This is a genomic window from Prauserella aidingensis (assembly GCF_024171865.1).
Lineage (GTDB): Bacteria > Actinomycetota > Actinomycetes > Mycobacteriales > Pseudonocardiaceae > Prauserella > Prauserella aidingensis.
Genome location: NZ_JAMTCN010000002.1, coordinates 169,336 through 227,006 on the forward strand (window position 1 = coordinate 169,336; position 57,671 = coordinate 227,006).

The window sequence follows — 57,671 nt, forward strand, 5'->3', positions numbered from 1 at the left end:
GCCGCGTCGAGCGTGAACAGCTCCTCACCGTTCCGCTCCACCGTCAGCACCGGCGCCGTGTACTCGACCTTCGACGTCTCCGCCTCGCCCGTCGACAACACCCGCAACGTCGGCTGGCTCGCCACCTTGACCGTCAGGCCCAGCGGCGTGCCCTTCAGGATGTTGATGTCCGCGACCTGCATCGTCGACGTCGACTCCACGGCCTTGCGGTCCGTACCGGGCATGTCCACCAGCCGCACCGTCGAGCGCGTCGACAACGTGTTCGGTGCGCTCAGCAGCGCACCCTTCCCGTCGGCGTTGGGTTTGGCGTCACTCGTGGGCTGACCCGACAGCAGTCCGCCCAGATCCGCCAGCGACCCGAGCCCCTCCTGCAGCGACTTCTGCGTAGCCCCGTCGGTGTCGGTGAGCTGGGTGATGTCCGGCATCGTCGGAACCACGTTCAACAACGACGCACTCGCCGTCGACGTCGACGCGTCCGCGATCGTGCCCACACACGGGCCCAGCTCCTCACTCCACCGCGCATGAGCCGTGCCGTTCAACGCACTCAAGTTGATCAACGGATTGTCCGGCGCATTGATACCCGTCGACAACGGCTTCTCGTTGTCCGGCAACGCCGTCTGCGTCACCGACCCCGGCGTCGTCGGCGCATTGCCCCCGATCGCCACCCCCGCAGGAGACGCCGACGCGATCGACCGCTCGTACGTCAGATACGACTCCGAATCCACCTTCGCGTTCGACAGGCCGAACCCGCCCTCCAACGCCGACTGCTTCGGCAGGTCGTCCTCCGCACCGGGAAGGATCGCGTCCGTCGGCACCGCGTGCGGCAACAACCGCACCATGCCGAGCGCCGTCCCCGCCTCGCCGATGGCCTTCGCCGTCGTCTTCGTCGGCCCCGACGCAGGCGGCGCGTCAGGATCAGCCGGCGGGGGAACGGGAGTAGTAGGGATCGTCTGTCCGGCCGCAGGTCCGGCGGCCAGGACGACCAAGGCGGCCGCAAGCGGCAGCGCTGCCGAGCGGGCCAGTCGTCGACGCATAGTGAGGGTCCTCCAGTGCAGGTGGAGCCGGTCGGGGTGGCTATGCCTGTTCGATCCTCTAACGAACGAGGGGGGCGTTGGTGACGCAACAGCCTCCGGTATAGTCTTACGTACAAGGACGCAACGTCCACGCCGCCTTAGCTCAGACGGCCAGAGCGACGCACTCGTAATGCGTAGGTCAGGGGTTCGATTCCCCTAGGCGGCTCGCCCGAAGGCGCCCCATGCTCGTCGCGTGGGGCGCCTTCGCTGTGTTCGGGCATCGCAGTGTCTTCTGGGGGCGTGGCCCCCAGACCCCCGCCCGGGGAGTTCCCCGGACCCCCATTGGTGCTGGTCACCTTGGATTGGTCGGGTTTCGGTGGGGTTCGGTGCAGGTCGGGGGCTTGGGGGAGTCGTTTCCGCGTGGGTGCCGGTGTTCGGGGTGTGGGGTTGCGTTGCGATGGCTCGCTTCGCATCGCTGGTGAGATGTGCGTTGGTGGTCGCCGGTGTGGGTGCGTGCGTCGGGGGCATCGTTGCGTCGGGTGGGCTCGCTTCGCATCGCCGGTTGCGTGGGTGGCCGGTCGCCGAGGCTGGGTGCGTGCGTCGGGGGTGTGGTCGCGTCGGGTTCGGCTCGCTTCGCATCGCACGTTGCGCCGGGTGCTCGGCCGCGGTGCGTGGGGCGTTTCGGGCCAGTCGTCGAACCGTCACTGCAGCGGAGGAGCCGAACACGCGGACGCGGGGCCCTCCGTGTCGGAAGGCCCCGCCGTCACTCCTGCCGGTCAGTACGGGCAGGTGTCGCGGTACTCGGAGATCGTCCGGTCGTCCGGCGCCGGGCACAGGAACTGCGCATAGCGCTCGTCGTCGTCGAGGAACAGCTTGAACCACGACAACGTGTACTTCGCCGTCGTCGTGTCCGGCGTGTTCGGGAAGAAGTGGTTGGCGCGCTCCAACTCCATGTACGCCTTGTCGGTGCTGTCGGGGATCGACTCGTAGAACGGCTCCGAATGGCGCCGCACCGGCGCGACCGAGTCGGACTCACCGCCGATGATGAACGTCGGCGTCGACAGCTCCGAAAAGTCCTTGCGCAGATGCCACGGCGCGAACGGCACCGCCGCCTCGATGTCCGAGTTCTCCACCGTCGCCTCGAGCGAACCGCCACCGCCCATCGAATGCCCGGCCACACCGAGCCGCTCCGGGTCCACCAGATCGGCCACGTCGCTGTCGTCGGTCAGATAGCCCAACGCGGCGTTCAGCTGGTCGGCACGGCTGCCCGGCTGGTCGTACCGGCTGTTGGTGTCGATCGTGATCACGACGAACCCCTGCGACGCCAGCCGCGGGCCCAGCCAGGCGATGCTCGACTGGCTCGCCGTGTACCCGGGGGAGATCGCGATTCCCGCGAACGGGCCCTCGTCGGTCCCCGTCGGGTAGTAGACCGTGCCGCCGCCGAATCCGCGCACCAGACTCGACACGCGGTCCTCCCCCACGGAGAACGGGCCGCGCGGGGCCTCGATGCTGTCCTCCGTCGGATCCGGGCCGTGCTGGTACGTACCCGCCGCATGGGCAGCCCCGGCAGGCCCCACCAGGGCGGTCGTGAGCGCGAGCGCCGCCGCCGACAGCAGTGTCGTCACTTTCGTTCGTCGCACTGTTCCTCCTCGAAATCCGGTGATCCGGCTTCTGGCCCGATCACTCTCGCCCGCTGCCGCGTCATTGCGCATCGGTGTAATCACCGGGTGTGTGTGAGAAAGTCACCCACGGGTTCTCGACTTCCGGACGCCGAATCGACGGCCTTTCCGAGCGGAGGGCTATGGCCGCAGCGACCGTGGGCAGAGGCGACATCCAGACGCGCCTCGTGGCGCTCCACGACGCCGTGGCAGCGGGACGCGGCGGCGCGCTCGCCGTCACCGGAGCGCGTGGCATGGGCAGGACCACCCTGCTGGACGCGGTGCCCGACGACGGACCGGTGCGGATCGCGACACTCACCGGCGTCGCGGCCGAGTCCGATCTCCCGTGGGCGGGACTGCAACGGCTGTGCGCATCGGCCGGGATCGTCGCCGACACCGTCGGCGACATCGACTCGCGGGGAACGGCGCTCCACGGACGACTGGCCGAACGCGGACCGGTGCTGTGCCTCGTCGATGACGCCCACCTGCTCGACGCCGAATCCCTCGACGTCCTCGCGTTCGTGGCACGGCGGTGCGCGCAGAGCCCCGTCGCGGTGGTGCTGACGGTGGCGCCCGCGACACCCGCCGTGGACCGGCTCGCCGGCCTCGACGTCGCGCACCTCGAACCGCTGACCCACGACGAGTCGCTGCAACTGGTCGCCGCGCGGGTGGCCGCGCCGGTGGCCGCCGAACTGGTCGAGACCGCAGGCGGGAACCCGTCCGACCTGCTGGAACTCGCCGACGCGCTCACCGCCGCGCAGGCCGCGGGCAGGCAGCCGCCACCCCGATCCCTGCCCGCGGGTGGACGGGGCAGGGACGCGGTGATCCGTGCCTGGCGCGGCCTGTCGGAGGATGCTCGGGCGCTGGTGCTGCGCGCGGCGTGCGCCGAACCGGCCGAAACCACGGGCACCGCCTGTCCGCCCGCCGACGACCCCGTACTCGCCGAAGCGCAACGTGCCGGGTTGGTGCGGGTGACCTCCACGGGGATCCGCGCGGCCAGCCCCGTCGTCGCGGGCACCGTCCACGCCGCGGCGTCCGACACCGACCGGCGCGCGGCACACGGCGCCCTGGCCGCGTCGCTCGACCCGCAGCGGCACCGCGCCGCACGGGAGTGGCACCGCGCCTGCGCCGACGGCCGCACCGACGTCGCCGACCGGCTCGCCGCAGCCGCCGACGACAACCCCGAGACGTCCGCGCTCGCGTGGCACCGCGCCGCCCGGCTCACCCCTCCCGGAGCGGTGAAGGCGGAACGGCTGCGACTCGCCGCGCTCCGCCACTGGACGGACGGCCGGGTCGGACCGGCGCGCAGACTGTTGTGGCAGGCCCGCGAACACGCCCCACCGGGGCCGACGGCGGGCCGGGTCCTCGTCGCCGTCGGCGAGATCGAACTCCGGGACGGCACCCCCGAGGTCGCCGCGCACCAGCTGATGCTCGCCGCCGAAAGCCTTCCCACCGACGAAGCGGCGGACGCATTCCTACTGGCCGCGGAGGCTCGCCGCACGGCTGCCGACGGCTGCGGCTACGCCGAGACGGCGACCAGGGCCGCGGCGACCGGCACACTCGTGGCGACACATCTGTCCGGCATGGCCGCCATGTTCACCCGCGACCACGCGGGCGCGGCCACGGCGTTACGGCGGGTGCTCGACGAGGCGGGTGACGACGTCAGCGGGGCGCTGTGTGCGGCGGAGGCCGCCATGACCCTCGGCCGTCCGGCGCTGGCGCACGATCGTGCCGCCGCCGCGGTCGCGCGGGCCCGCGGCGGCGACCAGCCGACCCTGCTGCCGACGGCGTTGTTCCAGTTCTCGCTCACCTCCGCGCTGCTCGATCGGCCGCACGCCGCGGTCGAGGCGAGTCGGGAAGGCGTCGCACTGGCCGTCGCGAGTGGACAGCGCAACACGGCGGCGGAGCTGGAAGTGCTGGCAGGTCTGGGGCACGTTTCGCTCGGCGACCGTGACGCGGCGCTGGCCCACGTGGCGTCGGCGCAGGAACGCATCGACCGGGCCGGGCTCCGGCGTGCGGCGGCGGTCGCGGACTGGGTGCGCGCGTGCGCCGACCTGCTCGACGATCGTCCGGGTGACGCGTTCCGAAGGCTGGACGCACTGTTCGTGCCCGGTGCGGGCAGGTCTCCGGTGCAGGTCGCCGCGATTCCGCAACTCGTCGAGTCCGCGATCCGGTGCGACGAGTCCGACAGCGCGCGACGGGCGCTCGAACGGTACGAGACGTGGGCGGAGTCGACGGGAACCGGCGTGTGGTTGGCGCTCGCGTACCGCTGCCGGGCGCTGCTCGCCGACGAACCGGAGGCGGCGGAGGCGTGGTTCCGCCGTGCGATCGAACTGCAGCGTTCGGGTGGCATGACGCTCGAGCTGGCGCGCACCGAGCTGGCCTGCGCCAGGGCGTTGCGGCGGCAGCGCCGGAACCGCGAGGCCCGCGCGGTGCTGCGGGACGCCTTCCGGCTCGCCGACGACGCGGGCGCCGAGTACTGGGCCGCCCAGATCCGCGACGAACTGCGCGCCGCCGGTGACCGCGCCGAGCAGGCCACGCCGCCGTCGACGGAAGGGTTGACACCGCAACAGGAACGCATCGCCCGGCTGGTCGCCGCCGGCCGCACGAACCGGGAGATCGCGCAGCGGCTCGGGCTCTCCCGCCGCACCGTCGAGCACCACCTGCGGAACATCTTCGTCAGGCTCGGCGTGCGCTCCCGGGTGGAGCTGGTCGCGGCGGTCGCCGATCCTTCACCTCGCGACGGGTGACCGCCGCGAGGAACGTGGCGCGGTGGCCGGGTCTCCGGCGACACATCAGTCGGCGCGGCGCCTACGGGTCCACAGCAACAGTGTCAGCCCGGCGGCCAGCAGCGCCAGCCCGGCAGCGGCCACGGCGCCCGCCGGAACGCCCGTGTTCGCGGGCGGTTCCTGCGGTGTCACGTCCGGACCGGGGGCGCCCGGGTCGTGCGGTCCCGGCGCGATTGGTTGCACCGGCGCCTGCCCACTCGTGGTGGCCGTCGGTCGGGGCGGCTCCGGGCTCGTCGTCGGGCCGGGCGGCTCGGTCGTCGGTTCCGTGGTGGTCGGCGGTTCCGTGGTCGTGGTCGGCGGCGGCTCCTCGTTCACCGTCACCGTCGCCGGTTCGGACGTCGACGCGGTGCAGTTCCCGTCACCCGGGTACTGCGCGGTGATCCGGTGCTCGCCGACGGCCGGCTCCGACGTCGTCAGCGTCGGCCCTCCGGGTGCGCGGATGCGGTGAAGGCGGGCAGCGCCACCCCGCCTACCGCGATGAGCAGCGCGGCCAGCACCGTCGCGGCGCGTGCGAGCGGCCCTCGTGAGTGGTGCGGCTGTCCGGGCATGGCGGGTCCGTTTCCGTGTGGTCGGTCCGGGTCAGTGGTCGCGGCGACGTCGGGCCCACAGCGTGAGGCCGAGGCCCGCGGCGATCAGTGCGAGCGCTCCCGCGGCCAGCGCTCCGGCGGGAACTCCCGTTGCGGCGAGCGGGTCGTACGGTGTTGCGTCGGGTGTGGACGGTGACGCGCCGGACGGCGGTGTCGGTGCGACGGGTGCGACGTCGCTCGTCGTGGGTTGCGGCCGGTCGGTCGGGCTCGGCGCGGGCGGCGTGGGTTGCGTCGTCGGTTGGGTGGTCGTCGGGGGCTCGGTTGTGGTCGGGGGCGCCTCGGCGACGGTGACCGTCACCGGGTCCGAGATCGACGGTCCACAGGTGTCATCGCCGTCGTAGCGGGCCCTGATCCGGTGCTCGCCCATGCCGAGTCGGTTCGTGGTGAGGGAGGCCGCGCCCGAGCCGTCGAGTGGTGCGGTGCCGAGTCCGGTGCGGCCGTCGAGGAACGTGACCGTGCCCGTGGACGTCGCGCCCGTGCAGGTCACTGTCGCCGTGAGCGCGACGTCGTCGCCCGGAGCCGCCTCGGTGGGATCAGCTGTCAGTGACGTGTCCGTCGCCACCCTGCCCGTGGTCAACGCCAGCGAGTACCACCATCCCGCGGCGAGTTGCACCACCCGCTGTCCGGCCGGCAGTCCCGTGTCCAGCTCGACCGGGACGTTGCTGTTCGTGGTGGTGCCGTCCCCGAGCTGGCCGGAGTTGTTGAGCCCCCACGCCACCACCCGGTCGTCTGCGGTCAGCGCGAGGCCGTGGTCGCCGCGCGTGATCGCCTGCGTGACCACGACCTCCTGTGGCAGCTGCACCTCCACGGGCGTCAGCCGCCCCGTGCCCGTGCCGTCCCCGAGCTGACCCTGGCCGTTGTAACCCCACGTCAGCACCCGGCCGGTCGTGGTGACGGCGAGGCTGTGGCGGTTGCCGCCCGACACGTCGGCCACCGTGACGCCGTCGGGCAGCCGCACCTCCACGGGCGTCGTGCGAGTCGTCGTGGTCCCGTCGCCGAGCTGTCCGTCGCTGTTTCAGCCCCACGCGAGGACGCCGCCGCCCGAGGTGACGGCCAGGCTGTGGTTCCGTCCGGCCGAGATGTCGGTGATCTCCGCAGCGGCGGGCAACTCGACCTCGACCGGTGTCGACCGGTTGAGCTGTGTGCCGTCGCCGAGCTGGCCGTCGATGTTGCCGCCCCACGCCAGCACCCGGCCGTCGAGGGTAAGGGCGAGCGTGTGGCTCACGCCGGCGTCCAGCTGGGTGAGCGCCGCGTTGTCCGGAAGTGACACCGGCCCGGGGACGTGGCGTTCGGCGGTGCTGCCGTCGCCCAGTTGGCCCGCGTTGTTGTCGCCCCAGCTCAGCGCGCCGTCGGTGGGCGGGACCGGATCAGGAGGGTGCGCTGCGGCGGGGCTCGTCGCTACGCCGGCCGCGACCAGAACCGCCAGCAGCGCCGTCGCGAGGCCGGCGATCGGCAGGGTGGCGCGTGTGGACATTCGGTCTCCGTGTCGACGCCGGGGAGTCGGGTGTCGGGGTGCTGGGGTGCCGGGGTTTCCGGGTCATCGTCGTCCATACCGGCCCTCTCGGCAGCGCACGACGTCGTCCGACCGGTGTAGTCCGGGTACGGCGCGGTGAAGGTCTGTTCCCGCTGTCGTGGTTCTCCGCCTCGGCGGGACTCGGCGGGTGCAGCGGTACGAGGAATGTGTGGCCGGAAGAATCCGACGTGGACCCACTCTTTGGACGTCGTCAATTATTTTTCGTCCGGCCGGAGCCGTGATCAATCTGCGAACATTTGGAAAATCGGCAACATTCTCCCGATATTGGCCCTTCTGTCGGGTTGCGCGAGTCCCATGAGTGTTCATTCGCTTGCGTTGACCTGGGAATGCGGCGAAGGTTTGGGCCTTTCGGGTGGCGTCGGCGCGCGGCATTCCCTGCGGTCCTTTTAATCTGATGAAACGAGCTTTACCCCGACTTTAGGTGCATGCTTCTTCCCCGGCGAGAGGTATTCCGATGTTCCGCAGATCATGGTTGTCGGCGGCCGCGTTGGCGGTGGTCACATGCCTCGTCGCAGCGCTCGTGGCCGTACCGGTGCGGGCCGAACCGTTGCCCGCCACGTATTCCGGTTCCACGCACGGCGACGTCCTGTCGCTCGGCCTCAACGCGGGCGGTATCGCCAACATCGACGCCTCGCTGGGCCATTCGGCGACGAACACCGACAGCACGGCGGATCCGCGCGCACACGCGGAATCGGCCAACCTCGACGCCGGTGCCGTCGGCATCCCTGTCGATGTCGCCTCGGGGCAGGCGAACGCCGGGCCGGACACGCCGTCCGACAGCTACACCCAGGGTCTCGGGCAGATCGACATCCCTGCCGTGCTGGACACCGGCGCGCTGACCGGTACGGGCCAGGCCAACTGGCCCGGCGACCTCTCGTGCGTGCCCGACGGGCAGCCGATCGCGCAGTCGACCACGACACTCGCCAACGCCAGCCTCGGACTGAGTCTGCTCGGCGTCGGCTGAACATCCTCGAACTCGGAACCGTGGAGACCGGCGGAAACACGACGCTGTCGGGCGGCGACGTCGTCTCGACCGCGTCCGGCAACATCGCGTCGCTGTCGCTCGTCAACGGGCTCGTCGGCGTCGAAGTGCTGGAGAACCCCATGCTCACGGCCACGTCCGACGGCACGACCGAGTCGATCAGCGCCAACGACTACCGCATCGCCGTCACCATCGCCGGTCAGCGCACCGAATTGAGCGCGGGCATGTCGGTCCCGATCAACCTCGACGTCGGAGTGCTGAGCGTGAACCTCACTCTCAGCGTCGGGCAGCTCGACGACACCTCGTCCGGCGCCACCGGCTCGGGGTCGATGTCGTTCCTCAACCTCACCGGCAGCATCAACGGGCCGCTGGGCGGCAACTTGGCGAGCGTCGACCTGGGGCTGCTGCCACTGTCGGCGACCGCGACCGCGCCCGAAGGGGGCGTCGAGTGCGGCGCCCTCGACGCCCCGGTCATCACGTCACCCGCCAACGGCGACACCACGAGCGAGACGCCGACCATCACGGGTACGGGCACGCCGGGCACGACGGTCACGGTGAGCGAGAGCGGCACGGAGATCGGCACCGCGAGCGTGGGCGAGGACGGCACCTGGTCCCTCACGCCGGCCACACCGCTGTCCCCGGGCGAGCACACGATCACGGCGACGCAGAACACGGACACAGGGGCGTCGCCGCCGTCCGAACCCGTGACGTTCACCGTGCAGGACACGCAACCACCGGAACCGCCGTCCATCGACACCCCGGACAGCGGTGCGATCACGGGTGGTACGCCCACGATCTCCGGCACCGGCGAGGTCGGTGCGACCGTGACCGTCAGCGAGGGCGGTGCGGAGATCGGTACGGCGGTCGTCGACGGCGACGGCAACTGGAGCCTCACGCCGTCCACACCGTTGACGGAGGGTCCGCACACGATCACCGCCACCCAGACCGACGCCGGGAACAACACGTCGCAGCCGTCGGATCCGGTGAGCTTCACCGTCGACACCACAGCGCCCGACCCGCCGGAGATCACGTCTCCGGAGAACGGCTCGGTCACGACCGACGACACCCCGCAGATCACCGGCACCGGCGAGATCGGTGCCACGGTGGACGTCACGATCGACGGGCAGAACGTCGGCCAGGCCACGGTGGACGAGCAGGGTGTGTGGACGCTCGACCTCACGGCTCCGCTGGCCGACGGGGCTCATTCCGTCGAGGCCACGCAGACGGACTGGGCCGGACGGACGTCGCAGCCCGCGACCTCCGACTTCGTCGTGGACACGACCGCCGACGCTCCGGTGATCGACACGCCGGAGAACGGGTCGGTCACCAACAACAACCAGCCCGAGATCACGGGTACGGGAGAGCCGGGCGCGACGGTCACCGTGTGGGAGGACGGTACGGCGATCGGCACGGCCACCGTCGACGGGAACGGCGCGTGGAGGCCGACGCCGGACAGCCCGCTCGGCGACGGTCAGCACACGATCACGGCGACCCAGGAGGACGGTCAGGGCAATATGTCGCCCGAGTCGAACTCGGTGATCTTCACCGTCGACACCATGGTCGAGCCTCCGACGATCGCGACGCCCGATGCGGACAGCCTGATCAACGACCGCACGCCGGAGATCAGTGGTACCGGTGAACCGGGCGCCACGGTGCAGGTCAGTGTGGACGGTCAGGTCATCGGTGAGGTGGTGGTTGGCGACGACGACACGTGGTCGATCACGCCGACGGAACCGCTGGGCGAGGGCGAGCATCTCATCGAGGCGGTGCAGACCGATGCGGCCGACAACACGTCGGGTCCGGCCGAGTCCACCGTCACGGTCACGTCACCGACCCCGGCGGCGCCGGAGATCACGGGACCGCAGGAAGGGTCCACTGTGGATAGGGGTACTCCGACGATCACGGGTACCGGCACTCCGGGCAATCAGGTCGAGGCTTTCGTGGACGGTGAGAGCGTCGGCACGACGACGGTCGGCGAGAACGGCACGTGGATGCTGGAGTCGTCCCGGTCCCTCAGCGAGGGGCAGCACACCGTGACGGCGAGGCAACAGGACTCGGAAGGCCGCGTGTCACCGGAGTCCGAACCCGTCGGGTTCACGGTGGACACGCAGGCCGAGGTGGCCGCGCCGGAGATCACGTCGCCGGAGAGCGGGTCGTCGACGTCCGACAACACCCCGACGATCGAGGGCACGGGCACTCCGGGCGCCGAGGTGACGGTGTACGTCGACGGCGAACAGGTCGGCACGGCGCAGGTCGGCGACGACGGCCGGTGGTCGTTCACGCCGGACGCGCCGCTGGACGACGGCAGCCACACGATCACCGCCACGCAGACCGTCGGCGGGGACACGTCGCCGGTATCGGACGGGGTGGTCATCACGGTGGACACGTCGCCGCCGTCGCCGCCCGTGGTGACCGACCCGGAGGACGGTGGCGAGGTCGACGATCGTGCGCCGACGGCCGGCGGTACGGGTGAGCCCGGGGCGACGGTCGAGGTCGTCGTCGACGGCGAGTCCGTGGGCACCGCCACGGTCGGCCAGGACGGTTCGTGGGCACTGGACCTGCCGCGGCTGGGCTGCGGACGGCACACGATGTCGGTGACGCAGACGACCGGCGCGGGTCTCACGTCGGAGCCCACGGAACTGTCGTTCGCGGTCGTGTGCGCAGGCGGCGGCGGTGACGGCGGTGGCGACGACGGCACCGGTGGCGGCGACGGATCCGGTGGTGGCTCCGGCGACGGCGGTGGTCAGCACCTGATCACCGCGCCGCCCGCGGGGCAGCCGCATCACCAGGACACGTTCGCCGGCGGCGGGAAGGACCTCGCGCAGACGGGTACGCCGCTGGCACTGCTGGCGTGGCTCGGACTGCTGGCCGTGGCGAGCGGGTCGTACCTGGTCTGGTGCGGACGAGGCCGCGGCTGGGAGTGAGCGCGGCGGAGCCGCCGGGCCGGAACACCTCGGGCCCGGCGGCTCCGCCGTGTACGCAGGACGTCAGCGTGGCAGCGCGGTGTTCGCCGTCTCACGCAGCTTGATCAGACTGAGCAGTCCGATGAACGCGGCGCCCATGACCCAGAACGCGGGCGACTGCCGGTCACCCGTCTGCTGCACGAGCAGCGTCGCGATGTACGGAGCGGTGCCGCCCGCGAGGATCGTGCCCAGGTTGAAGCCGAGCGCGACGCCCGTGTACCGCGTGCTTCCGCCGAACAACTCCGTGAACATGGGGAACGCAGGAACCTGGAGGAGTGCGTTGAGGACCATGAAGGCCAGGTACAGCACGCCGACGAACAACAGGCTGTCCGCCGACTCCATGAGCGCCAGCACGGGATAGCTGATGACCAGGTAGCCGACGACACCCGTGGCGATCACCTTCCGGCGGCCCCAACGGTCCGACAGCAGTCCTACGAACGGCATCGTCAAGCAGGCCAGCGCGATGACCCCTGCCGACAACCACGACACGTCGCCTGCCGGGTAGCCGAGGTCGTCGATCAGGTAGATGTTCATGTACGTCAGGCCGATGTAGCCGGTGCCGTTGGTGGCGACGGCGACGCCGATCACGCGGAGCACGGCCACGGGGTTGTTCCGCAGCACCTGCAGCAGCGGCCACTTCGCCTGCCGCCCTTCCTTCTTCGTCTTCGTGAACTCGGGCGTGTCCTCCAGTCGCGCCCGTGCCCACAGGCACAGCAGCGCCAACGGGAAGCACAGCAGGAACGGCAGGCGCCAGCCCCAGCCGGTCATCGTGTCGGTGCCCACAGCGCTCGTGACCACGGCGACGACCGTTGCCGCTGTCGCGAAGCCGAAGGTTGAGCCGAACGGGGTGAAGGAACCGAAGAAGCCACGCCGGTCGGGTGGCGTGGACTCGGCGATGTACGTGGCGGCGCCGCCGATCTCGCCGCCCGCGCAGAACCCGCTGATCAGCCGTAGCAGTACGAGCAGGACGGGGGCGATCACTCCGATGGACTCGTACGTGGGCAGTACGCCGATCAGCCCGGAACACAGTCCCATGCCGACGATCGTCGCGACGAGCGGTGCTCTGCGGCCGTATCGGTCGCCGAGCCAACCGAAGAACACGCCGCCGAGTGGCCGGACGACATAGCCGGACGCGAACACTGCCAACGCCGCCAGCATCGATGCCGTGCTGTCCGAGTTGGGGAAGAACAGCGGCGCGATGGTGACGGCGAGGAAGCCGTAGACGCTGAAGTCGTAATACTCGATGAGTGTTCCGACCCCGCCCGCGAGGGCGGCGCGCCGCGTGAGCCGAGGCGAGAAGGTGGGGACGGCGACATCGCTGGCGCCGTGTGTCGAGGTCATGACGGTTCCTCCGGGATTGCGGGTCAACGGCGGTGTTCGGCGAGCAGCAGCCGAAGGCTCCCGCCTGCCTCGATGATCTTCGTGACGCGTTCGCTCGGCGGCGTGCCTTCCAGGGTCGTTCCCGCGTTCGGCAGGGTGACCCTGGCCTTCCTCCAGTCCACCTCCACCGGGTCCCAACGCCGAACGTGGTCGGTGATGCCGGGTGCGGTGATCAACGGCATGCCGTTGTAGGTCTCGCCGCGCCAGAACCCGGGGGAGAACGACTCCGCGATGACGGCCGCGACACCGAGGTTCCGCAGTGCGACGAGTGGCGGGTAGTGGGGATGGCCGTAGCCGAAGTTCCGGCCGCCGACGATGACGTCTCCAGGTTCGACCTTGTCGACGAAGTCCGGGTCGTAAGCCTGCATGGTGACACCGCGGAGGACGTCGGCGTCGTAGTACTTGATGTTCTCCACGCCGATGATCAGGTCGACGTCGAAGTCGTCGCCGAAGATCCATGCAACGCGGCCGCGGATCACGTCGGGTGGCGGCGGGTAGCCACTCATCGGTTCATCACCTCGCGCGGGTCGGTGATCTTCCCGGTGATCGCGCTCGCGGCCACGGTCGAGGCCGATCCCATGTAGATCTCCGATGCCGTGCTGCCCATCCGCCCCGAGATGTTCAGGACACCGGTGGAGATGCACTTTTCCCCGGGCTGTAGCGGCTTCTGGTAGCCGAAGCAGAAATCACAGCTCGACGTGTGGATGTTGGCCCCGGCGGTGCGCAGGACGTCGAGCAGGCCCTCCCGCTCCGCCTGCCGGTGGATCTCCGCCGAGGTGGGTACGACGTTGAGCTCCACGCCCGCCGACACCTTCTGCCCGTCCAGCAGCGCCGCGGCGTCGCGGATGTCCTCGATGCGGCCGCTGGCGCAGGAACCGATGAACGCCTTCGTCACCTCGGTTCTGTCCAGTTCGGATACACCGTGGGTATTGGCCGACCTGGCGGACCCGGGAAGTACGACCTGGGGCTCGATGGTCGAGAGGTCGAAAGTGTGGCGAGAGCTGTACTCGGCGTCGGGGTCACTGGCGACCGGCTCGTACGGGCTGCGTGCCACGGCGTCCGCGTAGTCCAACGCTCTGCCGTCCGGGTTGAAGATCGCCGACACGGCGCCCGTGAACATGGCCATGCCGCACAGGCCCTGCCGCCGGTCGATGCTCATCGCTTCCGCGCCCGGACCGCCGAATTCCATCACCTGGTGGGCGCAGCCGTCGGCGCCCAGCCTTCCGATGATCGCGTGGACGAGGTCCCGATTGTCGACACCCGGGCCGAACTCTCCGGTCAGGTCGAATCGCACCGTCGCGGGCACGTCCAGGTAGATCTGGCCGCTCACCCACGCTTCGAGAAGGTCCCGTCGTACGCCCCAGCCGAGTGCGCCGAACGCACCGAGGCCGCTGACGTGTCCGTCGAAGTGAATGAGGAACCGTCCTGGTGTCGCGTAGCCGAGTTCCGCGGCCACCTGGTGGCCGATTCCTTCGGCCTCGTGCAGGGTGACGCCGTAGAAGTCGCACCACTCCCGCGTCACCTTGTGGATGTCACGTTCCTTCTCGTCGCCCTTCGTCAGCATGTGGTCGATGAACACCAGGTACCGCTCCGGCTCGGCGAGTTCGGTGATGCCGAAGTCCTCGTGCATCTGCCGGAACATGACGTCGGTGTAGCCGGGAAAGTCGTAGGCGACCATGTGGTCGGGCCGGAAGGGCAGGTTCTGTCCGGGTCGGACGCTGTCGACTCCGCCCGCTCGGGCGAGGATCTTCTCGGTGATGGTCTGCGGCATCTCGATCACCGTCCCGTAGGCAGGTAGTGCTGTTGTGCGGCTTCGACCTCGGCGAAGCCGATCAGGTCGACGAACTCGTGGTGCTGCAGGGCGTCCGCACTCACCTGCGCCGGAGGCTCACCGCCCGCGAGGCGTTCGAGACATGTGCGCAACGCCCCTGCCGCGGCCATCAGCGGTTGCGTCGGGAGTAGAGCGAGTCGGACCCCGACCTGCCGCAGTACCTCCGGGGTGAAGTCCCGCTCCGTCCACGTCGATGCCGTGAGTGTCGCGACCAACGGCACGCCTGCGACCTCGCGGCATTTCGCCCACTGGTCGGTGTCCGAGAACGTCTTCGTGACCGGCATGATCATGTCGGCACCCGCGGCCACGTAGGCCTCGGCCCGGCGCAGCGCTTCGTCCCCTGTGGCGTCGGTCCGGGCGATGAGCATCATCCGGCCCTCGGCCGCATCCGCGGCGGCGCGCACCTTCCCCGTCGCCGTCTCGATGTCGAGCAGCGGAACAGGGTCCCCGACGCACACCGGGCAGCGCTTAGGGGATTCCTGGTCCTCCATGAAGGCGGCCTGCACCCCGGCATCGGCGAACTTCCGCGCCGTGCGCGCCGCGTTGACGGCGTTGCCGTAACCGGTGTCGATGTCGGCGACCAAGGGAAGTTCGCTGGACTCGCGGATCGTACGGACCGCGTCGAGGTTCTCGGTCATCGTGTACAGCTCGGCGTCGGGGTAGCCGAGTGCCGCGGACACCGCGAACCCGGATGCGCAGAGAGCCTTGAAGCCGGCTTGGCCGGCGAGTCGTGCGGTCAGGCCGTCCCATACACCGGGCGCGAACACCAGGTCGTTGTCGACGAGCTCACGCAGCGTGGCGGTCGATGTGGTGGTCGACATTGTCCACCTTCCGTTATCCGGAACTAGTTTCGAGAAAGCTAGGCAGTTGGGCTAGTGGGTGTCAACCGTTTCGACGTTAAAACGGAACATGTACCGTAATGCGAAACGCAGAAGGGAGTTCGGGATGCGAGCGGTGATGCAGCCGGAGCCGATGGGTCTGCACCAGATCCTCGACAGGTGCGAAACACTCTTCGCCGACCGGCCGGTGACGGTCGGCGGTGGCGCGGCGGGACCGACCACGACCACCTATGGCGCGCTGTTCGCGGAGGCGCGCGCGTTCGCTGGCGCACTGGCCGAACTCGGGTTGCGCCCTGGTGATCGCGTCGCGACCTTTGCGCCCAACACCCGTGAGCACCTGCTGGCCTACATCGCCGTTCCTGGCAGTGGCTCGGTGCTCCACACCGTGAACATCAGGCTCGGTAGCGAGGAGATCGCCTACACCGTCGAGCACGCAGGCGATCGGGTGGTGCTCGTGGACGCAGCGTTGTGGCCGGAGTGGTCGGCCGTCACGCTCCCGACGTGTGTCGAGCACGTGATCGTGTACGGCGACATCGACGAGCTCCCCGAACGGCACGGTGGCGCCGTCGTCACTCGCTTCGCCGATTCGATCGCCGGCCCTGCGCGGGAAGGCCGGTGGTACCGGCCCGCGGACGAGAACGAGGCGAGCGGGATCTGTTACACCTCGGGTACGACGGGATGGCCGAAAGCCGTCGTCTACAGCCACCGGTCGGTGTATCTACACGCTCTGACGTTGTGTGGCGCCGACACGTTCGCCATCTCCGAGCACGACGTCGTCTGCCCAGTGGTCCCCATGTTCCACGCGAACTCGTGGAACCTGCCGTACGCGAGCCTGCTCGCCGGGGCGAGTCTCGTCCTGCCCGCGCATCGGACCGACCCCGCCGGCCTGGTCGAGTGTTTCGCGGCCGGAGGCGTGACCTTCTCCGCCGCCGTCCCCACGGTCTGGGCGAACCTCGTCGCCGCGGCCCGTGCGGGCGATGTCGACCCGACGGCGCTGGATTCTGTGCAGCGTGTCGTGATCGGCGGTTCGGCAGCGTCGGAAACCCTGCTGTCGGAACTGGCCGAACTCGGTATCGAACCCGTGCACGCGTGGGGAATGACAGAGTGCTCGCCCGTCGGTCTCATCGCCAACCCGCCCGCGGACGGAAGCACCGCCGTGACCGAGGAGACGAAGTCCAGCCAGGGCAGGCCGATGCCGGGCCTGGAGCTACGTGCCGTCGAGGGAGACATGCCGGCTCCGTGGGACGGCACGTCGATCGGCGAACTGCAGATCAGCGGCCCGTACGTCGTCGCCGACTACTACGGCGCCGAATCCGGCTCCACGGCCGACAAGTTCGCTGATTCCGAGGAGAGGCGCTGGCTTCGCACCGGTGACGTGGTGACCGTCGACCGGCGGGGGTACGTCCGGCTCGTCGACCGCACCAAGGATCTGGTGAAATCCGGCGGCGAATGGATCTCCTCTGTGACACTGGAGAACCACCTGCTGGCGCACCCCGCGGTACGCGAGGTCGCCGTCATCGCCGTGCCCGACCCGACGTGGGACGAACGGCCGTTGGCGATCGTGGCGGCGCGTGGCGTCGATGCGGCGCGGTTGCGCGATTTCCTCGCGGACCGCGTACCCCGCTGGCAGGTGCCGGACCGGTTCGAGTTCGTCGCGGAGGTTCCCAAGACCAGCGTCGGCAAACTGGACAAGAAGCGACTGCGCACCGAGTACGCCTGAACACGCCGACGTATCGTGCCGGCGGGCACCGCCTCCACGCAGGCGTTCGCGCCAGGGAGTGCCCACGGCAGAAAGAAAGTGAACGGATGCCACCGAAAGACCACGACGGCCACGACGACGCGAAGACCGAGGACGCGAAGAACATGGTGAACTCCGTGGTCCGCGCCGGCCAGTTGCTGGACGCCTTCGACAGCGGAAAGCCCGTTCTCGGGCTCACGGAGCTGTGCGCGGCCACCGGTCTGAACAAGACCACGACTCATCGCCTGCTCAACACGCTCGTTCGGATGGGCTGGCTGACGAGGACGCCCGACGGTGACTACAAGATCGGCATGAAACTGTTCAGCCTCGGGTCGGTGGCTCTCGCCGACTTCAACCTCCGCGACGAGGCCAGGCCCTCGCTGCTGTCGCTCGCCGAGCGGTTCGGCGACACGGCATACCTCATGATCCCCGGCGACGGCGGGGCGGTGGTCATCGACCGCTATGAAGGGTCGAGCCCACTGTCGGTGAAACACATCGGCATCGGGACCGTGCTGCCCTACCACGCCGCCGCGGGTCCGATGACCATGCTCGCGTACGTCCCCGAACTGCGGGAGCGTTGGCTCGCCGAGCCGCTGAAGGCGTTCACTCGGCATACGGTGCACGACCGCGCCGACCTCGAATCACAGCTCGACCGGATCCGCGACGAGGGCTACACCATCAGCGACGAGGACTACCTCAACGGCGTCGGTGCGGTCGCCGCCCCGGTGTTCGACCGGACGGGAAAGTTGGAGGCCACCATCAGTCTCGGCGGACCGGCCGGCGACTTCAGGGGCAGTCAGCTCGTCAGCATCATCAGCGCTGTCAGGGACGCCGCCGCCACCATCTCCGCTCGACTCGGGTCGCCGTTGGACGAGGCGGGCTGACAAGGCGGACGAACCCGGCGGCGGGTGTGGCGCACGTCTAGTCCTCGGGGCGGGCGGCGCCACCTACCCTGTGGCTCATGCCGATGTTCGCGTTCGAAGGTAAGCGCCCCTCCGTCCATCCCGAGGCGTGGATCGCGCCGACGGCCACGCTCGTCGGCGACGTCGTCGTCGAGAAGGGCGCGTCGATCTGGTACGGCGTCGTCGTCCGCGCGGACTTCGGCCGCATCGTGATCCGCGAGGGTGCGAACGTGCAGGACAACTCGGTGCTGCACGTCAACGACGGGGTGTGCGAGGTCGGCGCGAACGCCACCGTCGGGCACTCGTGCATCGTGCACGACTGCACCGTCGGGGAGCAGGCACTCATCGGCAACGCCGCCACGATCCTCGACAAGGCCACCGTCGGAGCACGCACCCTCGTCGCCGCGGGTGCCACCGTCACCCCCGGTACCGAGGTGCCCTCCGAGGTCGTCGCGATGGGCAGCCCGGCGAAGAAGTTCGTCCCGCTGACCGACTCCGCCCGCGGCTGGGTCGACCACAACGCCGCGATCTACCAGGAGCTGGCCCGCAGGCACGCCGAGGGCGTCGAGGAGATCGCCGAACCCGACCGCCCGGAGTGACCGCGTCACGTCGCGCGCCGTTCACCTCCGGCAGGTAGACCGGGTACGTGCATCCGAACGCGGCGGACTGGACCGCCTACGTCGACGGCTACTGCGAACGACTCGCCCCCGGACTCCTCGGCGAACCGCTCAACACGATCAGCAACGTCGGGTTCCTGCTCGCCGCTCTCGCGATATGGCGGCAGGCCCGTGGTCACGTCGGACCCCGGCTGCTCGCCGCGGGCCTGGCGCTCGTCTTCGTCGCGAGCACCGCCTTCCACATGCTCGCCACACGCTGGGCGGGTGCGGCCGACTCCGCGGCGATCGCACTGTTCGTGCTCGCCTACGCGGTCGTGTTCGCGCGCGTGTTCCTGCGCGTGCCCTGGCGCTGGGCGTGGCTGGCCGTCCCGGCGTTCCTCGCGCTCGGGGTCCCGGTCGTGGCCGGGGCCGACGCGCTCGGCCTGCCCGGCTCGTCGTACGCCGCACCGCTCGTCGCGCTGTTCGTGCTCGCCGCGCTGACCGCCCGCGACGCCGCGTGGCCCGTGTTCCTCGCCGCGGGCGGGCTGTTCGGGGTCTCGCTCACGTTCCGCTCGGTCGACCACACCGTGTGCGGCTCGTTCCCACCCGGTACCCACTTCCTGTGGCACCTGCTCAACGCCGTCGTGCTGTACCTCGTCACCCGGACCGCCGTCACCCGCTGGGTAGGATCACCCGAACGGGCGGACCCGCCGACGGCAGGCCGGTAGCACGAACGAAGTGAGCGACAACAGCATGAGCACCACCGCATGACGGCGCCGAAAACCCTTGTGCACAGGGCGTTTCCGCCCACCGCCGTGGCCGCGGGCCTGATCTCGGTGCTCGTCGCCGTCAGCAGCACGGCCGCGATCGTCTTCTCCGCCGCACGGGCCGCGGGCGCGTCGCAGGCGGAAGTGACGTCCTGGATGCTCGCCGTGTGCGTCGCCATGGGGGTCACCTCCATCGGCCTGTCACTGCGCTACCGCGCCCCGATCGTGACCGCCTGGTCCACACCGGGCGCCGCACTGCTGGCCGCGAGCCTGCACGGCGTGCCCATGCCACAGGCGATCGGCGCGTTCGTCGTCTCGGCCGCACTCATCACGCTGACCGGCGTCACCGGCTGGTTCGAACGCGTCATGAACCGCATCCCGGTCGCACTCGCCTCCGGGCTGCTGGGTGGGGTCCTCGTCCACTTCGGCATCGACCTGTTCGGCGAACTCGAGACGAGTTTCGCCGTCGTGTTCCCGATGCTGCTCGCCTACCTCGTGGCACGCCGGTGGCTGCCCCGCTACGCCGTGCTCGTGGCGCTGGCCGTCGGCGTCGCGGCGACGGCCGTCACCGGGACGCTGCAGCTCGACCGCGTCGACCTCGCGTTCGGCGCCCCGGTGTTCACCATGCCGGAGTTCGACTGGCAGGTGATCATCAGCATCGGCCTGCCGCTGTACATCGTGACGATGGCGTCGCAGAACCTGCCGGGTGTAGCCGTGCTGCGCGGCGACGGCTACACCGACGTGCCGCTCTCGCCGGTCATCGGCACCACGGGCGCGGCGAACCTGCTGCTCGCACCGTTCGGCTGCTTCGGCCTCAACCTCGCCGCCATCACCGCGGCGATCTGCACCGGGCCACAGGCGCTGGAGGACCGCTCCCGCCGCTATCTCGCCGCGGTGTGGGCGGGAGTGTTCTACCTGGTCATCGGCGTGTTCGCGGGGACCGTCGGCTCGCTGCTCGGCGCGCTTCCCGAGGCGCTGATCGTCGGCATCAGCGGGCTCGGCCTGCTCGCCACGATCACGGGGTCGCTCACCGCGGCGCTCGGCGACGAGCGGTGGCGCGAACCCGCCGTCGTGACGTTCCTGGCCACCGCCTCCGGCGTGACACTCCTCGGCATCGGCTCGGCGTTCTGGGGACTCCTCGCAGGCGTCCTCACAGCCCTCATCACCCGCCGCCGTTCCTGAGAACTGACCGGGGCACGAAAAAGGGGACCCGGGCCGCGTGGCCGGGGTCCCCTTCTCCTGCGGTTACGGCTCAGTGCCGGTCCGCGTCCGCTCAGTGCTTGCCGGCGTCCGCGGCCTCCTTCTCGAGGCGCTCCCGCTCACGTTCCAGCGAACGCTCGATCTCGGCCTCGGCCTCCATCCGGCCGACCCAGGAGGACCCCTCGACGCTCTTGGCGGGCTCGAGGTCCTTGTAGACCTGGAAGAAGTGCTCGATCTCCAGCTTGTGGAACTCGTTCAGGTGGTGAATGTCCCGCAGGTGGTCGTTACGCGGGTCGCCGGTCGGCACGGCCAGCACCTTGTCGTCCGGGCCCTTCTCGTCGCGCATGCGGAACATGCCGACGGCGCGGCACTTGACCAGGCAGCCGGGGAACGTCGGCTGCTGCACGAGGACGAGCACGTCGAGCGGGTCGCCGTCCTGGCCGAGCGTGTTGTCGATGAAGCCGTAGTCGGCCGGGTACTGCGTGGCCGTGAAGAGCGTCCGGTCGAGCTTGATCCGACCCGTCTCGTGGTCCACCTCGTACTTGTTGCGCTCCCCGCGGGGGATCTCGATCGTGACGTCGAAGTCCACGGCGTCCTCGCTTGATCTCGTCGGCGCCGCGTCGCTCGCGGCTGAAAATGTCATGTCCTTACCCGACCAGTGTGGCCCACCGCTCGGTCCGGTAGCACGAAGGATGGCAGTAGTGTGATGTCTGCCCCGTTCGAGTGGCGGAACGCATTAGCACACAGCGGGCATTTACTGGAGGGGTACGTGTCACAAGGCGACACCGGCGCGGGCGGAGACACCGGTGCGGGCGGCGACGTCGAGGGGGTTGCCGGCGGGGGACCGGCGTGGCCCTCGGACGATGTCGACTCGGCGGCCGAACATTCGGCCCCCGGGAATTCGTCAGCCGGAAATTCGGCGTCGGAATCGGCGGAATCGAGGGAATCGTCGGAATCGGTGACGTCCGGTCCCTCGGACAGCGACTCGGCGGGGCCGACGGCGTCCCAGTCTCCGCCGCAGCCACCGCAGCAGTCGCCGCCGCAGCCACCGCAGTCGCCGTCGCAGCAGCGTACGGAGCCCCAGTGGCAGGCCGACACCCGGCGGGCGCACGAGCCCCGGCCCGGGCAAGCGCCCCAGGGGCAACCTCAGCCGCAATCACACCAGCCGCAATCGCACCAGCCTCGAACACAGCAGCCGCAGGACGGCCGACAGCAGGGCGCTCGGCAGCAGCCGGTGCAGCAGTGGCAGCCGTCCGGGCCACCGAATCCGGCGGCGCAGGGCCAGTCGTCCCAGGGACAGCCGGCGCATCCGGCACCCCGGTCGCCGCAGGCCGACTCGGCTCAGCCCGACCCGCGGCACGCTCAGTCCGACCCGGGGCGACATTCGCAGCCGCCCGCTCGGCAGCCCGCCCGGCCGCAGCCGAACGGTCCGCACGCGAACTCGCACCCCAACGGTCCGCACGCCAACTCGCAGCAGCCGAACCCGGAGCAGCCAGGCCCCTCGCGGCCGGGTGCTGCACAGCCGCCACAACCGCACCGGCCCGTGTTACCGCAGCAGCGCCCCGCGCATCCGCCGATCTCCACCACCCCGGTGCCGCCCGCGGGTACGTCCGCCCGGCCGATGCGCATAGAACCGGGGTCACACGCACACCCGGACGAGCACGCCCGTGACGATTCCGGCGACCCCGATGCCACCACGCCCGACGCTCCCGGCGCGGAGGTCACGGCCGGCTCGGAGGGCAGGACCGGCGCGGCCGAGGGAGCAGGCACTCCCACGGAGGCCGCCCCCGCCGCAGGCCACGGCTCGGACGGCGGCTCCGGCGGCCCGCCGGAAGACCCTTCGGACGGGGAGGCCGACCCCGGTCTCGCACCGAAACGCCGCCGACGGGGGCGCGCCCTGGCGCTCAGCGGGTTGGCGCTGGTGCTCGTCGTCGCGGTCGGCATCACGCTGGCGTTGCCCGCCGTGTCGAACCGCCTCGGCCTGCCGTGGGCGCCGAACCTGCCGCGGGGTGACGAGCCCGAGCCCATCGCCGTCACCCGGCAGTTGCAGCCCCTCGGCGGCCAGGGCGACGCGCCGACGGCGAGCGGCGTGCAGCAGGCACTCGCGGGCCTCGCGAACTCCGGGGCACTGGGCACGCTGAGCGGCACGGTCGTCGACGCGGCCAGCGGCGAGACGCTGTGGTCGCAGGGTGAGAACAAGGCCGTGACGCCCGCGTCGGCGACGAAGATCCTCACCGCGGCGGCCGCACTGCTCGAACTCGGACCCGAGAAGCGGTTCTCGACCAAGGCGTACGAGTTGGGGGGCGTGGACGGGTCCAGTCCGGGTGGCGTCGTCGTGGAGGCGGGCGGCGACGTGACGCTGTCGTCCCTGCCGGAGGGTGAGGAGTCGCTCTACCGAGGTGCGGCCCATCTGGACGAGTTCGCGAAGCAGATCGACGAGGCCACCGACGGCAATGTCGAGGCGATCGCCCTCCTGCAGACCGCGTTCACCGCCAACGAGACCGGGCAGGGCTGGGCCGACGAGGACGCCCCGTCGACGTACGCCGCGCCGCTCGCCCCGATCATGCTCGACGGTGGGCGGAAGGATCCGCTCGACGACACGTCCGAACGGTTCGCCGATCCGGCGAAACGGATGATGGAGCAGCTGGCCGGCAAGTTCGCCGCGGCGGACATCGTTCCCGACCTGGCGGCCGGCGTCCGGATGCGGGAGCCCGACCTGTCGAACCCCATCGCCGAGGTGAAGTCGGCGCCGATGGAACGGCTCGTCCAGCAGATGCTGCAGCTCTCGGACAACACCCTCGCCGAGGCGATCCAGCACCAGATCGCGATCTCCAAGGGCCGGGAGCCTTCATTCGAGGGCGGGGCGAAGGCGACCCTCGAGGTGCTGGCGGAACACGGTTTCGACGTCAGCGGTGTGACGCTCCACGACGGCAGTGGCCTGTCGGTCGACAACCGCATCACGCCGAAGCTGCTGTCGGAGATCATCGCTGTCGCGGCGGCCCCGGAAGGCGGAGGGAACGCCGATGCGCGCACGTCGACGTTGCGGCCGCTGCTGGCGGGCCTGCCCGTCGCGGGCGGCACGGGAACGCTCGCCGAGCGCTACGCCGACGGTGCGCAGGTGCAGGGCAAGGGCTGGGTGCGCGCCAAGACCGGCACGATCTCGTCCACCGGCACCAACGCGCTGACCGGCCAGGTCGTCACCGCCGGCGGCCGGGTCCTGGCGTTCTCGCTCATCACCTCGAAGGCGGGCAACACCGAGGCGGCGCGCAACGCCCTCGACGACATCACCGCGAGGCTCCGGAAGTGCGGCTGCGGTTAGCGGCCTGGCTGGCCGCCGCCCGGTGGGACGCCGCCGCTCGAACCGGTAGCGTCGGCTGGTGTGAACGCCGAGACGAAGGTAGCGCCCGCGAACCCGCTGGTCGACTGGTCACTGGCGGCGTCGACGGGAGCCATGCTGGCACGCGGCGGACCGTCGGTGTCCCGCGAGGAGGCGGACCGCGCGGTCGCCGACCTGCGCGATCTGACCGTCGACGCGGAGCGCTACGTCCGCGCGCTGACCGGCCTCGGTGAGGGGCTGTCGATACCGCCCGCCACCGTGGTCGACCGGCCCGGCTGGGTGCGTTCGGCGGCCGCGGGGCTCGGGGAGCTGACGAGCCGTGCCGTGCCGCCGGAACGCGGGTCGACACTGTCGTCGCTGGTCGCAGGTGGTGCGGGCGTGCAGACGGGTGTCGTGCTGGCGTTCCTCGGCTCGCGTGTGCTGGGCCAGTACGACCCGTTCGGAGGGCCGGACACCGAGGGTGAACTGGTGCTCGTGGCCCCGAACGTCGTCACGGCACAGCAGGCGATGAACGTGTCGGGCCGCGACTTCCGGCTGTGGGTCTGCCTGCACGAGTGCACGCACCGGTTGCAGTTCACCGCCGTCGACTGGTTGCGCGACTACTTCGCAGGCGAGGTCGGCAAGCTCGTCGGCGGTTTCGCGGGGTCGGACGAGACGGTGGCCGCGACGCTGCAGCGCCTGCCGGAGAACCTGCGCTCGCTGCGCGAATCGGGGTCCCGCGACGTGATGGGTCTCGCCGAGCTGGTGCAGTCGCCCGGTCAACGCGAGGTGTTCGACCGGCTCATCGCTTTGTCGACACTCCTCGAGGGGCACGCGGACTACGTGATGGATGCTGTCGGCCCGGACGTCGTGCCGAGCGTGGCGACGATCCGCAACCGGTTCACGGAGCGTCGCAAGGGCGGCGGTCTGCTCGACCGGCTGCTGCGCGCGCTGCTCGGCGTCGACGCCAAGGTCCGCCAGTACGAACAGGGCGCGGCGTTCACCAAGCACGTCGTCTCCACCGTGGGCATGGCCGGGTTCAACGCCGTGTGGACCTCGCCGGAGACGCTGCCGACCCGCGCCGAGATCAAGGACCCGCAGGCATGGGTGCGGCGGGTTCACTGACCACGGCTGGCGTGAGCGGGTTCCACGCCGTCGCGGCGGTGCGCAAGGCCGTCCGGGACTTCCTGCGCACGGCTCCGCAGGCGCCGGAATCGCTGTGCGTCGCCGTCTCGGGCGGTGCCGATTCGCTCGCCCTCGCCGAGGCGACCGCCTACACGTGCCGCGACCTGCCGGTGACGGCGCTGGTCGTCGATCACGGGCTGCAGGACGGTTCCGACGCGGTCGCGGACAAGGCGGCGGCCACGGCGCGCGAACTCGGCGTCCGCGACGCCCACGTGCTGCCGGTGTCGGTGTCGGGCCCCGGCGGTCCGGAGGCCGCGGCGCGCAGGGCCAGGTACGCCGCGCTGCGGGAGGCCTCGGCGGGTGCGCCGGTGCTGCTCGGCCACACCCGTGACGACCAGGCCGAGACGGTCCTGCTGGGACTCGGTCGCGGCTCGGGGCCGCGATCGATCGCGGGCATGCGCCCGCACGACCCGCCGTGGGGAAGGCCACTGCTCGGCCTGTCGCGGACGACGACGAGGGCGGCGTGTGACGAACTCGGCATCACGCCGTGGCAGGACCCGCACAACGTCGACAGCCGTTACCGGCGCGTGCGGATCCGCGACGAGGCCCTGCCGATGCTGGAAGACGTCCTCGGCGGCGGTGTCGCCGGAGCACTGGCGCGCACGGCGGCGCAACTGCGCGAGGACGTCGACGTGCTCGACGACCTGGGCGAGGAGCTGCTCGCCGCCGCGCTCGCGGAGACACCCGACGGGGCGGAGGCGTCGTCGGACGGCGCTTCGGAACCGGCTGTGCCGGTGCTCGCCGCGGCACCCGCGGCCCTGCGCAGGCGGGCCCTGCGCAGCTGGCTGCTCGGCGCCGGAGTGCGTGAACTCACGGACGCCCACCTGCGGGCCGTGGACGCGCTGATCGCCGACTGGCGGGGTCAGGGCGGCGTATGGCTCCCGGGGGATTTTGAGGCGCGCCGGGCACGTGGAAAGCTCAGGGTCGAACCGGCAGCGGCCGGGAGCATCACGACGTCGGACCACCGCTAGAGGGGACACCTGCCGTGTACGAAGGCGACATCGCCTCCGTCCTCATCACCGAGCAAGAGATCAAGGACAAGATCGCCGAGCTGGCCGAGAAGGTCGCCGCGGACCACACCGCAGGCGACGGTCCGGCGGGCGAGTCGAGCGGCACCGACCTCGTGCTGGTCGGCGTGCTCAAGGGCGCCGTCATGTTCATGACCGATTTCGCGCGAGCACTACCTCTGCCCGCGCAGCTGGAGTTCATGGCCGTGTCGTCGTACGGCTCGTCGACGACGTCGTCCGGGGTGGTGCGGATCCTCAAGGACCTGGACCGCGACATCGCGGGCCGGGACGTGCTCGTCGTCGAGGACATCGTCGACTCGGGCCTGACGTTGTCATGGTTGATGAAGAACCTGACGGCGCGCCACCCACGGTCGCTGAACGTCGTGTCACTGCTGCGTAAACACGAGGCGGTGCAGGTCGACGTGCCGGTGAAGTACATCGGCTTCGATATTCCGAACGAGTTCGTCGTCGGCTATGGTCTGGACTACGCGGAGCGTTATCGTGACCTGCCCTACATCGGGACGCTCGACCCGAAGGTGTACTCCACGTAAGGCGATCCGCTACTCGAGGTGAGCGCATCGCGGCTGGTTCGGTCCACGCGGGTGATGACGGAACCGCGGTTCCTTCGATCGCGTCATACCGAACGCGTTGATGCGTTAACCTAAGCGAAGATTGCAGGTCGGCTGCCGAAAGGCCTGCCGTCGACTCTGAGGGGACGTAGGGAGAGTCTGGAACATGGGGAACAGCAGTCACGCGGACGCGGCGGCGTTCCGCCAGGCGGCGGTCGACGGCCAGGTCGGCATCGACCCGGACCACGCCGAGACGGTGCTGAACAAGCTCCGCACCGGTAAGGACGCGGTCGAGGCGTTGATCCAGAAGTCCGAGGAGCTGGCCACCCCGCCGCAGATCGGCGCGAACCCGGTCGGCAACGCGATGGCCGCCAAGTTCTCCGAACGCGCAGGCGGGCGTGGCGAGTCCTACGCCGACGCGCTCCGGAACCTCTACAACCAGTACGACGAGGCCGAGCAGGCGATCACCACGGCGATGCGCCGCTACCGCGACATCGACGCGGACAACGCCCAGCCGTTCACCGGGCAGCTCTGACACAGGGGGAAGTGAGCAGTGAACATCGACAACGATTCCGGTCTGATCGGTTCCGGCCCGTCCGGTGACGGCGGCGCCGGAGACACGTCGCTGGAAGCGGGTCCCGCCCCGGTCGAGTCGGGGTTCGAGGCCGGTCCGGCCCCGGTGAACTCCGGGCTGACGGGTGGCCCGGCACCGATGACCGGTGCCGGTGCCGGTGACGCGGTGCGGCTCGGCGAGGCCGGCGAGGTCGCCGACATCGTCAACCGTGCCCGTAACCGGCAGGACGGCTTCTCCTACGACGGTGAGCGGGCGATCGCCGACCGGCCCAACTGGGAGGCGCACGAGAGCAAGCAGCTCTACGCCTTCGCGACGGTCAACAACGCGCCGGGCAGTGCCGAGGAGATCGGTAGCTCGTGGGGGCGGCACGGGACGACGCTGCAGCAGGTCTCCGAGGACCTGTACGCCACGATCAGCGAACTCGGCACGGGGTGGGTCGGCCAGGCCTCGGGTGCCGCGCAGGGCGCGCTCGTGGGCATCGCCAACTCCAGCTCGCAGGCGGCGGAGGCCGCCAGGGCGATGGGCAACCGGCTCTCGCAGCAGGCCGCGGCCGCCGCGGAGCTGAAGAAGATGCCGCGGCCGGAGGAGTTCGACCCGGCGTCCGAGACCGCGAACATGCTGGCCATGGGGCCCGCCGCGATGGTCAAGGACATGAAGGAGAAGTTCGACCAGGCGCGTGCGGTCAGGGCGCAGCAGGTGCAGTACCTGAACACCTACACCGCCGCGATGTCCGAGGTCGACAACTCCACGCCGAGCTTCGGCCCCGAGTCGCTGGGCCTGAAGTCGTCGACGAACTCGGGCGGTACGCACCTCTCGTCGGTCGGCGGGCCCGGCCCGGTCGGTTCGGTCGGTTCGGGCGGTGGCGTCGGCCCGGTGGGCGGCGGCCGCGCCGACGGGTTCGCCCTCCACGGCGGCCCCGCGGCGCAGCAGCAGGCGCCGAACGCGCCGCAGGCGCCCCAGCAGCCCGCACCGCAGGCCCCCCAGTCGCCCGCAGCGCAGGCTCCGGCTCAGGGCGCATCCGCGGCGGCCGGGCAGGCGGCCGCTCCGGCGAGCTCCGCGGCGAGCGGCCTCGGTGCGGTCGCGGGTGGTGCGGCTCTCGCCGGTGGTGGCGCCGCCCTCGCGGGCCGCGCGCTGTCCAAGGGCAGCAAGACGAGCGCCTCCGAGAAGGAGCAGGACGCCGAGGGCGCGACGACGGCCCAGGCGCAGCAGGCGGCACAGCCCGCCGCGTCGGTGCAGCAGCCGCAGAACACGGGCATGCCGGGCGCCGGTGGCGTCATCGGTGGCCGCGAGGCCGCCGCGATGAGCCCGGCCGCCACTCCGATGGGTGGAGGTATGGGCGGTATGGGTGCCGCGGGCGCCGCTGCGGGTAATGGTCAGGGAGAAGAGGAGCACACGCACGCGTCGTTCCTCATCGAGGCCGACCCGGACGACGTGTTCGGAGCGAACCAGGCGACGGCGCCGCCGGTGCTCGGCGCCTGGGGCCCGGACGACGAGGAGTGATGACCGTTGGCGGAGCGGCTCACGCCACTGGAGTTCGATTTCCTGTGGGAGTCGTTCGGCGCCGGTGAGCTGCCCTATCCGCTCGAGGTCCGATCGCACGGCGAGACGCTGGAGCAGCGAGCGGCACTGCGGGCGCAGACCCTCGCGCAGCTGGCTGCCCGGGGACTCGTGGACGAGTCCGGCAGGCCCTCGCCGTTGATCGAGGACTGGTTCGGGTGTCTCGCGACGGCCCAGGTGAGCCTGGACTCCGTGCAGGTCGACGCTCCGGACGACGAGCCGCACCTGGCGGTGGCGGCCGCGCTGGGGCCGCAGGGCGTGCTGCTGATCTCCGACTCCGGCGGTTACGTGCTCGACAGGGTTCCGCCGGACGGCCTGGCCAGTGCCGTCGTGGGGCTGCTGCCTGCGGAGCGCCGCGGCGAGGAGAAGTCGATCACGGTGCCGCTCGAACAGCTGCTGTCCGGTTCCGGGGTGGACTTCCTGCAGCGGCGCGGCCCTGCCGGTCCCGACGGCAAGGGCGAGCCGGACGACGACCGGAAGGCCCTCGCACGACTCAACGCGCAGCCGCGGCTGCGGGGAGGTCAGATCGGCGCCAATGCCCGCAACGCGTCGGGCGGCAGGACCCGGATGCCGGTGCTGAGCTGGTTCGACACCGAGTCGGGCCGCTACTTCACGCAGGCCAGCCGCGGCCGGGACGGCCGGGACTGGATCACCATCGCCCCCGCGGACGCCCCCACGTTGCGGCACCGCCTGTCGGAGATGCTCGCCGGTGCGGCCGGCGCCGCGACGACGGCGTCGCTGTGACGACGGACACGCCAGAAGCGCTGACGAGGTCGGTTCATGTTCACGCACCAGACGAGCACCATCACCGGTTCGGGATTGGTCGGGAGGATCGTGCCCACCCAGGAGTTCTTCAGCCCCGTCACGTTCGACTTCCTGTGGGAGCGGATGGGCGCGGGTGAGTTGCCGTACCCGCTGAAGGTCGTCTCGCACGGCGAGACGGAGAGTCAGCGGCGCATTCTGCGCGACCGCGCCGAACAGGAGATCGAGGCCCGTGGCGTCGAGGGCTCGCCGGTCGAGGGCTGGCTCGACCTGCTGGGAAGGGCGTCGATGGCGGTCGACGCGCTGTTCATCCCCGAGTTCCAGCACCCGCCGGTGGGTGCGATCGCCGCGTCCGACGGCAAGCAGGCCGTGCTCGCGATCCAGGACCAGCAGGGTGTGCGGTTGAGCGGCGCCTACCCCGACGGCTTGGCCTCGGCGGTGGTCGACCTGCTCCCGCAGGCGCAGCGCGGCACGGAAGCGTCGATCACGCTGCCGCTCGACGAGGCGTTGCGGGCACGTCCGGACCGGACCGGTGCCCTGGCGGGCAGGGCGGGCGGCGACGCCGACGGCGGCCGCAAGCGCGGCGGCTTCTCCGAGGCTGCGCGGGACCCGCGGGAGGCGTACTCCCAGTTGATCGCCCAGCCGCGGTTGCGGGGCGGTCAGCTCGCAGCGAACAGCAGGGACGAGCTGGGCTACAAACAGCGGTCGGCCGTCCTGGCGTGGTTCGACACGGCGACGGGCCGGTACCTGAGCACCTCCGCTTCCGGTGGCGACGGCAGCGAGTGGGTGACCGTCGCGCCCGCGGACGCGAAAACCCTGCGCAGCCGGCTGGGAGAGCTGCTCGCGGGGGTCTGCCGCTGAGCGCCGTGGCCGCCGTCTCCCGCTTCGCTCGCCCCGGTGGGGAGCGGATCAGGTGACGACGGGCACGCAGCGGGAACATGTGCCGGGCGGTGTCCGTTGACCTATCGATGACGGCTGCGGACGTGGCCGGAGCCGATGCACGGATTTTCCACGAGGATGCCCCGATGGCCCCGTTAACCGGGCGGTACCCTGATAGAACGGCATTCGCCGCGGGAGCGGGAAACCGTGCACCAGCGGGAGTTGACAAGACCGTGACGGCGGAAGTCACCACCCACCGCCTAACCAGGGAGGGTCGAGGCCTCAACGGCCGGATCTAATGGACCGCAAGCGCCTGCTCAAGAACCCACTGCTGTGGATAGTCGCGGTTCTGCTGCTCTATTTCGCGTTCAGCATGCTTTTCGACAGCGACCGTGGTTACACGGCGGTGCCGACCTCGCAGGCCGTGCAGCAGATCGAATCCGGCAACGTCACGGAAGCGAATCTCGAGGACAAGGAACAGCAGCTCAAGCTGCACCTGTCCGAGGGCATCAACGTCGACGGCGAGAACGCCAAGCAGATCATCACGAAGTTCCCGGCCGGGGCTTCGGGGCAGCTGTACAACGTGCTGCTCGACGCCCGCACCGGCGGCGGTGGTGACGGTGGCCAGAGCATCAAGTTCGACACCACGGTCACTCAGGACTCGTTCTTCACCCAGATGCTCATCTACATGATCCCGCTCGGGATCCTGTTGCTGCTGCTGATGTGGATGATGAACAACGCCCAGGGCGGCGGGAACAAGGTCCTCAACTTCGGCAAGTCCAAGGCCAAGCAGCTCAACAAGGACATGCCGACCACGATGTTCCACGACGTGGCGGGTGCCGACGAGGCCGTCGAGGAACTGCACGAGATCAAGGACTTCCTGAGCAGCCCGGGCCGCTACCAGCAGCTCGGCGCGAAGATCCCGAAGGGCGTGCTGCTCTACGGGCCGCCCGGTACCGGTAAGACGCTGCTCGCGCGGGCCGTCGCCGGCGAGGCGGGCGTGCCGTTCTACACGATCTCCGGTTCGGACTTCGTCGAGATGTTCGTCGGTGTCGGTGCCTCCCGGGTGCGTGACCTGTTCGAGCAGGCGAAGCAGAACGCGCCGTGCATCATCTTCGTCGACGAGATCGACGCGGTCGGCAGGCAGCGCGGCGCAGGCATGGGCGGCGGCCACGACGAGCGTGAGCAGACCCTGAACCAGCTGCTCGTCGAGATGGACGGGTTCGACTCGCGCGGGGGCATCATCCTCATCGCCGCGACGAACCGTCCCGACATCCTCGACCCGGCGCTGCTGCGTCCGGGCCGGTTCGACCGGCAGATCCCGGTCGCGGCGCCCGACCTGCGGGGCCGCGAGGCGATCCTCCACGTGCACTCGGCGGGCAAGCCGATGGCCGAGGACGTCGACATGAACGCCCTGGCGAAGCGCACGGTCGGCATGTCCGGTGCCGACCTGGCGAACGTCATCAACGAGGCGGCGCTGCTCACGGCCCGGCAGCACGGCACGGTGATCACGGATACGTACCTGGAGGAGTCCGTCGACCGCGTGGTCGGCGGTCCGGCGCGCAAGAGCCGGATCATCTCCGAGCAGGAACGGAAGATCACCGCGTATCACGAGGGCGGGCACGCCCTGGCCGCGTGGGCGATGCCGGACATCGAGCCGGTGTACAAGCTGACGATCCTGCCGCGGGGCCGCACCGGCGGGCACGCCCTGATCGTGCCCGAGGACGACAAGGACTTGATGACCCGTTCGGAGATGATCGGCAGGCTGGTGTTCGCCATGGGCGGACGCACGGCCGAGGAGCTGGTCTTCCACGAGCCGACCACGGGCGCGTCCTCCGACATCGAGCAGGCCACGAAGATCGCCCGCGCGATGGTGACCGAGTACGGCATGAGTCCGCGGCTCGGTGCGGTCAAGTACGGCCAGGAACAGGGCGACCCGTTCGTGGGCCGTGCCGCGGGTCAGCAGGCGAACTACTCGCTCGAGGTCGCCCACGAGATCGACGAGGAAGTGCGCAAGCTGATCGAGACCGCGCACACCGAGGCGTGGGAGGTGCTCAACACCTACCGCGACGTGCTCGACGAGCTCGTGGTCGAGGTCCTCGACAAGGAGACGCTGCAGCGCCGCGACCTCGAGCGGATCTTCTCGGCCGTCGAGAAGCGGCCGCGGATCACGGTGTTCAACGAGTTCGGTGACCGGCTCCCGTCGGACAAGCCGCCGATCAAGACGCCGCGCGAGCTGGCCGCCGAGCGTGGCGAGCCGTGGCCCGAGCCCGAACCGCCGAGGCAGCCGGAGCCCGCGCCCGTCGCGGCGCCGGCACCCCAGTCGCCGGTGGCCGGCGAGGAACCACAGAGCGGCGAGCTGCCACAGGGTGGCCACCCGCAGGGCGGGGCGCCCCACGGCGCCGCTCCGCAGGGCGGTGCACCTCAGGGCGAGGTCCCTCAGGGGGGACCGCAGGAGCAGCCGAGCCCGGGGTCGTACAACCCCTACGCGCCTCCGTCGGGGTCGAACGGCACGCACGGTCAGAACGGTGGCCAGAACGGCGGTCGGCAGTGGCCGGGACAGTCGCACGGCAACCAGCCCGGCCAGCCGTACGGCAACCAGCCCGCTCAGCCGTACGGCCAGTCCGGGTCGCGGCCCTCGGGCCCACCGAACTACGGTGCGCCTCCCGGGTGGACGCCGGCGACCTCGCCGAACCCGCGGCCGACGCGGCCGTGGGCCCAGCCGAACCCGAACCCCCAACCGCAACAGCGCCCGCAGGACGAGGGCGGCTCCGACGAGCAGGACGGTCACCATCGCTAGCGAGATCTCCGGGAACGGGTACGCGGTGGTCGACGAGGACAGCGTCGACGCACCGCGTGCCACGGGCCGGTCGTTCGATCAGGCGCGCGCGGAGGCGGCCGTGCGGGAGCTGCTGCTCGCGTGCGGCGAGGATCCCGACCGCGACGGGTTGAAGGAGACGCCCGCGCGGGTCGCGCGGGCGTACCGCGAGATGTTCGGCGGGCTGTACAACGACCCGGACCACGTGCTGGACCGGACGTTCGACGAGAGCCACGAAGAGCTCGTACTGGTGACCGACATCCCGCTGTTCAGCCAGTGCGAACACCACCTGGTGCCGTTCCACGGGGTCGCACACGTCGGCTACATCCCGAACGCGCAGGGCAAGGTGACGGGGCTGTCGAAGCTGGCCCGGCTGGTCGACCTGTACGCGAAGCGGCCGCAGGTGCAGGAGCGGCTGACGACCCAGGTCGCGGACGCACTGGACCGCAAGCTCAACCCCCGCGGCGTGATCGTGGTGATCGAGGCCGAGCATTTGTGCATGGCCATGCGGGGTATCCGCAAGCCGGGTGCACGCACCACGACGTCGGCGGTTCGCGGGATCATGGAACGTTCGGCGACCTCGCGTGCCGAAGCGTTGCAGTTGATCAAGGGGAACCGGTGAACTCGCGCATTCCTACGGCGGACCGCTGTGTGGTGATGGGCGTCCTCAACGTGACGCCCAATTCGTTCTCCGACGGCGGCAAGTACCTCAGCCGCGAGGACGCGCTCGCCCATGCGCACGCCATGTGGCGGCGCGGTGCCGACATCATCGACGTCGGCGGTGAATCGACCCGGCCCGGTTCCGAGCGTGTGGACGCCGACACCGAACTGGCGCGGGTGGTGCCGGTGGTGCGGCAGCTCGCCGCCGACGGCATCCCGCTGTCGGTCGACACGACGCGTGCCACCGTCGCCGAGGCCGCCGTCGAGGCGGGCGCGCAGATCATCAACGACGTCTCGGGCGGTCTGGCCGACCCGGACATGACGAAGGTCGCGGCCCAGACGGGGGCCCCGTTCGTCGTCATGCACTGGCGCGGTCACAGCAAGGACATGAACGCCCTCGCCGAGTACACCGACGTGGTGGCCGAGGTGCGGGACGAGCTGCGTGCGCGAATCGACGAAGCCCTGGCGGCGGGCGTGCCGGCCGACTCGATCGTCCTCGACCCGGGGCTGGGATTCGCCAAGCGTGCCGAGCACGACTGGGCCTTGCTGCAGCGGCTCGACGAGTTCATCGACATGGGCTTCCCCGTGCTTGTGGGCGCGTCGCGGAAACGGTTCCTCGGTGCGTTGCTGGCCGACGCCGAAGGCGAGCCGCGGCCCGCGTCGGGCAGGGAGGTCGCGACGGCGTCGATCTCGGCACTGTCCGCCGCGGCGGGCGCGTGGGGCGTGCGGGTGCACGACGTCGGCGCGTCGCTCGACGCCGTGACGGTCGCCGCCGCCTGGGCCCGGGGAGGACGCTGAACCGTGCCGGACAGCCCCGCGTCGGACGACCCTGTGCCGTCGAGCCCTGCGCGGTCCAACACTGCGCGGTCCAACACCGTGCAGTCCAACCCTGCGCCGTCGAGCCCTGCGCCGCAGGCCCGCGACCGCATCACGCTGACCGGCCTGCGCGTGTTCGGCAGGCACGGCGTGTTCGACCACGAGAAACGGGACGGCCAGGAGTTCGTCGTCGACATCACGGCGTGGCTGGACCTGACCGGTGCCGCGGCGTCGGACGAGCTGACGGAGACGCTGCACTACGGTGAGCTGGCCCAGCTGGCCGCCGACATCGTGGGCGGCGAGCCCTACGACCTCATCGAGAGCGTCGCGGGCCGGATCGCCGACGAGGTGATGACCGACGAACGGCTGTCGGCGGTCGAGGTGACCGTCCACAAACCCGCGGCGCCGATCCCGCTGACGTTCGCCGACGTCGCGGTGACCTTCGGAAGGACCCGTTGACCCCCGCCGTGCCCCCAAGGGCACTTTGGTTGCATTCAATGCAACCAAAGTGCCCTTGGGGGCGTCCGGGAGGTGCGCGATGAGCCGGGCCGTGTTGTCGCTGGGGTCGAACCTCGGCGACCGGTCGGCGTACCTCCGGCTGGCCGTCGACGGACTGCGTGACTCGCTCGTCGCGGTGTCGAGCGTGTACGAGACCGCGCCGTGGGGCGTGACCGACCAGCCGGACTTCCTCAACGCGGTGTGCATCGTGGACGACCCGGCGCGCGACCACTGGGCGTGGCTTCGCGCCGGGCAGGCCCTCGAACGCGAGGCCGAGCGCGTCCGCGAGCAGCGATGGGGGCCGCGCACGCTCGACGTCGACGTGGTGGCTGTCGACGACGTGCGCTCGGCGGATCCGGAACTGCTGCTCCCGCACCCTGGAACGGCCGAACGGGCCACGGTGCTGATCCCGTGGCTCGAGATCGACCCGGACGCCGACGTCCCGGGCGTGGGACGGGCCGATGCGCTGTTGGCGGCCCTGCCTGCGGCGGACAAGAACGACGTCCGCCGCAGACCGGACCTCTCCCTGTAACCCGAGCCGTGTTTCCGGGGCCCGTGTTGCGGTTTCCGGGGCGTGTGTTGCGCCCTCGGGGGCGCGTGTTGCGGTTTCCGGAGGTCGTGTTGCAGCCGACCGCCGACCCCGCGGCCCAGCCGGTTACGCCGTGGCACGGACCGCGGCGACGATCCACTTCGTCGCCGCGACGCGGCTGGGGACGGGCGGCCAGCCGTTGATGATCGCCAACAGCTGCCAGTAGCGCTCGGCCCGAGCGTCTCCGCCCGCGTCGATCTGGCCCGCCAGCCACCTGCGGTACTCGGGGCTGTCGGTCGGTTCGGGAACGCCGTCACCGACGAACCACGCCGACGTGTCGGCCTCGCCGAGCGAAGCCCGCACGATCTCGTCGGCCAGGCCCTTGCCCTCGGCCGAATCGGGCGACAAGCCGGAGTCGGCGAACCCCTGAGCCCTTGCATGCCAGTCTTCCCAACGTGCCTGCTGGCCCCGCGAGAACGCGTCGATGTCGTGACCCGCCTCGCGCCGCTGCGCCTGCTGCTCGCTCATGCCCCGGATCAGCGCCCGGAACTCGGCGTCGGACACAAGCTCGGCGAACTCGATCCATGCCTCCAGCTGTTCCGGAGCCGGATCGTCGGGCAGCTCGGGCTTGGCCGACCGCATCCACGCGTAGAACTCCGTGTCGACGTCCAGGCCCGCGGTGACCTCGTCCCAGAACTCGTCGACGAGCCGTTTCCGCTCCTCGTCCGACATCGATGCCAGCTTGTTCATCAGTTCCACCTCTTCCAACTCGGATTCACGGTTCGCGACCGCCCGCAGCACGGCCCTGCGGTGGCGCAGCTCGCGCAGCCGGTCGTCGAGCGCCGTCACGTGCGCCTTCGCCAGCTCCGCGACCGTCGACGCCCCCGCCAGCACCCGCTCGATGTCGGCCAGGGCGAGGCCGAGCTCGCGCAGCGTGCGCACGAGTTCGAGCCGCGCCAGGGCGGTGACGTCGTAGAGCCGGTAGCCGGCCGCGGTGCGGTCGCTGGGAGGCACGAGACCCTCGTCGGAGTAGAACCGGATCGTCTTCACCGGCAGGCCGGTCCGCCGTGCCAGTTCGCCGATCGTGAATCGTCCCGATGGGGTCATGTCCGCCTCCACGAATCCGAGCCTCGAGGCTCCAGTCGGTGGAGAGTCAACACCGTATCCGTATCCCGTGCCGAGTTGCAGGAATGCAGAACACTCGCAGCCCGGTGCAGGAAGCGCGAGTCCGGTTGCAGGCCACGCGGGACTGGTTTCCCGGGATCCCGCAACACCGTCCCTTGAATCCGCAACACGGGCCCCGGAAACACAGTCGCGCGGCAGCGCGTCGACGAGGGGCGGCGGTCGGGCGACGGGCGGGAGCAACACGGGCCCCGTGGGAACGCAACACGGCCACCGGAACCTGCAACACGGGCCCGTGGGAACGCAACACGGGCACCTGGGAACACAGGGGGCCAGTACGGTGGGGCCATGCACTTCACGCGCCCTCGCGAGCTGGTCGTCGCCGGGCTGGTCGGGCTCGTCGCGGTGTATCTGCTCTTCGAGTTGGCGTACGGGCAGTTGCCGAGCCTGCCGACTCTCGCGGGCGCGACGTTGCTCGTGCTGGCCGCGATCGAGACGGTTCTGGCGTTCGTGGTGCGGTCCCGAATCCGCGAGGGACGGGTGATCACGGGACTCGGGATCGCCCGTGCCGTCGCGCTGGCGAAGGCGTCCTCGCTTCTCGGGGCGCTCATGCTCGGCGCGTGGCTCGCGGGTGTGGCCTTCCTCGCGCCGCAGGCGAGCGACATCACGGCAGCTGCCGACGATCTGCCCGCCGCGGTGATCGGAACGGCGTGCGCTGCGCTGTTGATCGGCGCGGCCCTGTGGCTCGAACACTGTTGTCGCGCACCGGATACCGGCGACCGCGACGAGTGATCACCAGCGACCGGTCAGCGATCAGAACCTGCCGCTCGAAGTACCGACGAGGTCACGATCAGGCAACCGGAAGGTACGGTATCCGGCATGACTGGCGAGGGTGAGGACGAGCCCGGCCGCAGATCGGGCGGCCGACTGTGGCCGGCCGTGGGCGTGCTGCTCGCGCTCGGCGCCACCGTCGCACTGATCCTGGCAGAGGACATGCGGCTGCTGCGATTGGGCATTCTGGCCGCGCTCTGGGCCGCACTCATCGGCACGTTCCTCGCGACGCGTTATCGCAAGAAGGCAGCGGAAACCGAGGTGGCCGCATCCAAGGCACAGGAGATCTACGAGCTCGAACTGGAGCGTGAGGTCGCCGCCCGGCACGAGTTCGAGCTCGAGGTGGAGGCCGACACCAGGGAGCGTGTCGAGGACGAGTCGCGCGCCGAACTCGAGGCGCTGCGCGCCGAGGTCTCCTCCCTCAGGGAGAGTCTCCAGTCTCTTTTCGGCGGTGAGGTGATGTGGGAGCGCATCGCACTCACCGCACAGTCGACGCGGATGCGCTCGTTCGGTGACGAGCACCCTGTCGTCACCGCCGGTGAGAGCCCGGAGAAGCCCCGGCTGACGGCGGGCCGCGCCGAGAATCCCACCGAGTTCATCGGCAGGGTCGTCGACGCCGACGGCGGCGACGCGGGTGCCATCGCCAGGGCCATCGGCACGGCGAGCGGCACGGCGAGCGGCAACGGCGACGTCGCCGACGCGTTCGGCGGCGGCAACGGCTCGTCGCGCGGCGCCGCGGCGAAGGCCACTGCCGCCCAGAACACCGCGGCGCCCCAGAACACGGCGGCGCCCCAGAACACCGCCTTCCGCAACGGGTCGTCCTCGGGCAGCACGGCGTCGAACGACGCCGGGTCCGATGCCCCGGCCAGGAACGGCTCCTCCGGAGCCGCGGCCAACGGCGCTACCTCGAACGGCGCGGCCTCGAACGGGGCGGTGCCCCACGGCCGGCCGTCGCGCGGTTCGGCGGGCGGTGCGATGCGGAACGGTGCGGCCGCGAACGGCGCCGCACCGAACGGCGCCGCACCGAACGGCGCCGCACCGCACGGGCCTGCGGCGACCGGGCCTGCGGCGAACGGGGCGGACCCGCGGCAACGGTCCGGTCGCGGCGAGGAAGCGGCTGAGTCGACGGCATGGTTCGCACCACCCGTGGACACCGCCGACGCAGACACCGACGACACCGACGACACCGACGACGCCGAGTTCGACGAGTACGGCGGCCCCATCGACGAGTCCGACACCGACCGCGCACCGGCTCCCGCACCGTCGGCCGATCCGCGGGCCGCACCCCGCAAGGCGCGTGGTCCCCAGCGGCGTCCCCAGCAGGCCGGGTCTCCGCCGGTGCCGCCGCAGCAACGCCCCGCCGCCCCGCAGCAGCCACAGGACACGCGGGCCCGCGCCGCGCAGTCCCGATCTCCGCAAGCCCGGAACCCGCAGTCCCAGAACCCGCAGTCCCGGGATCCGCAGGCGGGTGGCCAGCAGCAGGGCAGCGGACAGCGTGCGGGTACACCCGGCACTCGGACGCAGGTCGCGCCGAGGATGTCGAGGGCGTTCGACGACGGTGAGGTCGACGACGAGCAGGCCGACGCCGACGGGCGTGCCGGCGGCCCGCCGGGCCCCGGCGGCAGCGGCGACGAGCGGGGTGCCGCACGGTCCGCCGCGGCAGGTGGGCCCGACGAGGATCCGACGCGCCGCGTGCGTGCCCGTGAAGCCGCGGCGGCGAAGGAACGTTTCCGTCCTGCTCAGCGGGCGGGAGCGTCGCAGACACCCGCGTCGTCGCAGACACCCGCAGCGTCGCAGACACCCGCAGCATCGCAGGCAACCGCGGCGGCGCAGCCAACAGCGCAGGCGCAGGCTGCGGCCCAGGCGCAGGCTGGCAGGCAGGGCGCGAAACCGTCCCAGCAGGAGGCCGGCCGTCCGGTCCCGCCGCGGGCGGCGGATTCGCGGCCCGCGCAGCAGCCCGCAGGCCCGCCGAACCAGCCGGGCGGAGACCGCGGTGGTCCCGACCAGCGTGGTTCCGACCAGCGGGGCGGCGATCCGGTCGCCGCCACGGCCCAGCAGCCTGTGCACCCCGCACGTCCCGGCTCGGCGGCGCAGGGCCGACCTGCCGGATCACCCTCACGGCCGAACGAATCCCGCGGCGAGGGTCAAAATCGACGTGACGTTGACCTCACTCGGGCGAGTGAAGCGAACGAGCGTGGGCGTTCTGCCTCGCAACCTGGGGCTTCGGCCGGTCAGGGCATGGACAGGACCGCATCACAGACCGCTTACGCTCAGACACCCGAGACAGACTCCGGAGCGCCTGCGCGTGATCCGCGCGCCGGCGCTCCGAAGGCCGCCGAGCCGGCACCCGAGGTGGCTCCGGCGGAACAACCGATCGTGAAGGGACCCCTTCCACCCATGTCTTACCCCGAGCAGCCCGCCGGCGCGGCCGACTCGACCGAGGCCTCCGGCGAGGATTCCGTCGTCAACCCGACGCTGCCGCCCGAGGTGCGCGATCTCGCGCGCAAGCCGGGTGGTCGCCGTCGGCGTGCCGAGCCGGACGAGGAGGAGCCGCAGGGCGAGCAGGCGGCCGAGTCCGGCGGAGGTCGTCGTCGTGCTCCGGACCCCGAGGACGGCGAGCCGACGGGTTCGCACTCCTCCGGCCGTTCGGTGAGCGAGCTCCTCGCCGCTTACGGAACGGGCGACGCGACTCCGCGCCGTCGCCGTCGCGCCGAGGAGTGAACCTCCCGCATTCCGCGTCCTCCGAGGTTCCGTGGCCGCCGTTCGAGGCGTGACAGGCGTCGAGGCGTGACAGAGGAGCCCCGGAGGGCGTCGTCTTCCTGGCAACCCGGGCATTCGTGACATTCCGCGCATAAGGCTTGCGCCGATCCGTGTCCCTCGCCCGGGTGTCGGGGTCGGCTACTACCCTGCGCGGCGTGAACGGAGCGGCGACCGTCGTGCGGCACGCCCGGCGGAACATGACACGTCTGGTCACCGTGCTGGTGCCGGTGACCGGCATGGTCGCGGTCGCGATCTGCGGCCTGATCGTGTTCGGCCTGGTCACCGTCCGGGCGGGAGCGCTTCCCGTGATCGTGGGCGTGATCGCAGCCGTGGTGCCGGTCTCGATCGTCACGGCCGCGCTGCTGTGGGTGGACCGGTGGGAGCCCGAGCCCGCCAAGTACCTGCTGTTGACCTTCCTGTGGGGCGCGTGCGTGGCGACGCTGCTGGCGCTGTTGGTCAACGACACCGCCAAGAGCGTCGGCGACTATCTCCTCGGCTTCGAGGGCGGCAACAGGATCGCCACCGTCATCTCCGCGCCCCTCGTGGAGGAGGCGATCAAGGCGGTGCCGCTCGTGGCCGTGCTGTGGCATCGGCGGAGCGAGTTCAACGGCGTCGTCGACGGCATCGTCTACGCGGGGTTCAGCGCTGCGGGGTTCGCGTTCACCGAGAACGTCTACTACTTCGCGAGCGCGTTCAACGAGGCCGGCTTCGGCGACGGCATGTCCTCGGGTGTCCTCGCGGCGTTCACGCTGCGCGGCGTGATGTCACCGTTCGCGCATCCGCTGTTCTCCGTGGTCATCGGCATCGGCGTGGCGCTGACGGTGCAGAAGCGCTACTACGGCGCAGCCCGGTTCATACTGCCGGTGGTCTCCTACATCGGGGCCGTGTGCCTGCACGCGCTGTGGAACGCCGCGGCGACCCTCGGCGGGGCGCACACGTTCCTCAACGTCTACTTCCTGATCATGGCGCCGCTGTTCATCGGGGTCGGCCTGATCGTGGTGTGGCAGCGGCGCCGGGAGCAGCGCGTCGTCGCCGGGGCACTGCCCGCGATGGCCCGCCGCGGCTGGATCGCACAGTCGGAGATCGACCTGCTGGCGGACCTGGCCGCGCGGCGGCGTTGGCGCAAGCAGGCGCGCCGCGAGTCGGGTTCCGAGGCCGCGAGAGCCGTGGGCGACTACCAGGCCGCCGTGACCGAGTTGGCGTTCCTGCGCCGCAGGGGAGTCACGACGGACGACGAACGCGCACGTCACGACGACCTGCTGGCCGAGGCCAGGCAGACGAGAGCCGACGCCGTGAGCCTCGCGCGCACCGGGTGAAGCGTGTCACCCGAGCGCGTGACGGAATGCGGATTGCCGCTACGCTCGCGGTGTCGTCTGGTACCCGCGACGAGGTCGGGACTGGAACGAGTTTGGGGAGTTTTGCGGCCATGAGCCTCCGAAGGGGCGCGCGATGACGCGGCCCGCCCGCCTCTCGGTGGGCGTCGTGTCGGCGGGACGTGTCGGCAGTGTTCTCGGTGCGGCACTGACTCGCGCCGGACACGCCGTGACCGCGGTCAGTGCGGTGTCGGACGCCTCCGTCCGCCGCGCCGAACAGCTGCTGCCGGACGCCGAGATCCTGCCGCCCGACGAGGTCGCCCGCCGCGCCGACCTGGTGTTGCTGGCGCTGCCGGACGACGTCCTCGAACCCATGACCACAGGTCTGGCCGGTGCGGACGCGCTGCGTCCCGGCCAGATCGTCGTGCACACGTCCGGCGCCCACGGGGTAGGCGTGCTCCGTGCCGCCGCCGACGCGGGTGCCCTGCCGTTGGCGCTGCATCCGGTCATGACCTTCACGGGCCGCGCCGAGGACGTGGAGCGGCTGACCACGGCCAGTATCGGCATCACCGCGGCGTCCGGTGACGACGCGGCCTGGCACGTCGGCGAGGCACTGACGGTCGAGATGGGTGCCGAGCCGGTGCGGGTTCCCGAGGCCGCCCGCCCGATCTACCACGCGGCGTTGGCTCACGGCGCGAATCACCTGGCCACGATCGTCGCCGACAGTGTCGACCTGCTCGCCGACGCAGGCGTCGACCACCCGGACCGGGTCGTGGCGCCGTTGCTGTCGGCCTCGCTCGACAACTCCCTCCGCCACGGCGGCCGCGCGCTCACCGGGCCGGTGGCGCGCGGCGACACCGGAACCGTGACCGAGCACCTGCGGGTGCTGGCGGAACGGGCCCCCGACGTCGCACCCACCTACGCGGCGCTGGCTCGCCGCACGGTGGCGCGGGCGAAGCTCGCGGGGCTGCTCGGCGACGACGCGGCAGCCGAACTGGAAAACCTCCTCGACAACCGATCGTGACAGGCAGCGAACCCCATGACTTTCCCGAAGAACACGCCGAAGTTCACCCGAGGCGAGCTGAACGTCTACCGCAGGCCCACCGAGGTGTCGCAGGTGACGGCAGCGCTGCGCGGAGTGGGCCGCAACGTCGCGCTGGTGCCCACGATGGGTGCGCTGCACGACGGGCATCGTGAGCTGATCCGCAGGGCCAAGCGGTTGCCGAACACGGTCGTCGCCGTGTCGATCTTCGTGAACCCGTTGCAGTTCGGCGAGGGTGAGGACTTCGACGCCTACCCGCGCAGCCTCGACCAGGACCTCGACACGCTGCGGGAACTCGGCGTCGAGCTCGTGTTCGTCCCCGAGGTCGAGGACCTGTACGGCGAGTCGGGCGTCGCAGTGACGCTCGACCCCGGCCCGCTCGGCGCCGAGCTCGAAGGCGAGATGCGGCCGGGGCACTTCGGCGGCATGCTCACCGTGGTGGCCAAGTTGCTGAACATCGCACGCCCGCACTACGCCTTCTTCGGGGAGAAGGACTATCAGCAGCTGGTCCTGGTCAAGCGCATGGTCGCGGACCTGAACATGGAGACGCGCATCGTCGGGGTGCCGACGGTGCGGGAGGACGACGGGCTGGCCCTGTCGTCGCGGAACGCATATCTGTCCGAAGAGGATCGACGCAGTGCCGCCGTCCTGTCGACCGCCTTGGGGATGGGCGTGAACGCGGGAGCCGACGGTGCGGAGGCGGTGCTCGAGGCCGCGCGCAGGGAACTGGCGGCGCATCCGGAAATCGAGATCGAATACTTGGAGTTGAGGGGAACCGATCTGGGGCCCGCACCCGTCGATGGTGAGGCGAGGTTGTTGATCGCGGCCAGGCTCGGCCGGACCAGGCTGATCGACAACACGCCGGTACCGCTCGGTGCCGCCGCCGCAGGACTGGGCGACGACCAGGACGAGGCGGAACACGACGACGTGGCAGGCGACGACGGCCGCAACGCCGCCCCAGCGGGAACAACTCCGTCTCAGCAGGGGTACTAAGGGAGTCGAAGATGTACCGCACCATGCTCAAGTCGAAGATCCACAGAGCCACGGTGACGCAGGCCGATCTGCACTACGTGGGCTCGGTGACGGTGGACGAGACCTTGATGGAGGCCGCCGACCTGCTGCCGGGCGAGCTCGTGGCCATTGTGGACGTCACGAACGGAGCGCGGCTCGAGACGTACGTCATCCCGGGCGAGCGTGACAGCGGGGTGCTGGGCATCAACGGCGCTGCGGCGCACCTGGTGCACCCGGGCGACATCGTCATCCTCATCGCCTACGGCCAGATGGACGACGCCGAGGCCAGGACGTTCCGGCCGCGCGTGATCTTCGTCGACGCCGACAACCGCATCGCCGACCGCGGCGCCGACGCGGGCCACGCCCCGGAGGGCTCCGGCCTCGTCTCCGGGGCCCTGCCGATCGACGACACCGGGCACGCCTTCATCGAGGGCGAGCTGCCCGCGTTCCCGGTCGCCGAGACCGCCGATGCCGCCCGCCTCGACGCCCTGCTGTACGCGGAGAGCTGAGACTCGCGTGCTGCTCACCATCGACGTCGGGAACACCAACATCTCGCTCGGTCTGTATCCCGAGGAGGGTTCCCGCGTCGAACTGGTGCGCGACTGGCGCATGCGCACCGACGCACAGATCACCGCCGACGAGCTGGCGTTGACCATGCGCGGCCTGCTCGGCGAGCACGCCGACCGGGTCACGGCGATCAGCGCGTTGTCGACCGTGCCCGCCGTGCTCCGCGAGCTACGGGTGATGCTCGGCCGCTACTACGCCGACGTGCCCACAGTGGTCGTCGAGCCGGGCGTGCGCACCGGCGTCCCGCTGCACGTCGACAACCCGAAGGAGGTCGGGGCGGACCGGCTGGTCAACACGCTGGCCGCCTACCACCTGTGCGGCTCCGCCTGTGTGGTCGTCGACTTCGGCACGTCCACGAACGTCGACGCCATCTCGGCGAAGGGTGAATTCCTCGGCGGTGCGTTCGCCCCGGGGATCGAGATCTCGGTCGACGCGCTCGCGGCGCGCGCCGCGGCGCTGCGGAAGGTCGAATTGACCCCGCCCCGTTCGGTGATCGGGAAGACCACCGTCGAATGTCTTCAGTCCGGCATTCTGTTCGGTTTCGCGGGTCAGGTCGACGGCCTCGTCCGACGGATCTCGAAAGAGCTGGGCGACGGCCCCGTCGAGGTGATCGCCACGGGTGGTCTCGCACCGCTCGTGCTGGGCGAGTCCGAGACCATCACCGAGCACCGGCCCGACCTGACGCTGCTGGGTCTCAAGCTCGTCCACGAACGGAATGCCGAACGCGGAACCGGCCGCTGTTCAGGACGGAAATAGCAGTCCGCATCCGCTCGGCGGATGACAGGAGCCGGTTCACGACCTCGCACGGGCCATTCGTACGCTGGTGCGCATGAGCGATATCCCGGAACACTCCCAGAGCGACGACGACCTGCCGGAGCAGCTGCGGGTGCGCCGGGACAAGCGTGATCGCCTGCTCGCCGGCGGCACCGAGCCGTACCCCGTCGAGGTGCCGCGTACGCACACGCTCGCGCAGGTGCGCGCGGCCCACCCCGACCTGCCCGCGGACACGCAGACAGGCGACATCGTGGGCGTGACCGGCCGTGTCATGTTCATGCGCAACACCGGCAAGCTGTGCTTCGCCACGCTGCGTGAGGGCGACGGCACGGAACTGCAGGCGATGCTGAGCCTGGCCAACGTCGGCGAGGAGTCGCTGTCGGCGTGGAAATCGGACGTCGACCTCGGCGACCACGTGTTCGTCCACGGCGAGGTGATCACCTCCAAGCGTGGCGAACTGTCGGTCATGGTCGATGCGTGGCAGCTCACCTCGAAGGCGATGCGCCCGCTGCCCGTCGCGCACAAGGAGATGTCGGAGGAGTCGCGGGTCCGGCAGCGTTACGCCGACCTGATCGTGCGCCCGCGGGCCCGTGAGGTGGTGCGCACGCGCGCGAACGTGTTGCGCGCGCTGCGTGATTCCTTCCACGGCCGCGGATTCACCGAGGTCGAGACGCCGATGCTGCAGACGCTGCACGGCGGGGCCTCGGCCAGGCCGTTCACGACCCATTCCAACGCCTTCGACATGGACCTCTACCTCCGCATCGCCCCGGAGCTGTATCTGAAGCGGTGTGTGGTCGGCGGTATCGAGAAGGTCTTCGAGATCAACCGCAACTTCCGGAATGAGGGCAGCGACTCGTCCCATTCCCCCGAGTTCGCGATGCTCGAATACTACGAGGCGTATGCGACGTACGACACAATCGCGGACCTGACGAAACAGCTCGTCCAGGAAGCCGCCGAGGCCGCATTCGGTTCACAGATCGTCACGCTCCACGACGGAACGGAGTACGACCTCTCGGGCGAGTGGGCGTCGATCACAATGTACGAGTCGCTCTCCGAAGCGCTCGGTGAGGAAGTCACGCCGGAAACGACGGCCGAGAAACTGCACGCCGTCGCCGAGGCGCGCGGCATCGAGGTCGATCCGAAGCTCACCCACGGCAAGCTGGTGGAAGAACTGTGGGAGGAGCTGGTCGGCGACCATCTGTACGCGCCGACATTCGTGCGCGACTTCCCCGAGGAAACCTCGCCGCTGACTCGTGCGCACCGGACCAAGCCCGGGATCGCGGAAAAGTGGGACCTGTACGTGCGGGGATTCGAGCTGGCCACCGGCTACTCGGAACTGGTCGATCCGGTCATCGAGAGGGAGCGGCTGACCGCCCAGTCCACGCTGGCGGCGGGCGGCGACGAAGAGGCCATGCAGCTCGACGAGGATTTCCTTCGGGCGCTCGAGTACGGAATGCCGCCCACCGGTGGTGCCGGAATGGGAGTGGACCGGCTGCTCATGGCCCTCACCGGCCTCGGTATCCGGGAAACCATCCTGTTTCCGCTGGTCCGGCCCGAATAGTTTCGATCCGCAGGTGGGGATGGGAGGCGAGGTGAAGTCGTCTCCCATCCATCGGGAAACCCGACAAAACTCGGGCGTCTGATTTGCTTTTATGAGTTCGCGGGGGTATTACTGTCAGCAGTTCCCCGACTTTGCCTCATGGGGACCGCTCGCCCGGCCGGATCGACAAGCCGGTTCGGTTGTACGGTTCGATGAGGTTTCCGGCACCGATGGGGATCGGCGGTCCCATCGGTCTATCGCAGGTTTCACAGGAGGAAAGCAAGGATGGCGCAGAAAGTTCTCGTCTCCCTCGTCGACGACCTTGACGGGTCGGAGGCGGAAGAGACCGTCGAGTTCGGTCTGGACGGTGTGACGTACGAGATCGACCTCTCGGCGGAAAACGCCGAGGAATTGCGTGACGCGCTCGCGCAGTACGTCGAACACGCCCGTCGGGCCGGTGGTCGCAAGCGCACGACCCGTGCCACCGCATCGAAGCCGCAGGCGGGCCGCAGTGCCGCGGTCGACCGTGAGCAGAACCAGGCCATTCGCGCCTGGGCTCGCAAGAACGGTTACGACGTTTCCGACCGCGGTCGTATCCCGTCCGAGGTCGTCGACGCCTACCACCGCAAGAACTGAGTGGGCATTCCCGGACGCCGCGCAGCAGCTCCGCGTTCGAACGAGCCTTCGAAGGGCCTCCCGGTGTCGCAACCGGGAGGCCCTTCGTATTTGTGACGACGGTTACCCGCGGCCGCGCCCGTTCGGGTGATTCACCCTTCGTGATCGGTGGTGGCGCCGACGGCCGTGCTGCGGTTCGATGGCCGCATGACCGACAACGACACAGTCGCCGGTGCCCTCCCGGTCGCCGCGCGTGAACTGGTCGACGTGCTCGCCGGAATCTCCGACGCCGAGACGTCCCGTCCCACGCCGTGTGCCGATTTCACGGTCGCCGACCTGCTCGAACACCTGCGGTACTGGGGTCCCGGCCTGCTCGCGGCCTCTCCCGCGGGTGCGGCGCCCGCCGACGACACGGACCTCGCCGCGCTCACGGAACGGTTGGGCGAGGCGTGGGGTGACCCGGCCTCGTGGGAGGGGACGGCTTCGATCGCCGGATCCGAGCTGCCGCGGTCGATGGTCGGCCGGATGGTGCTGGCCGAGTTCGTGGTGCACGGCTGGGACCTCGCGACGGCGGCGAATCCCGGTGGCGGGTGGGCCTCGTCCGTCGCGGGCGAGGCCGTCGACGTGCTGAGCGGGATGGCCGAGCAGGGCAGGCGGATGGGCGCGTTCGGCCCGGAGGTCGAGGTCCCCGCGTCGGCACCGGCGATGGACAGGGCCCTGGGGCTGGCGGGCCGGGATCCGGCTTGGCGGCCCTGACCGGGTGGACCGGCCGAACCGGTTCGTGGGCGTGGCCGCTGCGGGTGAGTCGTGCGGGCCCGCGCCCGCTCTAGTTGTCGTGGTTCTGATCCCCGTGGTGGCGGTCGCTGCTGCAGTGCCGGTGTCGACGGCGCCGTCAGCGGTGCGAACGCGGCGTCGAGCACCAGCGTGGCGTCGGCGACGCCGCCGCCCTCATCGCCGCAGTCACGGCCGGCCCACCAGAGGCAGTCGTCGAGCGCGTCGGTGGCGGCCGACCACAGGGTGCGCGTGCCGAGCGGGCTCACGCCGCGGTAGGTGCGGACGAAGCGGGCGGCGTGGGCGGTGTAGCGGCCACGCAGTACCGCCGCGAGCTCCCGTTCGTCGGAGGCGACGGAGGTCTGCGGGTCGGCGCACGCCGGGTCGAACGGCAGGCAGGCGAAGCCCTTGCCGAGGACGGCGATGGCCTCGGGACTCGGCCGTCCGCGGTCGGGGAGGCGCACGGCCAGGTCTGCGGGCCGGAGCGAGGGCACGCGGCGTTCGTGGAACAGCAGTGCCGCGCCCGCGTACGCGGGGATGCGCAGGTACCAGGACATGACGTAGGCGAATGCGGTGCGGCCCGGCGCGTCGCCGTAGGTCTCGTGAAGCCACGTGGCGGTGCGGGTCCACCAGGAGGCGAATCGCTGCGGGTCGTCGAGCAGGTCGGAGCAGCGGATCCAGCCGGGACCGGAGGCCGAGTCGGTGAGCGTGAACCGGTCCTGGGCCGCGTCGACCCGGGCCAGCGATGTGGCGAGCGTGGTGCCTGCGGAGCCGTCACCGATCCGGCGACTCCCCGTGGGGGCGCCGACACCCGCGTCGCCGACGGTGTTGTGTGCAGCGTCACGCACGGATCGGTCGACGGTCACGGCTTGCTCCAACGGTGTGACGACACGATGGCGGGCGCCACCGGTGTCGAGTGCCTATAAGGGGAGCCTAACCTAAACCTGCGTCGTGCGCTGCGCCGGTCGAGTGACACGATGGGGAAAGAGTGGGAGCCCGAACCGGCTGGACACGGCGCGTGACGCACGGTCCGGGGCGTGTTCGCCGGAAGCGGACACGCCCGGCGACGGGGAATCGTGGTCGCCGCGTACTCGTTGGACCCAGCGGAAACAGCGCCGTAGCCAGCGACAACCCTGGAATGGCACCATCCGGCGAGCCCGACGGCGGACCCGCCGGATTCGTGTGAGTGGTAGGCCACCGGACACGCATGGCTACTAGAGTGGTCTCACGGTGCCGAACCCATCACGAGGAACCGATGGGTCGGGCCGCCGGCGCAGCAGTCGAGGGAGTGGGAATGTTCGAGAGGTTCACCGACCGCGCGAGGCGGGTGGTCGTCCTGGCCCAGGAAGAGGCCAGGATGCTCAACCACAACTACATCGGCACCGAGCACATCCTCCTGGGTCTGATCCACGAGGGTGAAGGTGTCGCCGCCAAGGCGCTCGAGTCGTTGGGTATCGCGCTTGAGGGCGTCCGTCAGCAGGTCGAGGAGATCATCGGCCAGGGGCAGCAGGCCCCGAGCGGGCACATCCCCTTCACGCCGCGTGCCAAGAAGGTGCTGGAGCTGTCACTGCGCGAGGCGCTGCAGCTCGGCCACAACTACATCGGTACGGAGCACATCCTGCTCGGCCTCATCCGCGAGGGTGAGGGCGTCGCGGCCCAGGTGCTGGTCAAGCTCGGCGCGGACCTCAACCGTGTGCGCCAGCAGGTGCTGCAGCTCCTGTCCGGCTACCAGGGCAAGGAGCCGCAGGAGGCCGGCGGTGGCCGTGGCGAGGGCACCCCGTCCTCGTCGCTGGTGCTCGACCAGTTCGGCCGCAACCTGACGCAGGCTGCGCGCGACGGCGGTCTCGACCCGGTGATCGGCCGGAACTCGGAGATCGAGCGCGTCATGCAGGTGCTCTCGCGCCGCACCAAGAACAACCCGGTGCTGATCGGTGAGCCCGGCGTCGGCAAGACGGCCGTCGTCGAGGGGCTCGCGCAGAACATCGTCAAGGGCGAGGTGCCCGAGACGCTGAAGGAGAAGCAGCTCTACACGCTGGACCTCGGCTCGCTGGTCGCCGGTTCGCGGTACCGCGGTGACTTCGAAGAGCGACTGAAGAAGGTCCTCAAGGAGATCAAGACCCGCGGCGACATCATCCTGTTCATCGACGAGCTGCACACGCTCGTCGGAGCGGGAGCGGCCGAAGGTGCCATAGACGCCGCGAGCATCCTCAAGCCGATGCTGGCCCGCGGTGAGCTGCAGACCATCGGTGCGACGACGCTCGAGGAGTACCGCAAGTACATCGAGAAGGACGCCGCCCTGGAGCGCCGTTTCCAGCCGATCCAGGTCGGCGAGCCGGTGCTCGAGCACACGATCGAGATCCTCAAGGGCCTGCGCGACCGCTACGAGGCGCACCACCGCGTGTCGATCACCGACTCCGCGCTGGTCGCCGCGGCCACGCTGGCCGACCGCTACATCAACGACCGGTACCTGCCGGACAAGGCGATCGACCTGATCGACGAGGCGGGCGCGCGGATGCGCATCCGCCGGATGACCGCTCCGCCGGACCTGCGTGAGTTCGACGAGAAAATCGCCGACGTGCGCCGGGACAAGGAGTCGGCCATCGACGGCCAGGACTTCGAGCGGGCCGCCAACCTGCGCGACGAGGAGAAGCAGCTCCTGTCGCAGAAGTCCGAGCGCGAGAAGCAGTGGAAGGACGGTGACCTGGACGTCGTCGCGGAGGTCGACGACGAGCAGATCGCCGAGGTCCTCGCCCATTGGACCGGCATCCCGGTGTTCAAGCTCACCGAGGAGGAGACCACGAGGCTGCTCCGCATGGAGGACGAGCTGCACAAGCGGATCATCGGCCAGGAGGACGCGGTCAAGGCCGTGTCGCAGGCGATCCGCCGCACGCGTGCCGGCCTGAAGGACCCGAAGCGCCCGTCCGGTTCGTTCATCTTCGCCGGCCCGTCCGGTGTCGGTAAGACCGAGCTGTCCAAGGCGCTGGCGAACTTCCTGTTCGGTGAGGACGACGCGCTCATCCAGATCGACATGGGTGAGTTCCACGACCGCTACACCGCCTCGCGGCTGTTCGGTGCTCCTCCGGGCTACGTCGGCTACGAGGAGGGCGGCCAGCTCACCGAGAAGGTGCGCCGCAAGCCCTTCTCGGTGGTCCTGTTCGACGAGATCGAGAAGGCCCACCAGGAGATCTACAACACGCTGTTGCAGGTCCTCGAGGACGGCCGCCTGACCGACGGTCAGGGCCGCACGGTGGACTTCAAGAACACGGTGCTGATCTTCACCTCGAACCTGGGCACGTCGGACATCTCCAAGTCCGTCAGCCTCGGCTTCTCGTCGGGCAACGACGAGGTGACGCGCTACGAGAAGATGAAGCAGCGCGTGAACGAGGAGATGAAGAAGCACTTCCGGCCCGAGTTCCTCAACCGGATCGACGACATCATCGTCTTCCACCAGCTCACGCGGGACCAGATCATCGAGATGGTCGACTTCATGGTTACCCGTGTCGAGGAGGCTCTGAAGGGCAAGGACATGGCCATCGAGCTCACGGACCGTGCGAAGGCGCTGCTCGCCAAGCGCGGCTTCGACCCGGTGCTCGGTGCCCGTCCGCTCCGCAGGACCATCCAGCGCGAGGTCGAGGACCAGCTGTCCGAGAAGATCCTGTTCGGCGAGGTCGAGCCGGGCCAGATCATCATCGTGGACGTCGAGGGCTGGGAAGTCGGCGACGAGAAGGACGACCAGGCCACGTTCACCTTCCGCGGTGAGCAGAAGCCGGTCGACGTTCCGGACACGCCGCCGGTGAGCATTGCCGCGGGCGAGGAAGGCTCGGGTTCGGGCTCCGGCGAGGCCGAGTCGGAGTGACGAACGCCGAGTAGGCAGACCGGAAAACCGAGTAGGCAGACCGGAACAACTGGCTAGGCAAACGGCCGAGTAGACAGAAACGGCCGACTAGGCAAACGGCGGGCACCGCGTAGGCGGTGCCCGCCGTTTCCGTATCCGCGTGTCCTGCACTCAGACCCGCGTGTTGCGCTTTCCGGGGACCGTGTTGTGTTCTCCGGCGGCCGTGTTCCGCTTTTCAGGGACCGTGTTGCGGATTCCAGGGGCCGTGTTGCGCCCAGTCGCCCGGCTGCCAACCCTCACGATTAACGACGGTGCGCCGCTCGTCATGGGCTCGTGTCGCGTCCCCGGGACGCAACACGAGCCACGGTGACCGAAGACCCCGTGTGGTCGCTGCGTCAGCTCTCGGCAAAGCCGTGCTCCAGCAGGGGCAGTAGCCGGTCCCAGTGGCGCTCGAACCCGGCGGAACTGAACGCTTCGGTGTCGGACATGGTGAAGCCGTGGGCCGTGCCCGGGTAGATCTCCGAGGTGTGGTTGACACCTGCGTCATCCAGGAGCTGATTGAGCTCCCCGAGTTCGGCTGCGGTCAAGTCGCCCTCGGCGTGGCCGAAGTGGACGGTGGACGCGAGGGCGGAAAGCACCTCATGCCCGGCGGCGCCCACCGGTGCGTGAAATGCGGCGACGGCGGCGACTCGCTCAGGGTGAGCGGCTGCGGTGTGCACCGCGTGGAGCCCGCCGATGCAGTAACCGGTCACGGCGACGGCTCCGGGAGCGACCTCGGGCCGGCCCGCGAGGAAATCGAGATAGGCGTCGGCGTCCGTCAGGACACGTTCAGTGGAGTGAGCCTGGATCAGGGGCATCAACTGAGCCATGAGCTGGTGACGGACGTCGTCTCCGATGTATTCGGGAAGGTCGATCACCGGCGACGGGCCATGCCGGTAGAAGGTGTTCGGCACGAGTACGAAATACCCGTGCTCGGCCAGTTCGCCGGCCATTGTCCGCAGCGTGGGGCGGATGCCGAAGCCGTCCGGATACATCAGCACCCCGGGATGCCGTTCGCCGTGGCCGGGCATGACGGCGAATGCGTCGGCCCTGCCGTCCGGGGTCGAAATCTGCAGAGTCTCGATGGGCATAAATCCTCCGGTCGTAGTTGATCGATTGAATCTGTGATCAACACTTCGGAGGCGGAGCTCGCGCACCGACGCCGGTCTCGCGGCCGAGGGGTGCCCGATGCGGGCCGCGGGCGCTCAGTGGAGCACCGGGTCACCGATCCGTGTGTGGCGCGTGGCCGTCCCGGTAGTCACGCCGGCGAACGTAGCAGGTTTTCCTTCGCAGGCGCGGAGGGCGCCTGCCGGCGCCGGGGTCAGCGGAAGGCGTCGGCGTTGGCGTGGGCCCAGCCAGCGAACGTCGTGGCCGGCGTGCCCGTGGCAGCCTCGACCGTGGTGTTGGCCGGGACCGGCTCGGTGTTGAGCAGCGGCAGAACGTTGTCGACGTAGAACTCGGCGTTCTCGCCCATCGAAGGTCGTAGGTGAGTGAGGGTGTCCTCGCGGGACGACGTGACGAACCGGATGTCGTTGCCCGTCGCCGCGGCGAGGTGGGCGACCAGCTCGGTCCGGGTCAGCGTCTCGGGACCGGTGAGCAGATGCGACGTGCCCGGCGTGGGATCGAGCAGTGCGGTGGCGGCGACGGCGGCGATGTCGTCCATGGCGATCGGAGCGCTCGCGGCGTTCGGGTACGGCTCGTGCACGGCGCCGGTCCGGCGGATCTGGTCGGCCCATAGCGTCGAGTTCTCCATGAAATCCCCTGGCCACAGGTGCGTCCACGGGATGCCGGAGTCCTCGACCGCGCGCGTGACGGTGCCCCACCAGGATTCGTGCTCGCCGGAGAGATCCACGATGTAGCCGACCCCTGCCTCGCGGGCGAGTTCCAGCACGTCGACGACCGTGTCGGGGGTCGGCGCCAGATACATGCGGGTGACGTCCTCGAAGGCCTCGGGGAGGCTGTGGAGCCTGCGCAGGTAGCCGTCCGCGACCTCGACGTGGTCGGGCAGGTCGGCTTTCGTGGGGTTGTTGGTGAGGGCGCGGACGTTCGTGGCGCCGCGTTCGAGCAGGTGGTCGACGGTCTTGCGGCCGATGTTGGCGGTGGCTCCGGTTACCAGGATGGTCATGGTGGGGGCTCCCTGGGATCGGCGCGGACGGGGTGGGTGTCAGCCGTTCAACCGTGCATCGATGGCCGTCAGCGCGTCCAATGCGCCGATGGGGAGGGATATGCCGCGGCCGTGGCGGACCTCGGGTTCGCGCGGGTTGATGCGGATCAACCCGCCGTCGGCGGCGCTGGCCAGCTCGGCGTGCCTGCGTACGGTCGGCACCGCCGTGCCGGCGCCGAGTTCGACGACGGCGAGGCCGTCGGTGCGGCGCCGCCACGTCTGGAGCTCGTCGAGCTGCGGCTGGGAACGCTCACCGAGCCAGTCGGCGTCACCGAACATGAGGATGTTCGGCCGGGCGACGGCACCGCAGCCCGGACACGACGGAAGCGGTTCCACGGCGCGCATGGTCGTGTCGTCGACGGTGACGGTCACCTCGTCGGCAGGCCAGATGCCGGCGGAACAACCGGTCAGGCACTGCAGGTGATGGATCGAACCGTGCACCTCGGCGACACCGGCGAAGCCGGCCTTCTGGAACTGGCCATCCACATTGGACGTGAAGACGTGGGCGCCGCCGGGTTTGCGCTCGGCCCAGCGGCGGAGGATGTCGAACCCGGGGTGGGGCGTCGTGCGGCGGTACAGTTCGAGGCGGTGGCCGTAGAAGCCCCAGGCGAGTTCGGGGTCCGCGGCGAAGTGCACCGGGTCGGCGACCTCGACGAAGCTGAGCCCGAGCCGGGCGTACGGCGGGTAGGCGCGCCAGAACCCCTCGTCCCCGCGAAAATCGGGCAGCCCCGAGTCGACGCCCATGCCCGCACCGGCGCAGACGAGCAGCGCGTCGGCGGAGCCGATCAGCTCCGCCGCGCGCTCGAGCTCGCCGGCATGGTCGAGCGGGTCGTTCACTCGTCCGAGGAGTCGGGCGACGAGCCGAGGACGACCTCGAACTCCAGCAGGTTGGCCCCACTGGAGACCGGCTTCTGCTGCTCGCCCGCGTGGGCTTCCTTCGCGCCGCCCTGCGCCCAGGCCTGGTAGTCCTCTTCCGTCTCCCACTTGGTGTAGACGAAGTAGCGGTTCTCGCCGGAGACCGGGCGCAGCAGTTCGAAACCGAGGAATCCGGGAGCGTTGTCGACCGATCCCTTCCGCGCGGCGAACCGCTTCTCCAGTTCGGGCCCCGCGCCCTCGGGAACCTCGATCGCGTTGATCTTCACAACAGCCATGACGCCGAGGGTACTGGCGAGTGGGGTGGCGTCGCAGCAACGCCCGCCCGGCCGGTTGTCCACGCCGTGCCGACGTCCTCCGCAGCCGCCCCGGATCTCCGCGAGCCTTCGACACGCCCGGACGGGAATCGGGACGGGCGGCGACCGCGAAGTCGTCCGCATCGCGACACATTCCGACATCCGGAAAGTCCGATGTGGACCGCATTGGCGACTCAGTTCGACAGCGTTCCCGGATACAGCTGCTGCTCCCCGGGGCGGCCGCTCTGACGGAACCATGCGGCGAAGAACCCGTCGAGGTTCCTGCCGGAGACCCGTTCGGTGAACCGTTCGAACTCCGGCCACGACGCATTGCCCTCCGCGTGCTCACGGGGCCAGGAACGCATCACACGCCAGAACGTCTTCTCCCCGAGCTGCCTGCGCAACGCGTGCATCGCGAGGATTCCCTTGTCGTACACGCCCGAGAACTCGTTGCCCGCGCCCATGTCGTAGAGCTGCGGCTCCCAGAAGTCCCGCGGCACGGAGTCGACGGCGTCGTGGTACCGGGCGTCGAGGTCGTCGCCCTCCTTGCCCTCGGCCCACAGCCACTGCGCATAGCTTGCGAAGCACTCGTTGAGACAGATGTCGGCCCACGACGACACGGACACCTCGTTGCCGTACCACTGGTGCGCCAGTTCGTGCACGATCGTCGACAGGTTCGCGGTGGCGTCGTAGGTGGGCCGTCCCTGTGTCTCGAGCGCGTAGCCGGTGTCGGCGCCGAGGTAGATGCCGCCCGCGGTGGTTGCGGGATACGGGCCGAATCGCGACTCGAGGAACCGCACGATCTCGCCGGTGCGCCGCGCCTCGGCCCGCAGGTCCTCCGACCCCGGCGCAAAGGCGTTCAACACGGGCGTGCCGTCGTCGAGTTCACGCCGGACCACGTCGAACCGGTCGACCGCCACGGTCGTCAGGTAACCGGCCACGGGTTCCGGTTCGACCCACCGTGACGTCGTCCAGCCGTCGCGGGTCGACCTGCCCTCCTCGCGGCCGACCGACACCGCCTGCCACCCTTCCGGCACTCGCGCGGTGAGGCGGAACGTGGCCTTGTCTCGCGGATGGTCGTTCGCCGGGTACCAGAACGACGCCGACGGCGGCTCTCCCATCACGAACGCGCCGCCGGACGGCGTCCGGTGCCAGCCGTTGCTGCCGAGGCCGCTCTCGGTCCGGCCGGGTGTGCCGTGGTAACGCACCCGCACCCGGAAACGCTCGTCGGCCGGCGTCGGCTGCGCCGGGGTGATCACCAACTCGTGAGCGCCCCGACGGGCGAACCGCGCGGGGGCACCGTCGACGTGCACCGATTCGACCGTCATCCCGCGCAGGTCCAGATTGAAGCTGCTGAGCGGCTCGGTCGCGCGGGCCGTCATCGTGGAGTCGCCGTGGAGCACTCCGGAGCCCGGGTCGTACCGCACCGACACGTCGTAACCCTGCGCGTCGTAGCCGCCGTTGCCCGCGTCGGGGTAGTACGGGTCGCCGATCCCCGGCGCACCCGGCTCCGCGGGTCGTTGTTGCACCGCGCCGGGCCGCTCGCCCGTCGACGCGGTCGACGGGCGTTGCGAGCTGTCTGCCTGCGGCTCGTCCCCGCCGGGGGTGCACGCCGCTAGGGTGCACACGAGAGCGAGCACGCAGGATCCGGCCCGGCGAATGGCCATAGGGAGAGCGTAGATGCGGTTGGGCGACGGCGCCGTGCGGTTCGGCGGCGCGGGACAGCCGATCGTGCTGTTGCACGGGCTGATGGGCAGGGCGACGACGTGGTGGCGGGTGGCGCGGTGGCTGGAGCCCTACGGCGACGTCGTGGGCCTCGACGCGCGCGGGCACGGCCGCAACCCCCGCCCGCTACCCGCCACCACGGAGGACTTCGCCGGCGACGTCGCCGAGTTCGTCGAACGGCTCGATGCGGGACCCGCCGTGGTGATCGGACATTCGATGGGCGGGCTGCACGCACTCACGCTCGCCGCGACCCGGCCGGAACTGGTACACGCGGTCGTGATCGAGGACTTCGCTCCGGACCTGCGTGGCCGGACCGTCGAGACGTGGCGAGGCCACTTCGAGTCGTGGCCGCAGCCCTTCGCATCACTGGCCCACGTCCGTGAGTTCTTCGGCGACACCGGTGAGTACTTCGTGGAATGCTTCGAGGAACGCGCGGACGGCTAC

49 protein-coding genes, 1 tRNA gene and 3 pseudogenes (2 of these 53 only partly in view) are annotated in these 57,671 nt (G+C 70.3%); 34 read left to right on the forward strand and 19 right to left on the reverse strand.

Annotated features, from left to right (window positions below; translation table 11 throughout):
* A protein-coding gene (locus tag LY13_RS02800) for a hypothetical protein (RefSeq protein WP_253826544.1) crosses the window boundary here: on the reverse strand, positions 1-1,034 show its 5' portion. It extends 634 nt beyond the left edge of the window; the window shows 1,034 of its 1,668 coding nt (coding positions 1-1,034); it begins with the start codon at positions 1,032-1,034; its stop codon lies off the left edge, out of view.
* A 131-nt stretch (positions 1,035-1,165) separates the two neighbouring features.
* Here LY13_RS02800 and LY13_RS02805 point away from each other — a divergent pair.
* Positions 1,166-1,239, forward strand: a tRNA-Thr gene (locus LY13_RS02805).
* A 550-nt stretch (positions 1,240-1,789) separates the two neighbouring features.
* Here the strand turns inward: LY13_RS02805 and LY13_RS02810 are convergent.
* Positions 1,790-2,725, reverse strand: coding sequence for an alpha/beta hydrolase family protein (locus LY13_RS02810; protein ID WP_372493725.1), 936 nt, complete (start codon positions 2,723-2,725; stop codon positions 1,790-1,792).
* An 89-nt stretch (positions 2,726-2,814) separates the two neighbouring features.
* Here LY13_RS02810 and LY13_RS02815 point away from each other — a divergent pair, with 89 nt between their 5' ends.
* Positions 2,815-5,421 (forward strand): helix-turn-helix transcriptional regulator, encoded by a 2,607-nt coding sequence (locus tag LY13_RS02815; protein WP_253826546.1) that lies wholly within the window; start codon positions 2,815-2,817, stop codon positions 5,419-5,421.
* A gap of 45 nt (positions 5,422-5,466) precedes the next feature.
* On the opposite strand, the gene LY13_RS02820 is transcribed toward LY13_RS02815, so the two are convergent.
* The 5 genes and pseudogenes from LY13_RS02820 to LY13_RS02835 all read right to left on the reverse strand — a co-directional run bounded on the left by LY13_RS02820 (position 5,467) and on the right by LY13_RS02835 (position 7,521).
* A complete protein-coding gene (locus LY13_RS02820) occupies positions 5,467-5,592 on the reverse strand; it encodes an LPXTG cell wall anchor domain-containing protein (RefSeq protein WP_253826547.1) in 126 nt (41 codons plus the stop codon).
* Between the two features lie 234 nt (positions 5,593-5,826).
* A pseudogene (locus LY13_RS26115) lies at positions 5,827-5,901 on the reverse strand (hypothetical protein); the annotation flags it as partial.
* A gap of 138 nt (positions 5,902-6,039) precedes the next feature.
* Positions 6,040-6,660, reverse strand: a complete 621-nt coding sequence (locus LY13_RS25560; RefSeq protein WP_372493737.1) for an Ig-like domain-containing protein — start codon at positions 6,658-6,660, stop codon at positions 6,040-6,042.
* Positions 6,634-7,050, reverse strand: a pseudogene (locus tag LY13_RS26120) (RCC1 domain-containing protein); the annotation flags it as partial. The gene LY13_RS25560 and the pseudogene LY13_RS26120, both read right to left, overlap by 27 nt.
* A 12-nt stretch (positions 7,051-7,062) precedes the next feature.
* A complete protein-coding gene (locus LY13_RS02835) occupies positions 7,063-7,521 on the reverse strand; it encodes an RCC1 domain-containing protein (protein ID WP_253826550.1) in 459 nt (152 codons plus the stop codon).
* 514 nt (positions 7,522-8,035) lie between these two features.
* Between LY13_RS02835 and LY13_RS02840 the strand changes: the two genes are divergently transcribed.
* Complete coding sequence (locus LY13_RS02840; protein ID WP_253826551.1) at positions 8,036-8,545, forward strand: hypothetical protein; 510 nt, start codon at positions 8,036-8,038, stop codon at positions 8,543-8,545.
* A gap of 20 nt (positions 8,546-8,565) precedes the next feature.
* Positions 8,566-11,487, forward strand: coding sequence for an Ig-like domain-containing protein (locus tag LY13_RS02845; protein WP_308216252.1), 2,922 nt, complete (start codon positions 8,566-8,568; stop codon positions 11,485-11,487).
* Between the two features lie 63 nt (positions 11,488-11,550).
* On the opposite strand, the gene LY13_RS02855 is transcribed toward LY13_RS02845, so the two are convergent.
* From LY13_RS02855 to LY13_RS02870, 4 genes are read right to left on the reverse strand one after another with little or no spacing between them, the layout of a single operon-like run.
* Positions 11,551-12,867: an MFS transporter gene (locus LY13_RS02855; protein WP_253826552.1), complete on the reverse strand. Its 1,317-nt coding sequence runs from the start codon at positions 12,865-12,867 to the stop codon at positions 11,551-11,553.
* Between the two features lie 23 nt (positions 12,868-12,890).
* Entirely contained in the window at positions 12,891-13,412 is a 522-nt protein-coding gene (locus LY13_RS02860; protein WP_253826553.1) for a LeuD/DmdB family oxidoreductase small subunit, read from the reverse strand.
* Positions 13,409-14,677, reverse strand: a complete 1,269-nt coding sequence (locus LY13_RS02865) for a 3-isopropylmalate dehydratase large subunit (protein WP_253826554.1) — start codon at positions 14,675-14,677, stop codon at positions 13,409-13,411. The genes LY13_RS02860 and LY13_RS02865 overlap by 4 nt, the downstream gene beginning before the upstream one ends.
* A 5-nt stretch (positions 14,678-14,682) precedes the next feature.
* On the reverse strand, positions 14,683-15,558 hold the full coding sequence (locus LY13_RS02870) for an isocitrate lyase/PEP mutase family protein (protein WP_253826555.1): 876 nt from the start codon (positions 15,556-15,558) through the stop codon (positions 14,683-14,685).
* A gap of 124 nt (positions 15,559-15,682) precedes the next feature.
* On the opposite strand from LY13_RS02870, the gene LY13_RS02875 reads away from it, so the two are divergent.
* From LY13_RS02875 to LY13_RS02895, 5 genes are all read left to right on the forward strand, one after another.
* Positions 15,683-17,296, forward strand: a complete 1,614-nt coding sequence (locus LY13_RS02875) for a long-chain-fatty-acid--CoA ligase (RefSeq protein WP_253826556.1) — start codon at positions 15,683-15,685, stop codon at positions 17,294-17,296.
* Between the two features lie 86 nt (positions 17,297-17,382).
* Positions 17,383-18,198 carry an IclR family transcriptional regulator gene (locus LY13_RS02880; protein WP_253826557.1) on the forward strand — a complete coding sequence of 272 codons (816 nt, stop codon included), beginning with the start codon at positions 17,383-17,385 and terminating at the stop codon, positions 18,196-18,198.
* Positions 18,199-18,275: 77 nt separating this feature from the next.
* On the forward strand, positions 18,276-18,815 hold the full coding sequence (locus LY13_RS02885; protein WP_253826558.1) for a gamma carbonic anhydrase family protein: 540 nt from the start codon (positions 18,276-18,278) through the stop codon (positions 18,813-18,815).
* A gap of 47 nt (positions 18,816-18,862) precedes the next feature.
* Positions 18,863-19,540 (forward strand): hypothetical protein, encoded by a 678-nt coding sequence (locus tag LY13_RS02890; RefSeq protein WP_253826559.1) that lies wholly within the window; start codon positions 18,863-18,865, stop codon positions 19,538-19,540.
* Between the two features lie 39 nt (positions 19,541-19,579).
* A complete protein-coding gene (locus tag LY13_RS02895; RefSeq protein WP_253826560.1) occupies positions 19,580-20,761 on the forward strand; it encodes a benzoate/H(+) symporter BenE family transporter in 1,182 nt (393 codons plus the stop codon).
* A gap of 91 nt (positions 20,762-20,852) precedes the next feature.
* Here the strand turns inward: LY13_RS02895 and LY13_RS02900 are convergent, their stop codons facing one another.
* Together LY13_RS02900 and LY13_RS02905 are read right to left on the reverse strand one after the other, a co-directional pair.
* A complete protein-coding gene (locus tag LY13_RS02900; RefSeq protein WP_183650962.1) occupies positions 20,853-21,368 on the reverse strand; it encodes an inorganic diphosphatase in 516 nt (171 codons plus the stop codon).
* Between the two features lie 567 nt (positions 21,369-21,935).
* The gene (locus LY13_RS02905) at positions 21,936-22,088 is read right to left on the reverse strand and encodes a hypothetical protein (protein WP_253826561.1); all 153 of its coding nucleotides are present in this window, start codon (positions 22,086-22,088) and stop codon (positions 21,936-21,938) included.
* A gap of 312 nt (positions 22,089-22,400) precedes the next feature.
* Here LY13_RS02905 and dacB point away from each other — a divergent pair, with 312 nt between their 5' ends.
* The 13 genes from dacB (at position 22,401) to folK (ending at position 35,952) form a co-directional block, all read left to right on the forward strand.
* On the forward strand, positions 22,401-24,098 hold the full coding sequence (dacB, locus tag LY13_RS02910; protein WP_253826562.1) for a D-alanyl-D-alanine carboxypeptidase/D-alanyl-D-alanine endopeptidase: 1,698 nt from the start codon (positions 22,401-22,403) through the stop codon (positions 24,096-24,098).
* A gap of 132 nt (positions 24,099-24,230) precedes the next feature.
* Positions 24,231-25,220, forward strand: coding sequence for an Rv3626c family coenzyme F420 biosynthesis-associated protein (locus LY13_RS02915; protein ID WP_253826780.1), 990 nt, complete (start codon positions 24,231-24,233; stop codon positions 25,218-25,220).
* The gene (gene tilS, locus LY13_RS02920; protein WP_301298342.1) at positions 25,199-26,251 is read left to right on the forward strand and encodes a tRNA lysidine(34) synthetase TilS; all 1,053 of its coding nucleotides are present in this window, start codon (positions 25,199-25,201) and stop codon (positions 26,249-26,251) included. The genes LY13_RS02915 and tilS overlap by 22 nt, the downstream gene beginning before the upstream one ends.
* Before the next feature lie 14 nt (positions 26,252-26,265).
* Entirely contained in the window at positions 26,266-26,838 is a 573-nt protein-coding gene (gene hpt / locus LY13_RS02925; RefSeq protein WP_253826563.1) for a hypoxanthine phosphoribosyltransferase, read from the forward strand.
* A 184-nt stretch (positions 26,839-27,022) separates the two neighbouring features.
* The gene (locus LY13_RS02930) at positions 27,023-27,391 is read left to right on the forward strand and encodes a hypothetical protein (protein ID WP_253826564.1); all 369 of its coding nucleotides are present in this window, start codon (positions 27,023-27,025) and stop codon (positions 27,389-27,391) included.
* Positions 27,392-27,409: 18 nt separating this feature from the next.
* Positions 27,410-28,930, forward strand: a complete 1,521-nt coding sequence (locus tag LY13_RS02935) for a WXG100 family type VII secretion target (RefSeq protein ID WP_308216253.1) — start codon at positions 27,410-27,412, stop codon at positions 28,928-28,930.
* A gap of 6 nt (positions 28,931-28,936) precedes the next feature.
* Positions 28,937-29,731 (forward strand): ESX secretion-associated protein EspG, encoded by a 795-nt coding sequence (locus LY13_RS02940; RefSeq protein WP_253826565.1) that lies wholly within the window; start codon positions 28,937-28,939, stop codon positions 29,729-29,731.
* A gap of 90 nt (positions 29,732-29,821) precedes the next feature.
* Positions 29,822-30,610: an ESX secretion-associated protein EspG gene (locus LY13_RS02945; RefSeq protein WP_253826783.1), complete on the forward strand. Its 789-nt coding sequence runs from the start codon at positions 29,822-29,824 to the stop codon at positions 30,608-30,610.
* A gap of 316 nt (positions 30,611-30,926) precedes the next feature.
* Positions 30,927-33,428, forward strand: a complete 2,502-nt coding sequence (ftsH, locus tag LY13_RS02950; protein WP_253826566.1) for an ATP-dependent zinc metalloprotease FtsH — start codon at positions 30,927-30,929, stop codon at positions 33,426-33,428.
* Positions 33,429-33,453: 25 nt separating this feature from the next.
* A complete protein-coding gene (gene folE, locus LY13_RS02955; RefSeq protein WP_253826567.1) occupies positions 33,454-34,068 on the forward strand; it encodes a GTP cyclohydrolase I FolE in 615 nt (204 codons plus the stop codon).
* A gap of 35 nt (positions 34,069-34,103) precedes the next feature.
* On the forward strand, positions 34,104-34,904 hold the full coding sequence (folP, locus tag LY13_RS02960) for a dihydropteroate synthase (protein WP_253826784.1): 801 nt from the start codon (positions 34,104-34,106) through the stop codon (positions 34,902-34,904).
* A 78-nt stretch (positions 34,905-34,982) separates the two neighbouring features.
* On the forward strand, positions 34,983-35,381 hold the full coding sequence (folB, locus tag LY13_RS02965) for a dihydroneopterin aldolase (protein ID WP_253826568.1): 399 nt from the start codon (positions 34,983-34,985) through the stop codon (positions 35,379-35,381).
* Positions 35,382-35,460: 79 nt separating this feature from the next.
* Positions 35,461-35,952 (forward strand): 2-amino-4-hydroxy-6-hydroxymethyldihydropteridine diphosphokinase, encoded by a 492-nt coding sequence (folK, locus tag LY13_RS02970; protein WP_253826569.1) that lies wholly within the window; start codon positions 35,461-35,463, stop codon positions 35,950-35,952.
* 123 nt (positions 35,953-36,075) lie between these two features.
* Here folK and LY13_RS02975 read toward each other — a convergent pair whose 3' ends face one another.
* Positions 36,076-37,056, reverse strand: a complete 981-nt coding sequence (locus tag LY13_RS02975; RefSeq protein WP_253826570.1) for a MerR family transcriptional regulator — start codon at positions 37,054-37,056, stop codon at positions 36,076-36,078.
* Positions 37,057-37,419: 363 nt separating this feature from the next.
* On the opposite strand from LY13_RS02975, the gene LY13_RS02980 reads away from it, so the two are divergent.
* From LY13_RS02980 to LY13_RS03030, 11 genes and pseudogenes are all read left to right on the forward strand, one after another.
* Positions 37,420-37,863: a DUF3180 domain-containing protein gene (locus tag LY13_RS02980; protein WP_253826571.1), complete on the forward strand. Its 444-nt coding sequence runs from the start codon at positions 37,420-37,422 to the stop codon at positions 37,861-37,863.
* Positions 37,864-37,950: 87 nt separating this feature from the next.
* Positions 37,951-40,623: a DUF6779 domain-containing protein gene (locus LY13_RS02985; RefSeq protein WP_253826572.1), complete on the forward strand. Its 2,673-nt coding sequence runs from the start codon at positions 37,951-37,953 to the stop codon at positions 40,621-40,623.
* 236 nt (positions 40,624-40,859) lie between these two features.
* Positions 40,860-41,978 carry a PrsW family intramembrane metalloprotease gene (locus tag LY13_RS02990; protein ID WP_253826785.1) on the forward strand — a complete coding sequence of 373 codons (1,119 nt, stop codon included), beginning with the start codon at positions 40,860-40,862 and terminating at the stop codon, positions 41,976-41,978.
* A 124-nt stretch (positions 41,979-42,102) separates the two neighbouring features.
* A pseudogene (locus tag LY13_RS02995) lies at positions 42,103-42,999 on the forward strand (Rossmann-like and DUF2520 domain-containing protein); the annotation flags it as partial.
* A gap of 15 nt (positions 43,000-43,014) precedes the next feature.
* Complete coding sequence (gene panC / locus LY13_RS03000) at positions 43,015-44,010, forward strand: pantoate--beta-alanine ligase (protein ID WP_253826574.1); 996 nt, start codon at positions 43,015-43,017, stop codon at positions 44,008-44,010.
* Between the two features lie 11 nt (positions 44,011-44,021).
* Positions 44,022-44,537, forward strand: coding sequence for an aspartate 1-decarboxylase (panD, locus tag LY13_RS03005; RefSeq protein WP_253826575.1), 516 nt, complete (start codon positions 44,022-44,024; stop codon positions 44,535-44,537).
* Between the two features lie 7 nt (positions 44,538-44,544).
* Complete coding sequence (locus LY13_RS03010; RefSeq protein ID WP_253826576.1) at positions 44,545-45,351, forward strand: type III pantothenate kinase; 807 nt, start codon at positions 44,545-44,547, stop codon at positions 45,349-45,351.
* Between the two features lie 73 nt (positions 45,352-45,424).
* Positions 45,425-46,930, forward strand: coding sequence for a lysine--tRNA ligase (lysS, locus tag LY13_RS03015; RefSeq protein WP_253826577.1), 1,506 nt, complete (start codon positions 45,425-45,427; stop codon positions 46,928-46,930).
* Positions 46,931-47,194: 264 nt separating this feature from the next.
* Complete coding sequence (locus tag LY13_RS03020; RefSeq protein WP_183649029.1) at positions 47,195-47,545, forward strand: histone-like nucleoid-structuring protein Lsr2; 351 nt, start codon at positions 47,195-47,197, stop codon at positions 47,543-47,545.
* 186 nt (positions 47,546-47,731) lie between these two features.
* Entirely contained in the window at positions 47,732-48,280 is a 549-nt protein-coding gene (locus LY13_RS26125) for a TIGR03086 family metal-binding protein (protein ID WP_372493727.1), read from the forward strand.
* Between the two features lie 1,309 nt (positions 48,281-49,589).
* Positions 49,590-52,151: an ATP-dependent Clp protease ATP-binding subunit gene (locus tag LY13_RS03030; RefSeq protein ID WP_253826579.1), complete on the forward strand. Its 2,562-nt coding sequence runs from the start codon at positions 49,590-49,592 to the stop codon at positions 52,149-52,151.
* 374 nt (positions 52,152-52,525) lie between these two features.
* On the opposite strand, the gene LY13_RS03035 is transcribed toward LY13_RS03030, so the two are convergent.
* The 5 genes from LY13_RS03035 to LY13_RS03055 form a co-directional block, all read right to left on the reverse strand.
* On the reverse strand, positions 52,526-53,260 hold the full coding sequence (locus tag LY13_RS03035) for a dienelactone hydrolase family protein (protein WP_253826786.1): 735 nt from the start codon (positions 53,258-53,260) through the stop codon (positions 52,526-52,528).
* Between the two features lie 230 nt (positions 53,261-53,490).
* On the reverse strand, positions 53,491-54,294 hold the full coding sequence (locus tag LY13_RS03040; protein ID WP_253826580.1) for an SDR family oxidoreductase: 804 nt from the start codon (positions 54,292-54,294) through the stop codon (positions 53,491-53,493).
* A gap of 39 nt (positions 54,295-54,333) precedes the next feature.
* Positions 54,334-55,170, reverse strand: coding sequence for an SIR2 family NAD-dependent protein deacylase (locus LY13_RS03045; protein ID WP_253826581.1), 837 nt, complete (start codon positions 55,168-55,170; stop codon positions 54,334-54,336).
* Positions 55,167-55,484, reverse strand: coding sequence for an antibiotic biosynthesis monooxygenase family protein (locus tag LY13_RS03050; protein ID WP_253826582.1), 318 nt, complete (start codon positions 55,482-55,484; stop codon positions 55,167-55,169). Before LY13_RS03050 ends, LY13_RS03045 begins: the two co-directional genes overlap by 4 nt.
* A gap of 212 nt (positions 55,485-55,696) precedes the next feature.
* A complete protein-coding gene (locus LY13_RS03055; RefSeq protein WP_253826583.1) occupies positions 55,697-57,169 on the reverse strand; it encodes a M1 family metallopeptidase in 1,473 nt (490 codons plus the stop codon).
* Positions 57,170-57,182: 13 nt separating this feature from the next.
* Here LY13_RS03055 and LY13_RS03060 point away from each other — a divergent pair, with 13 nt between their 5' ends.
* Positions 57,183-57,671 carry the 5' portion of an alpha/beta fold hydrolase gene (locus tag LY13_RS03060; protein WP_253826584.1) on the forward strand. 273 nt of this gene lie beyond the right edge of the window, so only the first 489 of its 762 coding nucleotides appear in the window; its start codon is at positions 57,183-57,185; its stop codon lies off the right edge, out of view.

What these genes read in the sequence shown, in the direction of transcription:
- LY13_RS02810 (WP_372493725.1), bottom strand. Translation starts at nt 2,725, where the DNA reads ATGCGCAATGACGCGGCAGCGGGCGAGAGTGATCGGGCCAGAAGCCGG.
- LY13_RS02815 (WP_253826546.1), top strand. Translation starts at nt 2,815, where the DNA reads ATGGCCGCAGCGACCGTGGGCAGAGGCGACATCCAGACGCGCCTCGTG.
- LY13_RS02835 (WP_253826550.1), bottom strand. Translation starts at nt 7,521, where the DNA reads ATGTCCACACGCGCCACCCTGCCGATCGCCGGCCTCGCGACGGCGCTG.
- LY13_RS02840 (WP_253826551.1), top strand. Translation starts at nt 8,036, where the DNA reads ATGTTCCGCAGATCATGGTTGTCGGCGGCCGCGTTGGCGGTGGTCACA.
- LY13_RS02855 (WP_253826552.1), bottom strand. Translation starts at nt 12,867, where the DNA reads ATGACCTCGACACACGGCGCCAGCGATGTCGCCGTCCCCACCTTCTCG.
- LY13_RS02860 (WP_253826553.1), bottom strand. Translation starts at nt 13,412, where the DNA reads ATGAGTGGCTACCCGCCGCCACCCGACGTGATCCGCGGCCGCGTTGCA.
- LY13_RS02865 (WP_253826554.1), bottom strand. Translation starts at nt 14,677, where the DNA reads ATGCCGCAGACCATCACCGAGAAGATCCTCGCCCGAGCGGGCGGAGTC.
- LY13_RS02870 (WP_253826555.1), bottom strand. Translation starts at nt 15,558, where the DNA reads ATGTCGACCACCACATCGACCGCCACGCTGCGTGAGCTCGTCGACAAC.
- LY13_RS02875 (WP_253826556.1), top strand. Translation starts at nt 15,683, where the DNA reads ATGCGAGCGGTGATGCAGCCGGAGCCGATGGGTCTGCACCAGATCCTC.
- LY13_RS02880 (WP_253826557.1), top strand. Translation starts at nt 17,383, where the DNA reads ATGCCACCGAAAGACCACGACGGCCACGACGACGCGAAGACCGAGGAC.
- LY13_RS02885 (WP_253826558.1), top strand. Translation starts at nt 18,276, where the DNA reads ATGCCGATGTTCGCGTTCGAAGGTAAGCGCCCCTCCGTCCATCCCGAG.
- LY13_RS02895 (WP_253826560.1), top strand. Translation starts at nt 19,580, where the DNA reads ATGACGGCGCCGAAAACCCTTGTGCACAGGGCGTTTCCGCCCACCGCC.
- LY13_RS02905 (WP_253826561.1), bottom strand. Translation starts at nt 22,088, where the DNA reads ATGCGCCGGCTGTCCCTGGGACGACTGGCCCTGCGCCGCCGGATTCGG.
- dacB (WP_253826562.1), top strand. Translation starts at nt 22,401, where the DNA reads ATGCGCATAGAACCGGGGTCACACGCACACCCGGACGAGCACGCCCGT.
- LY13_RS02915 (WP_253826780.1), top strand. Translation starts at nt 24,231, where the DNA reads ATGCTGGCACGCGGCGGACCGTCGGTGTCCCGCGAGGAGGCGGACCGC.
- tilS (WP_301298342.1), top strand. Translation starts at nt 25,199, where the DNA reads ATGGGTGCGGCGGGTTCACTGACCACGGCTGGCGTGAGCGGGTTCCAC.
- LY13_RS02930 (WP_253826564.1), top strand. Translation starts at nt 27,023, where the DNA reads ATGGGGAACAGCAGTCACGCGGACGCGGCGGCGTTCCGCCAGGCGGCG.
- ftsH (WP_253826566.1), top strand. Translation starts at nt 30,927, where the DNA reads ATGGACCGCAAGCGCCTGCTCAAGAACCCACTGCTGTGGATAGTCGCG.
- folP (WP_253826784.1), top strand. Translation starts at nt 34,104, where the DNA reads ATGGGCGTCCTCAACGTGACGCCCAATTCGTTCTCCGACGGCGGCAAG.
- folK (WP_253826569.1), top strand. Translation starts at nt 35,461, where the DNA reads ATGAGCCGGGCCGTGTTGTCGCTGGGGTCGAACCTCGGCGACCGGTCG.
- LY13_RS02975 (WP_253826570.1), bottom strand. Translation starts at nt 37,056, where the DNA reads ATGACCCCATCGGGACGATTCACGATCGGCGAACTGGCACGGCGGACC.
- LY13_RS02980 (WP_253826571.1), top strand. Translation starts at nt 37,420, where the DNA reads ATGCACTTCACGCGCCCTCGCGAGCTGGTCGTCGCCGGGCTGGTCGGG.
- LY13_RS02985 (WP_253826572.1), top strand. Translation starts at nt 37,951, where the DNA reads ATGACTGGCGAGGGTGAGGACGAGCCCGGCCGCAGATCGGGCGGCCGA.
- LY13_RS02990 (WP_253826785.1), top strand. Translation starts at nt 40,860, where the DNA reads ATGACACGTCTGGTCACCGTGCTGGTGCCGGTGACCGGCATGGTCGCG.
- panC (WP_253826574.1), top strand. Translation starts at nt 43,015, where the DNA reads ATGACTTTCCCGAAGAACACGCCGAAGTTCACCCGAGGCGAGCTGAAC.
- panD (WP_253826575.1), top strand. Translation starts at nt 44,022, where the DNA reads ATGTACCGCACCATGCTCAAGTCGAAGATCCACAGAGCCACGGTGACG.
- lysS (WP_253826577.1), top strand. Translation starts at nt 45,425, where the DNA reads ATGAGCGATATCCCGGAACACTCCCAGAGCGACGACGACCTGCCGGAG.
- LY13_RS03020 (WP_183649029.1), top strand. Translation starts at nt 47,195, where the DNA reads ATGGCGCAGAAAGTTCTCGTCTCCCTCGTCGACGACCTTGACGGGTCG.
- LY13_RS26125 (WP_372493727.1), top strand. Translation starts at nt 47,732, where the DNA reads ATGACCGACAACGACACAGTCGCCGGTGCCCTCCCGGTCGCCGCGCGT.
- LY13_RS03030 (WP_253826579.1), top strand. Translation starts at nt 49,590, where the DNA reads ATGTTCGAGAGGTTCACCGACCGCGCGAGGCGGGTGGTCGTCCTGGCC.
- LY13_RS03035 (WP_253826786.1), bottom strand. Translation starts at nt 53,260, where the DNA reads ATGCCCATCGAGACTCTGCAGATTTCGACCCCGGACGGCAGGGCCGAC.
- LY13_RS03040 (WP_253826580.1), bottom strand. Translation starts at nt 54,294, where the DNA reads ATGACCATCCTGGTAACCGGAGCCACCGCCAACATCGGCCGCAAGACC.
- LY13_RS03050 (WP_253826582.1), bottom strand. Translation starts at nt 55,484, where the DNA reads ATGGCTGTTGTGAAGATCAACGCGATCGAGGTTCCCGAGGGCGCGGGG.
- LY13_RS03055 (WP_253826583.1), bottom strand. Translation starts at nt 57,169, where the DNA reads ATGGCCATTCGCCGGGCCGGATCCTGCGTGCTCGCTCTCGTGTGCACC.